The 56,110-nt window shown below is 69.4% G+C and carries 54 protein-coding genes and 1 pseudogene (1 of these 55 cut by a window edge); 35 read left to right on the forward strand and 20 right to left on the reverse strand.

Going from position 1 to position 56,110, the window contains the following annotated elements; genetic code table 11:
* The 5 genes and pseudogenes from FG385_RS35065 to purH all read left to right on the forward strand — a co-directional run.
* Positions 1–100, forward strand: a pseudogene (locus FG385_RS35065) (succinate--CoA ligase subunit alpha); the annotation flags it as partial.
* 238 nt (positions 101–338) lie between these two features.
* A complete protein-coding gene (locus FG385_RS27380) occupies positions 339–1,046 on the forward strand; it encodes a DUF5336 domain-containing protein (protein WP_139099679.1) in 708 nt (235 codons plus the stop codon).
* A gap of 155 nt (positions 1,047–1,201) precedes the next feature.
* Positions 1,202–2,677 carry a cell division protein PerM gene (locus FG385_RS27385; protein WP_139099680.1) on the forward strand — a complete coding sequence of 492 codons (1,476 nt, stop codon included), beginning with the start codon at positions 1,202–1,204 and terminating at the stop codon, positions 2,675–2,677.
* A gap of 51 nt (positions 2,678–2,728) precedes the next feature.
* A complete protein-coding gene (gene purN / locus FG385_RS27390; RefSeq protein WP_139099735.1) occupies positions 2,729–3,346 on the forward strand; it encodes a phosphoribosylglycinamide formyltransferase in 618 nt (205 codons plus the stop codon).
* Entirely contained in the window at positions 3,310–4,896 is a 1,587-nt protein-coding gene (gene purH / locus FG385_RS27395) for a bifunctional phosphoribosylaminoimidazolecarboxamide formyltransferase/IMP cyclohydrolase (protein WP_139099681.1), read from the forward strand. Before purN ends, purH begins: the two co-directional genes overlap by 37 nt.
* A 19-nt stretch (positions 4,897–4,915) precedes the next feature.
* Here purH and FG385_RS27400 read toward each other — a convergent pair whose 3' ends face one another.
* Positions 4,916–5,755: an SAM-dependent methyltransferase gene (locus FG385_RS27400; RefSeq protein WP_139099682.1), complete on the reverse strand. Its 840-nt coding sequence runs from the start codon at positions 5,753–5,755 to the stop codon at positions 4,916–4,918.
* Positions 5,756–6,061: 306 nt separating this feature from the next.
* Here FG385_RS27400 and FG385_RS27405 point away from each other — a divergent pair, with 306 nt between their 5' ends.
* The 3 genes from FG385_RS27405 to FG385_RS27415 all read left to right on the forward strand — a co-directional run bounded on the left by FG385_RS27405 (position 6,062) and on the right by FG385_RS27415 (position 11,814).
* Complete coding sequence (locus FG385_RS27405; protein ID WP_327436860.1) at positions 6,062–6,799, forward strand: hypothetical protein; 738 nt, start codon at positions 6,062–6,064, stop codon at positions 6,797–6,799.
* Positions 6,796–8,367 (forward strand): DNA polymerase Y family protein, encoded by a 1,572-nt coding sequence (locus FG385_RS27410; RefSeq protein ID WP_139099683.1) that lies wholly within the window; start codon positions 6,796–6,798, stop codon positions 8,365–8,367. Before FG385_RS27405 ends, FG385_RS27410 begins: the two co-directional genes overlap by 4 nt.
* 99 nt (positions 8,368–8,466) lie before the next feature.
* Positions 8,467–11,814 (forward strand): error-prone DNA polymerase, encoded by a 3,348-nt coding sequence (locus FG385_RS27415; protein WP_139099684.1) that lies wholly within the window; start codon positions 8,467–8,469, stop codon positions 11,812–11,814.
* Between the two features lie 261 nt (positions 11,815–12,075).
* On the opposite strand, the gene FG385_RS27420 is transcribed toward FG385_RS27415, so the two are convergent.
* A complete protein-coding gene (locus FG385_RS27420) occupies positions 12,076–12,771 on the reverse strand; it encodes a methyltransferase (protein ID WP_235022825.1) in 696 nt (231 codons plus the stop codon).
* Between the two features lie 26 nt (positions 12,772–12,797).
* Between FG385_RS27420 and FG385_RS27425 the strand changes: the two genes are divergently transcribed.
* Positions 12,798–13,388, forward strand: coding sequence for a pentapeptide repeat-containing protein (locus tag FG385_RS27425; RefSeq protein WP_139099685.1), 591 nt, complete (start codon positions 12,798–12,800; stop codon positions 13,386–13,388).
* Between the two features lie 6 nt (positions 13,389–13,394).
* Here FG385_RS27425 and FG385_RS27430 read toward each other — a convergent pair whose 3' ends face one another.
* A complete protein-coding gene (locus tag FG385_RS27430) occupies positions 13,395–15,635 on the reverse strand; it encodes a TNT domain-containing protein (protein ID WP_139099686.1) in 2,241 nt (746 codons plus the stop codon).
* Between the two features lie 138 nt (positions 15,636–15,773).
* On the opposite strand from FG385_RS27430, the gene FG385_RS27435 reads away from it, so the two are divergent.
* Positions 15,774–16,631 carry a bifunctional methylenetetrahydrofolate dehydrogenase/methenyltetrahydrofolate cyclohydrolase gene (locus tag FG385_RS27435; protein ID WP_139099687.1) on the forward strand — a complete coding sequence of 286 codons (858 nt, stop codon included), beginning with the start codon at positions 15,774–15,776 and terminating at the stop codon, positions 16,629–16,631.
* Positions 16,612–16,911, forward strand: a complete 300-nt coding sequence (locus tag FG385_RS27440; RefSeq protein WP_139099688.1) for a DUF3017 domain-containing protein — start codon at positions 16,612–16,614, stop codon at positions 16,909–16,911. Before FG385_RS27435 ends, FG385_RS27440 begins: the two co-directional genes overlap by 20 nt.
* A gap of 4 nt (positions 16,912–16,915) precedes the next feature.
* On the opposite strand, the gene FG385_RS27445 is transcribed toward FG385_RS27440, so the two are convergent.
* The 5 genes from FG385_RS27445 to FG385_RS27465 form a co-directional block, all read right to left on the reverse strand.
* Positions 16,916–18,088 (reverse strand): MFS transporter, encoded by a 1,173-nt coding sequence (locus FG385_RS27445; protein ID WP_139099689.1) that lies wholly within the window; start codon positions 18,086–18,088, stop codon positions 16,916–16,918.
* 236 nt (positions 18,089–18,324) lie between these two features.
* Complete coding sequence (locus FG385_RS27450) at positions 18,325–18,513, reverse strand: DUF1918 domain-containing protein (protein ID WP_139099690.1); 189 nt, start codon at positions 18,511–18,513, stop codon at positions 18,325–18,327.
* Between the two features lie 124 nt (positions 18,514–18,637).
* Positions 18,638–19,204 (reverse strand): HhH-GPD-type base excision DNA repair protein, encoded by a 567-nt coding sequence (locus FG385_RS27455; RefSeq protein ID WP_139099691.1) that lies wholly within the window; start codon positions 19,202–19,204, stop codon positions 18,638–18,640.
* Between the two features lie 45 nt (positions 19,205–19,249).
* A complete protein-coding gene (locus FG385_RS27460; RefSeq protein ID WP_139099692.1) occupies positions 19,250–19,612 on the reverse strand; it encodes a YciI family protein in 363 nt (120 codons plus the stop codon).
* Positions 19,613–19,701: 89 nt separating this feature from the next.
* Positions 19,702–20,541 (reverse strand): TIGR03560 family F420-dependent LLM class oxidoreductase, encoded by an 840-nt coding sequence (locus FG385_RS27465; RefSeq protein WP_139099693.1) that lies wholly within the window; start codon positions 20,539–20,541, stop codon positions 19,702–19,704.
* 170 nt (positions 20,542–20,711) lie between these two features.
* On the opposite strand from FG385_RS27465, the gene FG385_RS27470 reads away from it, so the two are divergent.
* Positions 20,712–21,935: an NADP-dependent isocitrate dehydrogenase gene (locus FG385_RS27470; RefSeq protein WP_139099694.1), complete on the forward strand. Its 1,224-nt coding sequence runs from the start codon at positions 20,712–20,714 to the stop codon at positions 21,933–21,935.
* A 176-nt stretch (positions 21,936–22,111) separates the two neighbouring features.
* On the forward strand, positions 22,112–22,432 hold the full coding sequence (locus tag FG385_RS27475) for an SH3 domain-containing protein (protein ID WP_200834681.1): 321 nt from the start codon (positions 22,112–22,114) through the stop codon (positions 22,430–22,432).
* Here the strand turns inward: FG385_RS27475 and FG385_RS27480 are convergent.
* Entirely contained in the window at positions 22,429–23,142 is a 714-nt protein-coding gene (locus FG385_RS27480; protein ID WP_139099695.1) for an MBL fold metallo-hydrolase, read from the reverse strand. The two genes, FG385_RS27475 and FG385_RS27480, sit on opposite strands and share 4 nt — an antisense overlap.
* Before the next feature lie 25 nt (positions 23,143–23,167).
* On the opposite strand from FG385_RS27480, the gene FG385_RS27485 reads away from it, so the two are divergent.
* The 3 genes from FG385_RS27485 to FG385_RS27495 are packed head-to-tail and all read left to right on the forward strand — an operon-like array spanning position 23,168 to position 24,657.
* Positions 23,168–23,989 carry an exodeoxyribonuclease III gene (locus tag FG385_RS27485; protein ID WP_407645552.1) on the forward strand — a complete coding sequence of 274 codons (822 nt, stop codon included), beginning with the start codon at positions 23,168–23,170 and terminating at the stop codon, positions 23,987–23,989.
* A gap of 31 nt (positions 23,990–24,020) precedes the next feature.
* Positions 24,021–24,329 carry a nucleotidyltransferase family protein gene (locus FG385_RS27490; protein ID WP_139099696.1) on the forward strand — a complete coding sequence of 103 codons (309 nt, stop codon included), beginning with the start codon at positions 24,021–24,023 and terminating at the stop codon, positions 24,327–24,329.
* Between the two features lie 13 nt (positions 24,330–24,342).
* Complete coding sequence (locus FG385_RS27495; protein WP_235022826.1) at positions 24,343–24,657, forward strand: HepT-like ribonuclease domain-containing protein; 315 nt, start codon at positions 24,343–24,345, stop codon at positions 24,655–24,657.
* Between the two features lie 13 nt (positions 24,658–24,670).
* On the opposite strand, the gene FG385_RS27500 is transcribed toward FG385_RS27495, so the two are convergent.
* The 3 genes from FG385_RS27500 to FG385_RS27510 are packed head-to-tail and all read right to left on the reverse strand — an operon-like array spanning position 24,671 to position 26,405.
* The gene (locus FG385_RS27500; RefSeq protein WP_139099698.1) at positions 24,671–25,135 is read right to left on the reverse strand and encodes an NUDIX domain-containing protein; all 465 of its coding nucleotides are present in this window, start codon (positions 25,133–25,135) and stop codon (positions 24,671–24,673) included.
* Positions 25,132–25,815, reverse strand: coding sequence for an SRPBCC family protein (locus FG385_RS27505; protein ID WP_139099699.1), 684 nt, complete (start codon positions 25,813–25,815; stop codon positions 25,132–25,134). Before FG385_RS27505 ends, FG385_RS27500 begins: the two co-directional genes overlap by 4 nt.
* 2 nt (positions 25,816–25,817) lie before the next feature.
* Positions 25,818–26,405, reverse strand: a complete 588-nt coding sequence (locus FG385_RS27510; protein ID WP_139099700.1) for an ArsR/SmtB family transcription factor — start codon at positions 26,403–26,405, stop codon at positions 25,818–25,820.
* A gap of 221 nt (positions 26,406–26,626) precedes the next feature.
* Here FG385_RS27510 and FG385_RS27515 point away from each other — a divergent pair, with 221 nt between their 5' ends.
* On the forward strand, positions 26,627–26,941 hold the full coding sequence (locus tag FG385_RS27515; RefSeq protein WP_407645553.1) for a hypothetical protein: 315 nt from the start codon (positions 26,627–26,629) through the stop codon (positions 26,939–26,941).
* On the opposite strand, the gene FG385_RS27520 is transcribed toward FG385_RS27515, so the two are convergent.
* Positions 26,913–27,944 carry a TDT family transporter gene (locus FG385_RS27520; RefSeq protein ID WP_235022827.1) on the reverse strand — a complete coding sequence of 344 codons (1,032 nt, stop codon included), beginning with the start codon at positions 27,942–27,944 and terminating at the stop codon, positions 26,913–26,915. The two genes, FG385_RS27515 and FG385_RS27520, sit on opposite strands and share 29 nt — an antisense overlap.
* A gap of 70 nt (positions 27,945–28,014) precedes the next feature.
* Between FG385_RS27520 and FG385_RS27525 the strand changes: the two genes are divergently transcribed.
* The 8 genes from FG385_RS27525 to yhjD all read left to right on the forward strand — a co-directional run bounded on the left by FG385_RS27525 (position 28,015) and on the right by yhjD (position 36,656).
* Positions 28,015–28,917, forward strand: a complete 903-nt coding sequence (locus FG385_RS27525) for a LysR family transcriptional regulator (RefSeq protein ID WP_235022828.1) — start codon at positions 28,015–28,017, stop codon at positions 28,915–28,917.
* A 12-nt stretch (positions 28,918–28,929) separates the two neighbouring features.
* Positions 28,930–29,970, forward strand: coding sequence for a tryptophan--tRNA ligase (gene trpS / locus FG385_RS27530; RefSeq protein WP_235022829.1), 1,041 nt, complete (start codon positions 28,930–28,932; stop codon positions 29,968–29,970).
* 164 nt (positions 29,971–30,134) lie between these two features.
* Positions 30,135–31,346, forward strand: a complete 1,212-nt coding sequence (locus tag FG385_RS27535) for an efflux RND transporter periplasmic adaptor subunit (RefSeq protein ID WP_200834682.1) — start codon at positions 30,135–30,137, stop codon at positions 31,344–31,346.
* A 2-nt stretch (positions 31,347–31,348) separates the two neighbouring features.
* Entirely contained in the window at positions 31,349–32,035 is a 687-nt protein-coding gene (locus FG385_RS27540; protein WP_407645555.1) for an ABC transporter ATP-binding protein, read from the forward strand.
* The gene (locus FG385_RS27545) at positions 32,032–33,267 is read left to right on the forward strand and encodes an ABC transporter permease (RefSeq protein ID WP_139099704.1); all 1,236 of its coding nucleotides are present in this window, start codon (positions 32,032–32,034) and stop codon (positions 33,265–33,267) included. The genes FG385_RS27540 and FG385_RS27545 overlap by 4 nt, the downstream gene beginning before the upstream one ends.
* 14 nt (positions 33,268–33,281) lie before the next feature.
* Positions 33,282–34,028 carry a DUF5666 domain-containing protein gene (locus FG385_RS27550; RefSeq protein WP_139099705.1) on the forward strand — a complete coding sequence of 249 codons (747 nt, stop codon included), beginning with the start codon at positions 33,282–33,284 and terminating at the stop codon, positions 34,026–34,028.
* Positions 34,021–35,595 carry an efflux RND transporter periplasmic adaptor subunit gene (locus FG385_RS27555; protein WP_139099706.1) on the forward strand — a complete coding sequence of 525 codons (1,575 nt, stop codon included), beginning with the start codon at positions 34,021–34,023 and terminating at the stop codon, positions 35,593–35,595. Before FG385_RS27550 ends, FG385_RS27555 begins: the two co-directional genes overlap by 8 nt.
* A 56-nt stretch (positions 35,596–35,651) precedes the next feature.
* On the forward strand, positions 35,652–36,656 hold the full coding sequence (gene yhjD, locus FG385_RS27560; protein ID WP_139099707.1) for an inner membrane protein YhjD: 1,005 nt from the start codon (positions 35,652–35,654) through the stop codon (positions 36,654–36,656).
* A 1-nt stretch (position 36,657) separates the two neighbouring features.
* Here the strand turns inward: yhjD and FG385_RS27565 are convergent, their stop codons facing one another.
* The gene (locus FG385_RS27565) at positions 36,658–37,845 is read right to left on the reverse strand and encodes a D-alanyl-D-alanine carboxypeptidase family protein (protein ID WP_139099708.1); all 1,188 of its coding nucleotides are present in this window, start codon (positions 37,843–37,845) and stop codon (positions 36,658–36,660) included.
* A gap of 73 nt (positions 37,846–37,918) precedes the next feature.
* Between FG385_RS27565 and FG385_RS27570 the strand changes: the two genes are divergently transcribed.
* A complete protein-coding gene (locus FG385_RS27570; protein WP_139099709.1) occupies positions 37,919–38,170 on the forward strand; it encodes an SCO4848 family membrane protein in 252 nt (83 codons plus the stop codon).
* A gap of 126 nt (positions 38,171–38,296) precedes the next feature.
* On the opposite strand, the gene FG385_RS27575 is transcribed toward FG385_RS27570, so the two are convergent.
* Genes FG385_RS27575 through sdhC form a run of 4 tightly spaced genes read right to left on the reverse strand, consistent with a single transcriptional unit; the run spans position 38,297 to position 41,756 of the window.
* A complete protein-coding gene (locus tag FG385_RS27575) occupies positions 38,297–39,073 on the reverse strand; it encodes a succinate dehydrogenase iron-sulfur subunit (RefSeq protein ID WP_139099710.1) in 777 nt (258 codons plus the stop codon).
* A 1-nt stretch (position 39,074) separates the two neighbouring features.
* Positions 39,075–40,862 (reverse strand): succinate dehydrogenase flavoprotein subunit, encoded by a 1,788-nt coding sequence (gene sdhA / locus FG385_RS27580; protein ID WP_139099711.1) that lies wholly within the window; start codon positions 40,860–40,862, stop codon positions 39,075–39,077.
* Positions 40,863–40,884: 22 nt separating this feature from the next.
* Complete coding sequence (locus FG385_RS27585; RefSeq protein ID WP_139099712.1) at positions 40,885–41,301, reverse strand: succinate dehydrogenase hydrophobic membrane anchor subunit; 417 nt, start codon at positions 41,299–41,301, stop codon at positions 40,885–40,887.
* Positions 41,298–41,756, reverse strand: a complete 459-nt coding sequence (gene sdhC, locus FG385_RS27590; RefSeq protein ID WP_139099713.1) for a succinate dehydrogenase, cytochrome b556 subunit — start codon at positions 41,754–41,756, stop codon at positions 41,298–41,300. Before sdhC ends, FG385_RS27585 begins: the two co-directional genes overlap by 4 nt.
* Before the next feature lie 386 nt (positions 41,757–42,142).
* On the opposite strand from sdhC, the gene FG385_RS27595 reads away from it, so the two are divergent.
* From FG385_RS27595 to FG385_RS27620, 6 genes are all read left to right on the forward strand, one after another.
* A complete protein-coding gene (locus FG385_RS27595; RefSeq protein ID WP_200834687.1) occupies positions 42,143–43,246 on the forward strand; it encodes a BMP family lipoprotein in 1,104 nt (367 codons plus the stop codon).
* A gap of 69 nt (positions 43,247–43,315) precedes the next feature.
* On the forward strand, positions 43,316–44,845 hold the full coding sequence (locus FG385_RS27600; protein ID WP_139099714.1) for an ABC transporter ATP-binding protein: 1,530 nt from the start codon (positions 43,316–43,318) through the stop codon (positions 44,843–44,845).
* A complete protein-coding gene (locus tag FG385_RS27605) occupies positions 44,842–45,921 on the forward strand; it encodes an ABC transporter permease (protein ID WP_139099715.1) in 1,080 nt (359 codons plus the stop codon). Before FG385_RS27600 ends, FG385_RS27605 begins: the two co-directional genes overlap by 4 nt.
* Positions 45,921–47,198: an ABC transporter permease gene (locus tag FG385_RS27610; RefSeq protein ID WP_200834683.1), complete on the forward strand. Its 1,278-nt coding sequence runs from the start codon at positions 45,921–45,923 to the stop codon at positions 47,196–47,198. Before FG385_RS27605 ends, FG385_RS27610 begins: the two co-directional genes overlap by 1 nt.
* A complete protein-coding gene (locus tag FG385_RS27615; RefSeq protein WP_139099716.1) occupies positions 47,195–47,587 on the forward strand; it encodes a cytidine deaminase in 393 nt (130 codons plus the stop codon). The genes FG385_RS27610 and FG385_RS27615 overlap by 4 nt, the downstream gene beginning before the upstream one ends.
* A 239-nt stretch (positions 47,588–47,826) precedes the next feature.
* Positions 47,827–49,101: a thymidine phosphorylase gene (locus FG385_RS27620; RefSeq protein ID WP_139099717.1), complete on the forward strand. Its 1,275-nt coding sequence runs from the start codon at positions 47,827–47,829 to the stop codon at positions 49,099–49,101.
* 38 nt (positions 49,102–49,139) lie between these two features.
* Here FG385_RS27620 and FG385_RS27625 read toward each other — a convergent pair whose 3' ends face one another.
* On the reverse strand, positions 49,140–50,225 hold the full coding sequence (locus FG385_RS27625) for a coiled-coil domain-containing protein (RefSeq protein WP_139099718.1): 1,086 nt from the start codon (positions 50,223–50,225) through the stop codon (positions 49,140–49,142).
* 210 nt (positions 50,226–50,435) lie between these two features.
* On the opposite strand from FG385_RS27625, the gene FG385_RS27630 reads away from it, so the two are divergent.
* Together FG385_RS27630 and FG385_RS27635 are read left to right on the forward strand one after the other, a co-directional pair.
* Entirely contained in the window at positions 50,436–51,530 is a 1,095-nt protein-coding gene (locus FG385_RS27630; RefSeq protein ID WP_139099744.1) for an adenosine deaminase, read from the forward strand.
* A gap of 81 nt (positions 51,531–51,611) precedes the next feature.
* Positions 51,612–52,811 (forward strand): MFS transporter, encoded by a 1,200-nt coding sequence (locus FG385_RS27635; RefSeq protein WP_235022830.1) that lies wholly within the window; start codon positions 51,612–51,614, stop codon positions 52,809–52,811.
* Here FG385_RS27635 and FG385_RS27640 read toward each other — a convergent pair.
* Positions 52,797–54,050: a primosomal protein gene (locus tag FG385_RS27640; RefSeq protein WP_139099720.1), complete on the reverse strand. Its 1,254-nt coding sequence runs from the start codon at positions 54,048–54,050 to the stop codon at positions 52,797–52,799. The two genes, FG385_RS27635 and FG385_RS27640, sit on opposite strands and share 15 nt — an antisense overlap.
* A 108-nt stretch (positions 54,051–54,158) precedes the next feature.
* On the opposite strand from FG385_RS27640, the gene FG385_RS27645 reads away from it, so the two are divergent.
* Positions 54,159–56,110 carry the 5' portion of a DEAD/DEAH box helicase gene (locus FG385_RS27645; protein ID WP_139099721.1) on the forward strand. The gene runs 553 nt beyond the window's last position, so only the first 1,952 of its 2,505 coding nucleotides appear in the window; its start codon is at positions 54,159–54,161; its stop codon lies off the right edge, out of view.

Genomic DNA, 56,110 nt, shown 5'->3' on the forward strand with positions numbered 1-56,110 from the left:
AGCCAAAAAACAAGCCCTCGAAACCGCAGGCGTCAAAGTCGGCAAAACACCATCCGAAACCGCCGCACTGGCACGGAAGCTGTACGAGCAGCTGCACTGACCCGCGGTCCGCGTGAAACGGCCGGGCACCCGAGAGGGGGCTCGGCCGTTTCACTTTTACCAATCCGACCAAAATAGGCAGACCCCGAGCGGCGCGCGGCCGGGGTCCATGCTTCACAGGAAACCCGACGCAACCGTTTGCCACCGCCATACGTCGGATAGCCGAGGGGTGGCCGCGAACCTCGGCGCGCCCGGCGTACGGTCACCGACTTTCGGGCAACACGACAGGAGAGCACGGAATGACCTTCCCCAGTGGTGGGCCTGGCTACCCCCAGCAGAACCGGGGTGGCGGCGCACAACCCAATCCTCAGGCGCCGGGTACCGGTGGTTTCCCGCAGCAGCAACAGGGTGGGCCGAGCCTGTCCTCGGTCAACCTTCCCATGGTGCTCACCCTGGTCGTGGCGGTGCTCGGCGTCGTCAACTACTTCATCGGCTTCTCCGGTGAAGCCGCGGATTCCGACCAGGCACTGCTGTTCCTGCTGGTCGGTGGGCTGCTCGCAGGGCTGGCGTTGCTGCCGAAGGGCCCGAAGGTGCTGCCGTTCGCGGTGCTGTTCAGCGTGCTCGGCGGGCTCTACGCGATCCTCGCGGTCGTCCGCGTGCCATCAGGGACCGACACGCCTGGAATCGTGACCGTGATCCTGATCCTGGGCATCCTGCAGCTTCTGGTCGCGATCGCCGCGCTGCTGTTCGAGTACAACCTGATCAAGCTGCCCGCACCCACGCCGAGACCCGCCTACCAGCCGTATGGTCAGCCTGGCCCGTACGGCCAGCCGCAACAGGGGCCGGAACAGCAGGGCCCGCAAGGCACCCAGTACGGCGCGCCGGTGACACCGCAGTCGACGGTCTACGCCCCGCAACACGGCCAGTTCTACCAGCCACAGCAGCCCGAGTCCGGCTCCCAGCAGCAGCCCGGCACCCCGCCAGGTGGGTCCGGCCAGCAGGGCTGACTCCGTTCGGCAAAGCCAAAGGGCACCGCCACGGGGCGGTGCCCTTTGCGGCATTCTGGGCAGGTAACCCCACTGGGTGAGCTGTGCGCGGGCCCACGTGCGGCAGGCGGCGTGCCTTACCCCGGCGGAGCTGCGCGAATGCGAAGGTGCGGGGCATGCAGCTGCTCACCCCGAGACCCGCAGGCGAGAAAGAGGTGAACGACCTGCGCGAAACGGGTGAGCTGAGGGCCGCGACCCGGATGAAGATCGTCCTCGCGGCCGCGTTCTGGCCGTTGATCGCCGGCTACGCGCTCGTTGCGGCGCTGTTCGCGTTGGTCACCGCCCTCGCCTCGATCTCACACTTCTCCGTTCCCGGTGTCCTGAGCGCCGCGGGCCCTGGGTTGCTCGCGGCCTACCAGGTGCCGGTGACGATCTCCGGCGCCACCCTCGGTGTGCTGCCGTTGCTCGGCACCGTCGTCGTCGGCGCGCTGGTTGCCGGATCGGCCGCGCATTCCGCCGCGCGGCTCCGCTACCGGGAACCCGGCCAGGCGGTGAACGTGGTCGCGCCCATCGCCGCCACTCATGCGCTCGCCGGGATCGCCATCGCGCTCACCGTCGACTCCGCCCGGGTCAGCGTCGAACCGCTCACGGCATTCCTCGTGCCCGGGTTCGTCGCCGCACTGTGCGCGGTGGCGGGGGTCGCCAACCGGTGCGGCATCATCGCCGCCGCACGCGCGTACCTCGATCCCGTCGCGCTTCGCGGGTTGCGTACCGGCGCCCTCGGCATGGCCGGGCTGTTCGCCGTCGGTGCGCTCGTGTTCACCGCCGGTCTCACCGTCTCCGTGCACACCGCCGGGACGTTGTTCGCCGGCAACGCACCGGGGTTCGGCAGCGGCGCCGGCATGCTGCTGCTGTCCATCGGTTACCTGCCCAACGCCGTGATCGGCACGCTCTCGTTCGTCGCGGGACCGGGGTTCTCGATGGGCTCGGTGTCGCTGACGCCGTTCAGCTATCGCGGTGGGAACGTGCCCGGGCTCCCGCTGCTCGCCGGGCTCCCCGAGCATGCGGCCCGCTGGTGGCCCGTGCTGATGTTGTTGCCGGCGGCCGTCGGCATGCTCGTCGGCTGGTCGTTGCGGAACAGCGACCGCGACCCGCGGGCCCGGCTGCGCACGGTCGGCATCGCCGGCGCGCTGATCGGGTTCGGCTGCGTCCTGCTCGGGACCCTCGCGGGCGGGCGGCTCGGCAACGGCAGCTTCGGCCCCGTGTCGATCCCGGTCGGACTCCTTTCGGTGGCCGCGTTCGGCTGGATCGTCGTCCCGGGCGGCCTGGTGGCCTGGTTCGCGGGCCCGCGCCGCGCGGCGGCACCGGACGCGCCCGAAGAACCAGAACTGGCATCGGAACCGGTCGACGGGGTCGAAGAACTCGACGAAGAGTCTGACGACGAAGAACCCAGAGAAGAAGAATCTTTCGAAGAAGACTCTTGCGAACAAGAGCCTGGCGCCGAAGAGCCTGATAACGAAGATGCTGAGTACGAAGAGGCTGGCGACCAAGAGGCTGGCGACCGAGACACTGGCGACCAAGAGGCTGGCGACGAAAAGGTCGAGGCCGGGGAGCCGCTGCCCAGTTCCGAGGAGCCCGAACAGCCCGGCTAACCTGGGTTGTACTTACCCGCGGGCGAAGGAGAGGCGTTGGAGTCCAGTCGATTGGACCTGCCCACGCCGTTGAGGGTGGTCGTGCTCGCGTCCGGATCGGGCACGCTCATGCAGGCGCTCATCGAGGCGACCCGGCAGCCGGAGTATCCAGCCGAGGTGGTCGCGGTCGGCACGGACCGGCACAGCGCCGAGGCGCTGGCCAAGGCCGCTCAGGCCGGTGTGCCCACCTTCACCGTGCGGCTGCGGGACCATCCCGACCGCGCCGCCTGGGACAAGGCGCTCGTCGATGCCGTCGCCGACTATCGCCCCGATCTGGTGGTGTCCGCTGGCTTCATGAAGCTGCTGGGCTCGAGCTTCCTCTCCCGCTACGAGAACCGGGTGATCAACACACATCCTGCGCTGCTGCCGTCGTTCCCCGGGATGCACGCGCCGGCCGACGCGCTGGCGATGGGCGTCAAGGTGAGCGGGGCCACGGTGCATTTCGTGGACGGCGGGATCGACGCCGGCCCGATCATCGCGCAGGAGGCCGTCGCGGTCGAGACCGATGACGACGAAGCCACGCTGCACGAGCGGATCAAGGTGGTCGAGCGGCGGCTGCTCGTCGAGGTGATCGAACGGCTGGGCCGAGGTGGATGCACGGTGGACGGACGGAAGGTGATTTTGCGGTGAGTGGACGGCGGGCGGTCAAGCGGGCGCTGATCGGCGTTTCGGACAAGGCGGGGCTGCTGGAGCTCGGCACCGGCCTGCACGCCGCGGGGGTGGAGATCGTGTCCACCGGCGGCACGGCGAAGACACTCGCCGACGCCGGGGTCCCGGTCACCCCGGTCGAGCAGGTCACCGGGTTCCCGGAATCCTTCGACGGCAGGGTGAAGACGCTGCACCCGCGCGTGCACGCGGGCCTGCTGGCCGACCGGAACCGGCCGGAGCACGTCGAGCAGCTGCGCGAACTGGACATCGCGCCGTTCGACCTGCTGGTGGTCAACCTGTACCCGTTCCGGGAGACCGTCGCGTCGGGTGCGAGCCCCGAGGACTGCGTGGAGAACATCGACATCGGTGGGCCCGCGATGGTCCGTGCCGCGGCGAAGAACCACGGCAGTGTCGCGGTCGTGGTCGAGCCGAAGCGCTACGACTGGGTGCTGGAACGCGTCCGTGACGGCGGGTTCGACTTCGAAGACCGCAAACGCCTTGCCGCACAAGCCTTCGCGCACACCGCCGCCTACGACATGGCCGTGTCGGCGTGGTTCGCGAACGCCTACGCGCCCGCGGACGATTCCGGGTTCCCCGACGTCACCGGCGCCACCTGGGAGCGTGGCGAGATCCTGCGCTACGGCGAGAACCCGCACCAGAAGGCCGCGGTGTACAAGCACTGGCGGGACGGGCTCGCGCACGCCGAACAGTTGCACGGCAAGGCCATGTCCTACAACAACTACGTCGACACCGATGCCGCGCGCCGGGCCGCCGCGGACTTCGACGCGCCCGCGGTCGCGATCATCAAGCACGCCAACCCGTGCGGGATCGCGGTCGGCGCGGACGTGGCCGAGGCGCACCGGAAGGCACACGCGTGCGACCCGGTTTCGGCCTACGGCGGGGTCATCGCGAGCAACCGGCCCGTCACGCTCGCGGCGGCCGAGCAGATCGCCGAGGTGTTCACCGAGGTCGTGCTCGCCCCGTCCTTCGCCGAAGACGCGCTGGAAGTGTTGCGGCAGAAGAAGAACATCCGGCTGCTGCGGCTGCCGGAACTGCGCAACCCGGATCCGGTCGAGTTCCGCCCGATCTCCGGCGGCATGCTCGTGCAGACCGTGGACCGGATCGACGCCCCCGGCGACAGCCCTGCGAACTGGAGGCTCGCGACCGGTGAAGCAGCGGACGCGGAGACGCTCGCCGACCTCGAATTCGCCTGGCGGGCGCTGCGTTCGGTGAAGTCGAACGCGATCCTGCTCGCGAACGGGCGAGCCACGGTCGGGGTCGGGATGGGGCAGGTCAACCGCGTCGACTCGGCCCGGCTGGCGGTGCAGCGCGCCGGGGAGCGGGCCAAGGGTTCGGTCGCGGCCTCGGACGCCTACTTCCCGTTCCCCGACGGCCTCGAGGTGCTTCTCGAGGCAGGCGTGCGGGCTGTCGTCCAGCCGGGTGGTTCGATCCGGGACGCCGAGGTCATCGCCGCCGCCGAGGAGGCCGGTGTGACCATGTACCTCACCGGAACGCGCCACTTCACGCACTGAGGCCGGGCGGGGGCGGGCCTCAGTGCTTGCGGCCCACCCCCGCGATGGCCAGGGTGCTCGCGGGATCGCCGTCGAACGGCGGCTCGTCTTCGCTGGCGAGTTCCGGACGCCATTCGGTGGTCCAGACCAGTCCTGGTTCGATCAGTTCGAAGTCACCGAAGAACGCCTGCACCTCGTTACGGCCGCGAAGGTGGGCGTTGCTGGTCGTGGCCACGTAGCGCGCGGCGACCTCCTGCAGGGCCGGCGTGGTGTCCTCGTCCGTGCAGTGGCTGAGTACCAGCAACGACCCGGAGGGAAGCTGATCGCGGTACGCGGCCAGCATCCGCTCCGGTCGCTGGTCGGGCACGACGAAATGCAGCAGGGCGGTGACCAGCAGGCAGATCGGCTGCTCGGGATCCAGCCCGCCCATCTGGACGACCCGCTCCCACAGTTCGAGCCCGTCGAAGAAGTCGGCGTCGATGGCGAAATGCCGCTGGGGGTCGGCGGTGTCGGCGAGCAGGATCTGGGCGTGCGCCCGCGCCACGGGGTCGTTGTCGACGTAGACGACGCGCACGTCGTGGTCGTTTTCGTCGGCGATCTCGTGCACGTTGCCCTGGGTGGGCAAACCCGACCCGATGTCGACGAACTGCCGGATCCCGTGTTCCTGCCGGGCGTAGCGCACCGCCCGGCGCACGAATGCCCGGTTCTCGCGGGCGAAGATCCGGGCTTCGGGCATCATGTCGACCATCCGCTGCCCGAATTCGCGATCGATCGCGTAATTGTGCCGTCCGCCGAGGTAGAAGTCGTACACCCGCCCGGTGCTGGGCCGGCTCAGGCTTGAGGCCAACGTCTCGCGCGCGGTGTCGAGATCTTCAGACATGGCCCGTCCTCCAACGAAAAAGCACCGGATGTGTCGCGCATCTTACGGCAACACCCGATCTCGACATGCGCGGCATCAGAGTGCAAACAGGGGTGGTGACGGGGCCCGCTTGACAGCGGGGCGGGAGCGTTGCAGACTGAACGAGTCGAACATCAGTTCGACTCATCGCCTTCCCCGCGGTGACGGTTTTCCCATCTTGCTCGATCGGGTGGGGCAGGTGCCGAGGGGGAGGTGAGTGCGGTGCCGGCGGTTCTGTCTGAGGTGAGCGAACCGGGTTCGGGCCAGGTGGTCGCTCTGCCAGGCCGGGTGAGCGTCGCCGAGCTGGCCTCCTTACCGGGAGTCAGCACGGCCGGCCGGGTGGCGCGCGCCAGGGCGAGGGCCCGGCGGGCGGCGGAGCGTGTCCTCATCCAGGGGGCGGAGCAGGTTCTGCCCGTGCGGGAGGACCTGCGCGATCTGCTGCCGGACGGCGGCCTGCGGCGGGGCAGCACGGTGCTGGTGCGCGGCTCGACCTCGCTGCTGTTCGCGTTGCTGGCGGAGGCAACGGCGGCCGGGTCGTGGGCGGCCGCGGTGGGGCTGCCGCATCTCGGCCTGGTGGCGGCGGGAGAGCTCGGGGTCGAGATCGGTCGGCTGGCGCTGGTGCCCCGGCCCGGGGCGGAGTTCGCCTCGGTGATCGCAGCGCTGCTCGACGGTATGGACCTCGTCGCGGTCGTTCCGGGCGGCACGGCTGCCCCGGTGGCGCGGCGGCTTTCGGCCCGTGCGCGCTACCGGGGAGCCGTGCTGCTGTCGCTGGGGCCGTGGCCGGGTGCGGAACTGGAGCTCGAATACGAGACCGGCCAGTGGACAGGGCTCGACGCGGGGGCGGGGCGGCTGCGCTCTCGGCAGGCGGGGATTCGCGTCACCAGCAGGCAGACCGCGCACCGGCCTCGGTTCGCCGAGCTGATGCTGCCGGAGCCGGAGGACGCCGTCCCGGGGCGGGTGGCCTTCCCCGAAGTTCCCGCCCCGCGAACCGGTCACGAGGCCTGGGCCGAGGAGGGCGTGGGATGAACCCGCCCATCCGGTTGCTCGCCGTATGGTGCCCGGACTGGCCGGTGGTCGCCGCAGGGGCTGCCGCCGGGGTGCCGGCGCATCTGCCCGCCGCGGTGTTCGCCGCCAACCGGGTCATCGCCTGCTCGCCCGCGGCCAGGGTGGCCGGGGTCCGGCGTGACATGCGGCGCCGGGAAGCCCAGTCCCGCTGTCCGGAGCTGGCCGTCTTCGCCGTGGACGGGGGCCGTGACGCGCGGCTGTTCGAGCCCGTCGCGGCCGCCGTGGAGGAGCTGGCCGTCGGTGTCGAAGTGGTGCGGCCCGGTCTCGTGGCGGTGCCGGCCGACGGGGCGGCCGGCTACTTCGGCGGTGAACAGGCGCTGGCCGAGCGGCTCATCGACCAGGTTGCCGCCCGCGCGGGGGTCGAGTGCCAGATCGGCATCGCCGACGGGCTGTTCGGGGCGACGCTCGCCGCGCGCCGGTCGGCGATCGTCGATCTTGGGTCCACAAAGGACTTCCTGGCCCCGATGGGCATCGGGGTGCTCCGGCAGCAGGAGAACGACCGTGGCGAACTCGTGGATCTGTTGCACCGCTTGGGTTTGCGCACCCTCGGTGCGTTCGCCGCGCTCACCGAGCGGGACGTGCTCTCCCGTTTCGGCCACGAGGGGCTGCTCGCGCACAGGCTGGCCAACGGGCTGTCCGAACGGCCGCCACACCGCCGCCGCCCGTCGCCGGAGCTGTCCGCCTTCATCGAGTTCGACCCGCCGCTGGAGCGGGTGGATTCCGCCGTCTTCGTCGCCAAACCGCTCGCCGAGCGTTTCCACGCCGGGCTCGCCGCGCACGGGCTCGCCTGCACCCGGCTCGGCATCTACGCCGCCACCGAGGGCGGCGAGGAGCTGAGCCGGGTCTGGCGCTGCGCGGAACCCCTTGGCCCGCACGGGATCGCCGCCCGGGTCCGCTGGCAGTTCGAGGGCTGGCTGAACTCCGGGACCCGGCCGACGGCGGGTGTCGTCCGGTTGCGGCTCGACCCCGAGGAGACCATCGAGGGGGACTCCCTGCAGCTCGGCCTCTGGCGTGGCGGCGCGGTCGGCGGGTCCAGCGAGCAGGACGAGCAGGCGGGCAGGGTGCTCGACAGGGTGCAGGGCCTGCTGGGTCCGGAAAGCGTGTTCACCGCCGTGCTCGACGGTGGCCGGGGCCCCGCCGAGCGGGCCCGGCTGGTGCCCTGGGGCGACCGTCGTGAGGTGACGAGCCCACCGGAAATGCCCTGGCCAGGCCGGTTGCCGGCGCCGTCCCCGGCGACGGTGTTCGCCGAACCGGTGCCGGCGCGGGTCGTCGACGTGGCGGGCGAGCCGGTCGCGCTCACCCGCCGCCGCGAGCTCGCTGCCCCGCCGTCGGTTGTAGTGCTGCCCGGCACGCGGCCGCGGCAGGTCCTGGACTGGGGCGGTCCGTGGGTGGCCGAGCCGGTCTGGGGTGAGCCAGGCGGTCAGGTCCGGATCCAGGCGCTGCTGGCGGGCGATCCGGCGCTGGCGGTGCTGCTCACCGGCACTTACCAGGAAATTCCCGAATGGACAGTCGAGGGAGTGTACGACTGATGGACGACGAGTTCCTCCGCGATATCCGGCAGTGGCCAGAGGAGGTGGCCGATCCCGAAGAACCGTGGATCCCGCTGCCCAGGATCCCGCTGGACTGACATGGGCTTCAACAACCCCGCCGTTCCGTGGTGGCAGCTGGAACGCACGCTAAGCGGGAAACCCGTCCCGGCCGACGGTGGGGACAGCCCGGCGTGGACCCGTAAGCGGGAAGGCTACGTACGGCCGGCGGACTTCCCGCCGCCCCGCGCGGACGATCACTCCGGCGGCCGCAAGCGGGTGCCCTATGCCGAGCTGCACTGCCATTCCAACTTCAGTTTCCTCGACGGGGCAAGCGATCCCGAGACGCTCGTGGAAGAGGCCTCCCGGCTGGAGCTGGACGCGATCGCGCTCACCGATCACGACGGGATGTACGGTGTGGTCCGCTTCGCCGACGCGGCAAGGGAACTCGGCGTCAGGACGGTGTTCGGCACCGAGCTGAGCTTCGGGCTTTCCGGGCCGCAGAACGGGATCGCCGATCCGGAGGGCGAGCACCTGCTGCTGCTGGCCAAGGAGGACGACGGGTACGCCGCGCTGTGCCGGGCGATCACCGCGGGTCAGTTGCGCGGGCACGATGTCGAGTTGTCCAAGGCGCAGCGGGCGGAGAAGGGCCGCCCGGTCTACGACCGGGAGACCGTGGCCGCCGAGGTGCACGGCAAGGCCGTGGTGCTCACCGGCTGCCGCAAGGGCACGGTGCGCCGGGCGCTGGCGCGGGAGGGGGCGGACGGCGCGGCCAGGGAGATCCGCCGGCTGATGGACCTGTTCGGCCGCGAGCAGGTGTTCGTCGAATTGCTCGACCACGGCCATCCCGGGGACAGCCTGGACAACGACGTCCTCACCGCCCTCTCGGAACGGCTGGGCGTGCTGACGGTGGCCACCAACAACGTGCACTACGCGACTCCGGGCGGCAGCAGGCTCGCCGGGGCGATGGCGGCGATCCGCGCGCGGCGCGGGCTCGACGAGATGGCGGGCTGGCTGCCTGCGGCGGGGAAGGCGTTCCTGCACTCGGGCGAGGAAATGGCGCGACGGTTCGAGCGCTACCCGGGTGCGGTGCAGCGCGCCGCCCTGCTGGGCGTGCGCTGCGCGTTCGATCTGAAGCTGATGGCGCCGGACCTGCCGCCGTTCGACGTCCCCGAGGGCGAGACAGAGGCGAGCCACCTGCGAAAGAAGGTGTGGGAAGGAGCGCGCAAGGAGTACGGCACGCGGGAGGAGCGCCCGGACGCCTACGAGCAGCTCGACCACGAGCTGGAGATCATCGAGAAGCTGAAGTTCCCCGGCTACTTCCTCATCGTCTGGGAAATCGCGGATTTCTGCCACCGCAAGGGGATCCTGTGCCAGGGCCGGGGTTCGGCGGCGAATTCGGCGGTCTGTTTCGCACTCGGCATCACCAAGGTCGACGCGGTGAAGTGGCACCTGCTGTTCGAACGGTTCCTCGCCCCCGACCGCGACGGCTACCCCGATATCGATCTGGACATCGAGTCCGACCGCCGCGAGGAGGTCATCCAGCACGTCTACGAAAAGCACGGCCGGCTGCGTGCGGCCCAGGTGGCGAACGTGATCACCTACCGGGCCAAGTCCGCGATCCGGGACGCCGCCCGCGCGCTCGGCTTCTCGCCGGGGCAGCAGGACGCGTGGAGCAAGCAGATCGACCGCTGGGGCCCGCTCCAGGTCACCAAGGACGACCACGATCACGACATCCCGGCGCCGGTGCTCGAGCTGGCCGCGGCGCTGGAGGACTTCCCCCGGCATCTGGGCATCCACTCCGGCGGCATGGTGATCTGCGACCGGCCGGTGAGCGAGGTATGCCCGATCGAATGGGCCCGGATGGAGAACCGCAGTGTGCTGCAGTGGGAGAAGGACGACTGCGCCTCCGCCGGGCTGGTCAAGTTCGACCTGCTCGGGCTCGGCATGCTCTCCGCGCTGCGGTACATGCTCGAGCTGGTGGCCGAGCACAAGGGCATCGAGGTGAACCTGGGCAAGCTCGACCTGGAGGACCAGAACATCTACGAGATGCTGCGGCAGGCTGACGCGATCGGGGTCTTCCAGGTGGAAAGCCGGGCGCAGCTGGCGACCTTGCCCAGGCTCAAACCGAGGGAGTTCTACGATCTCGCGATCGAGGTCGCGCTCATTCGGCCCGGCCCGATCCAGGGCGGCTCGGTGCATCCCTACATCCGGCGCAAGAACAAGCAGGAGGAATGGGAGTTCGACCATCCTCTGCTGGAGAACGCGCTCGGCAAGACCTACGGCGTGCCGCTGTTCCAGGAACAGATGATGCAGATCGCGCTGGACGTCGCGGATTTCACCGCCGCCGAGGCCGACGCGTTGCGGCACGCGATGGGCGCCAAACGCTCCACCAAGAAGATGGAACGGCTGCGGCAGCGCTTTTACGAAGGTGCCGCGAAGAAGGGCATCGGCGAGGAGCTGGCGGGGCGGATCTTCGAGAAGCTGAAGGCGTTCTCGAACTTCGGTTTCCCGGAAAGCCACGCGCTGAGCTTCGCCTACCTGGTGTTCGCGAGCGCGCATTTCAAGTACTACCACCCGGACGTGTTCTGCGCGGGGCTGCTGCGCGCGCAGCCGATGGGGTTCTACTCACCGCAGTCGCTCGTCGCCGACGCGCGGCGGCACGGGGTGACCGTGCACGGCCCGGACGTCAACGCCAGCCTCGCGTACGCGACCCTCGAACCCGGCGAGGGGAAGTACCACGCGGTGCGGATCGGGCTCGGGGACGTGCGGCTGATCGGCGAGGAGCTGGCCGAAACCCTTGTCGAGGAAAGGAAATCCGGCGGCCCGTACACGAGCATGGCCGACGTGGCGCGGCGCGTGCGGCTGAGGAGGCCGCAGGTCGAGTCGCTGGCCACCGCGGGCGCGTTCGGCTCCTTCCCGGACATCCATCGCGACCGGCGGCGCGCGCTATGGGCGGCGGGCGCGGTCGCCGAGGACCGGCCGGAGAAGCTGCCCGGCACCGGTGTCGGCACGAACGCGCCCATGCTGCCTGGGATGACCGAGATCGACGTCGCGGCCGCCGACGTGTGGGCCACCGGCATGTCCCCGGGCAGCTTCCCCACCCAGTTCATCCGCGAACGGCTCGACGCGCTCGGCGTGGTGCCCGCCGCGAAACTGGCCGACGTCGAGGCGGGCAGGCGGGTGCTGATCGGCGGCGCGGTCACCCACCGGCAGCGGCCGGCGACCGCGGGCGGGATCACGTTCCTCAACATCGAGGACGAGACGGGCATGGTGAACGTCATCTGCACCGCCGGGCTGTGGGCCCGCTACCACCGGATCGCACGCGGCAGCCCGGCGATGCTGATCCGCGGGGTGGTGGAGCGCGCCGACGGGGTGGTCAGCCTGCTCGCGGACCGGTTGCAGCACCTGCCGATGCGGATCTCCGCGAAGTCACGGGACTTCCGGTGAGCCGGGAGACATCCGGAAAGTACTGTGCTTTCGTTACTAATCCGACCACAGTCACGGCTGTCTGCCTTGCGCGGCAACGGTTACGTACTGCTCAGGGTCCGCCTACTTTTGGTCGGATTAGTAAGTACTCGACCCGCCAGCCGTCCCTGAAGTCACGGGACTTCCGGTGAGCCGGGAGACATCCGGAAAGTACTGTGCTTTCGTTACTAATCCGACCACAGTCACGGCTGTCTGCCTTGCGCGGCAACGGTTACGTACTGCTCAGGGTCCGCCTACTTTTGGTCGGATTAGTAAGTACTCGACCTGCCAGCCATCCCTGGTCAGTTCCTGGCGGCCGAGGACCTCGCTGGTGAATCCCGCCTCCGCCGCCAGCTTCTTCAGGTACGGCAGATCCCCGCTGGTGCCGAAGAAGACCAACATTCGCCCGCGCGGGGTGAGGTGTGCGCGGGCGCCCGCGAAGAAGGCCCGAAGCGCCCGGTAGTCCTCGTCCGTGATCGCGGCCTCGAACAGGTCGCGCGGGGCGAACCAGCGGAACGGCGGGTCGAACACGATCAGGTCGAACCGGCCTTCGACGGCGCTGAACACATCGCTGTGCAGCACCGTGACCCGGTCGCCGACGCCGTTGCGTGCCGCGTTGTCGCGGGCCGCCTCCAGCGCGTGCGGGCTGATGTCGACGGCCACCACTTCGTGCGACTTCGAGGCGGCGAGGATCGCGTTGACCCCGCTGCCGGTGCCCATGTCGAGCACCCGGTCGTCCTCGCGGACCTCTTCGAGCACGGCTTCACCGAGCAGCGACGAGGTGCCCGAGATCGGCATGACCCGCGGCGGCACGACGATCTTGTGCCCGAGGTAGGAGAAGGTGCGCACGGTCTCGTCACGGATGCCGTTCGCGGCCTGCTCGTGCCAGCGGTGGATCCGGTCGACGTCGTCGGGGGAGAGCATCGGCTCGTGGGCCATACCGCTCAGTGTGGCAGTCTCGGGCCATGGACGCGGAGATCGGCGAGGATTACCGGGACGCGGTGCTGCCGGGCGCGCGCTGGGAGAAGCGGCAGTTCGTGCGATGCGATTTCACCGAGGCGGATCTGCGCGGGCTGACCACCCAGGGTTGCACCTTCGACGAGTGCGACTTCACGCGCGCCGACCTGGGCGAGTCGGCGCACGAGACGTCCGCCTTCCGCTCCTGCACCTTCGACCGCACCGTGCTCGCGCAAGCGTCCTGGCGCGGCTGCTCGCTGCTCGGCTCGTCCTTTGTGGACTGCCGGTTGCGCTCGATCACCGTGCGGGACACGGACTTCACGCTGGTCAGCCTCGGCCGGACGGATCTGCGCAAGCTCGACCTGTCCGGCCTGAGGTTCCGCGACGCGAACCTCGTCGAGTCGAACCTGACCGAGGTGAACCTGCGCGACGCGGACCTGCGTGGCGCGCGGATGCTAGGCGCTGACCTGTCCGGCGCCGACCTGCGCGGGGCGAAGCTCGACGCGAACGCCTTCGTCCAGGCGAAGTTCCCCGGCGCGCGAGTGGACGTGGACACCGCGCTCGCCTTCGCCGCCGCGCATGGTCTTGTTGTTTCGTGATGCCGATCAGTCGATGGGTGGTTCGCCGGGGTCCAGCTCGATCAGGTCGCCGTCGGCCATCAGGTCCTCGATCGAGGCCGGCAGCAGGTACGCCGCGCCGCCGCCGGGCTGGTTGAACCACGGGATCGCCACCCCGGCCAGCGCCTCGATCGGCCGCTGCACGCGGTAGACGTGGTACGGCCTGCTGACCCATTCCGGCACCAGTGAACGCTCCTCGAACGGCGTGCCGGCCGCGTAGGTCAGGTTGCCGTTCGCGTCGCCGAACCGGTCGAGCTCGCTGCCCGCGGGCAGCGGTCGCATCTCCTTGCCGCGGAACAGGGTCAGCGGCGGCTCACCCGGCATCGGCTGGATCGGCCACTGCGAGCCCCCGCCGCCGGTGCCGTTCTGCTGCGCGGCCGGGCGCGCCGGCTCACGCCGCTGGGGCTGCTGCGGAGGCGGCTCGCGGCGCGGCGGAGGCGGCGGCACCGGCGCGGCCAGCATGGTCGGCGGCGCCTCCAGCATCGTCTCCTCCTGGCGCGGCTCACCGGCCGGCGGCGACGGCGGCTCGACCCGAGCCGGGGGTTCCGGCCGGGACGGCACCTCCACCCGCGAAGGCAGGTCCGCCCGCGAAGGCAGGTCCACCCGGGACGGCAGGTCCGCTCGCGACGGCAGGTCTGGCCGTGGCGGCTGGTCCCCGTGCGTCAGCAACTCCGGTAGTGGCTCGGCATGGGGCGGCTGGTCCGTGTGCGCGAGCGGCTCACCTTCGCGGCGCCGCTCTGTACTCGGACCGCCGTTGACGGGCGCGGTGTCATCCATCTCGACCGGCGGGGCGGCGGGCACCGGCGCCACGGCCCGGCCGCCCGGGTCGAGCAGCAGCTTGCCGAGCATGAACGCCGCCGCGTCCTGGGCGTCGCCGAACACCGCCGGGTTGGTCAGCTCCTTGTCGTACCAGCCGACACGCCAGCCGGACTCGACCGGCTCCATGCTCCAGCCGTGCTCGGCCGGCTCGCCGAGGCGGTACGCCGACTCGGGCACGCCGAGGTCCTTCAGCCTGCCGCGCAGCATGTCCAGCGCCGGCTCCGGCTGCGGTTCGGGCTGCGCCGAGGGCTGAGGCGCGGACTGTGGCGGCGGTGGCGGTGTCGCGGGCGCGGCGGGCGGCACGAGCCGGGTCGCCGTCGGGCCGTCCTCGGGCTCGGGCGCCCGCTCCGGCTCGGGTTCGGGCTCCGGGAGCACCGAAGCCTGGACCATCGTCGGCGGGCCGTCGTCCAGGTTCGGCATCGGCGTGAACGTCGTTGGCTGCTCGACCTGCGGCGGTTCCTGGGGCTCGTCGGCTTCCGCCTGCTCCTCGAAGTGCGGCTCGGGTTCCGGCGCGAGTGGCTCGGGCGGCGCGGGTGGCTTGGTCGGCTGTTCCGCGAGCGGCCGCGCGGGCCGCGTCGGCGGGGGCTGGTTGCCACGAGTCAGATGCGCGTTCGCCGCCTGGAGCGTCTGCTCGGGCACCTCCGGGAGCCGGAACCCGGTCTGCTGGATGTGCGCGACCAGCTCACCCTCCGGGGCGACGCCGTACTCCTGCAGGTAGTAGTTCACTGCGGCCGGCCAGATCCAGGTGCCGTCGGTGTGGAAGGCGACCGGCACCTTCGGCACCGGCGGTGTGGCGAGGCGGTCGAGGTCGAAACCACGCTCGGTCAGCACCACGGGCGCGGCGCCGAGGTACTCGTAGAGGCGGTCCAGTTCCTCCGCGTCCAGTTCGGGCCGGTTGAGCACCGGGCGGCCGTCGGGGCCCTGGCCGTCGAAGATCCGGGCGATCCGGAACCGCGGGCCGGGCTGCTCGGCGCCGAGGCCGGACATCCGGCGCATCAGCCAGTCCGGCACGTTCTCTTCCGAGCGCGGGAACATGCGCAGCTCGTCGGTGTAGGCCTGCGGCGGGGGTTGCAGATCCCAGCGGGGCTCTTCGCGGTCGTACTCGAGGTTGTAACTCGATGGGTGGTCGAGCTGGTAGCGGGCGTTGAACCAGGTGCCCCTGCCCTCGCGGTACATGCCCGCGCGCAGGCGGCCGAACAGGGTCGCGATGTCGTGCGTGGCCATCCACTCGCCGACACTGCCGTCCTCGGACAGCACCTCGCCGGTGAGCTCGTGGTACCGGCCCACGGCCCGGTACTGCGCGGTCACGCGGCGCCAGTCGCGTGGTGCGGCGCGGAGCAAGGCCAGCCCGATCTGCTTGACCAGAGTGTCCTGCTCCGTCGCGTTCAGCTGCGTCGTCGGTTGAGCCACCAACTCATTTTGACGGGTGCCCCGGGTGAATGCACAACACCCGCACCTTTATCACGATTGACCTGTGCGAATACCTCACAGGTGGTACGGAGCGTCCAACCGGCACTACGCAAAGTGGTCTCTGTCAGAATGGGCGGCGTGACGGCGAAGGTTCTCGACGGCAAAGCGACCAAGGACGCCATCTACGCGGAGTTGAAGCCACGGGTGGCCGCGCTCGCCGGGCGGGGGATCAGCCCGGGGCTCGGCACCGTGCTCGTCGGCGACGATCCCGGTTCGCATTCTTATGTGCGGATGAAGCACGCGGACAGCGCGAAGGTGGGCGTCAACTCGATCCGCCGCGATCTGCCCGGCGACATCAGCCAGGACAAGCTCGAAGCGGTCATCGACGAGCTCAACGCCGATCCGGCCTGCCACGGCTACATCGTGCAGTTGCCCCTGCCCAAGCATCTGGACACCGGCCGTGTCCTCGAGCGGATCGCCCCGGAGAAGGACGCCGACGGGCTCGCCCCGGTCAGCCTCGGCCGGCTCGTGCTGAACCAGCCCGGCCCGCTGCCGTGCACCCCCTACGGCATCATCCGGTTGCTGCGCCGCTACGAGATCCCGATCGACGGGGCCAACGTGACCGTCGTCGGCCGTGGCATCACCGTCGGGCGTTCGCTGGGGCTGCTGCTGACCCGCCGCACCGAGAACGCGACCGTGACCTTGTGCCACACCGGCACTCGCGACCTCGCCGCCGAGGTGCGGCGCGCGGATATCGTCGTCGCCGCGGCCGGGGTGCCCGGGATCATCACCGCGGACATGGTCAAATCCGGTGCGGCCGTGCTCGACGTCGGCGTCTCGCATGTCGAGGGCAAGCTGACCGGGGACGTCGCGCCCGGGGTCGACGAGGTCGCCGGATGGCTGTCCCCGAACCCCGGCGGGGTCGGCCCGATGACCAGGGCGATGCTCGTGACCAACGTGGTGGAGGCGGCCGAACGTGTCGTCGCCTCGCGGTAGCGGCCGTTCCGCGGTGACCGAGCACGTGCCGTTCGGCGTCGTGCTCGTGCTGGTCGCGGTCGCCGCGGTGCGCATCCTGCAGTACCACTGGCGGCAGGGCGCCGTCATCATCGGCGGCGCCCTGCTCGTCGCGGCGGTGTTCCGGGCCGTGCTGCCCGACGTGCGCGCGGGCCTGCTGGCGATCCGCGGCCGCCCGGTGGACGTGCTGACCTACGCGGGTCTCGGCACCGTCGTGCTGTTCCTGGCCTTCACCATCACCAACGGCCCGTTCGGCAGTTGACCACTCACGCCTCGGCGAGGGCGGGGACCGCGGCCTGGCGCCGGTCGAGCACGCCGGAGACGGTGGCGATGGACAGGCCCAGCACCGACAGGATCGCACCGACCATGTTCGGCGCGACCAGGCCGAGCCCGCCCGCGATCGCCAGGCCGCCCAGGTAGGCGCCGATCGAGTTGGCGATGTTGAACGCCGACTGCACCGCGGCCGACACCAGCGACGGGGTGCCCCCGGCCTTCTGCATGATCCGCGTCTGCATCATCGGGCCGATCATGAACCCGGCGACGCCGACGGCGAAGATCGTCACGGCCGCGCCGATCTTGCTGTGCGCGGTGATCGTGAAGATCGCGAGGACGGCGGCGAGCGCGAACAGTGCGAAGTACAGGCTCGGCATGAGCGCCCGGTCGGCCAGCCGCCCGCCGAGCAGGTTGCCGATCGTCATGCCGACCCCGGCGAGCGCGAGCAGCAGCGTCACGTTGCGCGGCGCGTAGCCCGCCACGTCGGTGAGCATCGGCGCCACATAGGACAGCGACGCGAACACGCCGCCCATCCCGACCGTCACGATCGCCAGCGCCAGCCACACCTGCGGGCGCCGGAACGCGCCGAGTTCGCCGCGCAGCGAGGCTTCGGCCGGACGGCCCTGGTGCGGCACGAGCTTCGCGATCGCGGCGATGGCGAGCACCCCGATCCCGGCGACGACGCCGAACGTCGCGCGCCAGCCGACCTGCTGGCCGAGCAGCGTGCCCAGCGGCACGCCCACCACGTTGGCCAGCGTCAGCCCGAGGAACATCATGGACACGGCCTTGGCCCGGTTACCGGGCTCGACCAGGCTGGACGCGACCACGGCCCCGGCACCGAAGAACGCGCCGTGCGGCAGGCCGGCGACGAACCGGAAGAGCACGCCGAACTCCTGGTTCGGCGAGAGCGAGAAGAGCAGGTTGCCGAGCGTGAACAAGGTCATCATCGCGAGCAACATGGTCTTGCGCGGCAGCCGGACGGCGGCCGCGGTGAGCAGGGGCGCGCCGACGACGACGCCGAGCGCGTAGCCCGTGATCAGGTAGCCGGCCGACGGGATGGACACCCCGAAATCGGCGGCCGCCTGCGGGAGCACACCCATCATGACGAACTCGGTGGTGCCGATTCCGAAGGCACCGATGGCCAGCGCGAGCAGCGCGACGGGCACGGTTCTCCTTTCCAGGACGGAACTGCATCGATAAAGACCGTGGACATGAATAAGGACAGCCAGTGCGCGTCGCGGCGCGTCGGGCTGTCCCGCATCCAGTGTGAACGGAAGGGCGAGGCGCTGTCATCCCGCGCCGGGGGTGACGATCCTTACGTAACGATGCTGGTCAGGGATGCGATCGGGGGACGGGCGGACGAGCCCCGTCCCGATCGCGGGGCGGGGCTCGACGGCTTCCGTCACTTCTCCGGTGCGCCGACCTCGCAGTCGGAGCCCGGGAACACGAGGCCTTCATGGCCGTCGGCGAAGCGCACGAGGTAGGGCGGCCTGCCTTCCTCGCCGCGCACTTCGACGATTTCGCCGTGTCGTTCGCCGGAACCGACCGTCCGGCCGTGCACGAGTATCTGGTCTCCCACGGTTGCGCGCATCATTGATACCTCCGCCTGGTCCAGCGTAGTGGCGCCCGCGCGTCGCGTCGAGACTTCGCGAAATGGCTGAAGTCGCAACAAAAACCCGATCATGAAAGGTCCATACAGGACGGTGCTAAGGGGCCTAGGTGGCCGCCTTCGCGGCCTTCTTGAACGCCCGCACCTCGGCGAGCGACTCGGCACCGGTCACGTCCGCGATGGAACGCCGCGACCCGTCCTCGCCGTATGCACCGGCGGCCTCCCGCCAGCCCGCGGGCCTGACCCCGCGCTGCTTGCCTAGCAGGGCGAGGAAGATCCGCGCCTTCTGGTCGCCGTAGCCGGGCAGCGCCTTGAGCCGCTTGAGCACTTCCTTGCCGTCGGGTTTGCCCTCGGTCCAGATCGCCTCGGCGTGCCCGTCGTAGTGCCCGACTATGTACCGCGCGAGCGCGTGCACCCGGCGGCCCATCGAACCGCCGTAGCGGTGGATCGCCGGTTTCTGCACGCACAGTTCGACGAACTCGTCCTCATCGGACTCGGCGATCTTCGTGACGTCGAAACCGCCCATCCGGTCGGCGATCTTCTTCGGCCCGATGAAGGCGATCTCCATCGCGACCTGCTGATCGAGCAGCATCCCGGTCAGCAGCGCGAACGGATCTTCACTCAGCAGCTTGTCGGCCCCGGCGTCGCCGGTGAGAGTGAGCTTCTTCGGCATGACGACATCTTCGCACGGGATCGGACGGGCGGCTCCGGCTCGAGCTCAGCCCGGCAGCTCGTCGAACTCGACGACCTGCCGCACCTCGACCTCGACGTTGTCGAACAGGTCGGCGTACTGCTGCGCCAGCTGGACGGCTTCGGCCCTGTCCTCGGCGTTGATCAGCCCGAACCCGCCGATGACCTCCTTGGCCTCGGTGAAGGGCCCGTCGGTCGCGGTCACCCCCGCGGCCTTGGTCTTGCGGACCCGCGCACCCTTCTCGGACGGGTGCACCCCTTCCGCGGTGATCAGGATGCCCCGCTCGCTCCAGTCCTGGATGAACGCGCCCATCTTCTCGATGAACTCCCGGCTCGGGTTCCAGTTGACCGGGTCGCTCTCGGACAGCCGGTGCATCATCAGAAATCGCATCGCTCGCTCCTCATCGTCTGGTTTCGATCAACCGTCACCCGTGCGTCGAGCGAAGGGGGGCCGTTTCGACACCGTGCGCCAGAATTCTTTCAGGCGAGCGGAGCGAGCGCCTCGGCCAGCGGTTCCAGGATGTCCGGCTTCGCCCGGTGCGGCAGGTTCATCACCACCAGATCGACGCCGGCCTCCATGTACCCGGCGGCCTTTTCGGCTGCGGGCCCGATCCCGTCGGCCGGATCGACCACGACGTTCACCGAGCACACGATCTCCGCCGGATCGCGGCCGACCTCCTGGCATCGCACGAGCAGCGTGTCCTTGAGCTCCGTCCAGTCGTCCGGGCTCCGCACGATCGCGTTCCAGTGCTGCGCCCACCGCGCGACCGCGCCCAGCGTCCGGCGCGGGCCCCGGCCGCCGATGACGATCGGCGGGTGCGGGCGCTGCACGCTCTTCGGCTCGCAGCGGGCATCGGTGAGCTTGAAGTGCTTGCCGTCGAAGTTCGTGACCTCCTGCGACAGCAGCCCGACGATCACCTGCACGCCCTCGTCGAACAGGTCGAACCGCTCGCGCAGCGGCGGCAGGTCGATGCCGTAGGCGTCGCACTCCATCTGGTTCCAGCCCGCGCCGAGGCCGAGCTCGAGACGTCCCTCGGAGATGACGTCGATGGTCGCGGCCATGTTCGCCAGCACGGCCGGGTGCCGGTAGATCATGCCGCTGACCTGGCAGCCGATCCGGATCCGGCGGGTGGCCTGTGCGAGCGCGGCGAGCATCGACCAGCCTTCGAAGTTAGGGCCGGCCAGATCGCCGGTCAGCGGGTAGAAGTGGTCCCAGTTCCACGCCGATTCGAACAGGTCCACGTCGTCCGCGACGAGCCAGACGTCCCGCATCTCGGCCCATGTCGTGTGTTCCGGCCTGGTCTTGATCCCGAAGCGCATAAGCGGAAACCTACGCCGAACCCGGCGCCCCGGGCCACGCCAGGCGACTGCGAGACTGGGCGTTCGTCACCACTTGCGGCGCGGCGTTCTCGCTAGCAGTACGCTTGTACCGCATACCACAGCGCCGAAAGACTGATACGCGAGGATCCGCGAGAGGAGCGCCGCCGCTCATGGCCAAGATCAAGGTCGAGGGCACCGTCGTCGAGCTGGACGGCGATGAGATGACCCGCATCATCTGGCAGTTCATCAAGGACAAGCTCATCCACCCTTACCTGGATGTCAACCTGGCCTACTACGACCTTGGCATCGAGGAGCGAGACCGCACCGACGACCAGATCACGATCGACGCGGCGAACGCGATCAAGGAGCACGGGGTCGGCGTCAAATGCGCCACCATCACCCCCGACGAGGCCCGCGTCGAGGAGTTCGGCCTGAAGAAGATGTGGCGGAGCCCGAACGGCACCATCCGCAACATCCTCGGCGGCGTCGTCTTCCGCGAGCCGATCATCATCCAGAACATCCCGCGGCTCGTGCCGGGCTGGACGAAGCCGATCATCATCGGCCGGCACGCGCACGCCGACCAGTACAAGGCCACCGACTTCAAGGTCCCCGGCCCTGGCACCGTGACCATCACCTACACCCCGGACGACGGCTCGCAGCCGATGGAGTTCGAGGTCGCCCGCTACCCGGAGGGTGGCGGCGTCGCGATGGGCATGTACAACTTCCGCAAGTCGATCGAGGACTTCGCGCGCGCTTCGCTGCAGTACGGGCTCGACCGTGGTTTCCCGGTCTACCTCTCGACGAAGAACACGATCCTCAAGGCCTACGACGGCATGTTCAAGGACACCTTCCAGGAGATCTTCGACACCGAGTTCAAGGCCGACTTCGACGCCAAGGGACTGACCTACGAGCATCGCCTGATCGATGACATGGTCGCCGCGTCACTGAAGTGGGAGGGCGGCTACCTCTGGGCCACCAAGAACTACGACGGTGACGTCCAGTCCGACACCGTGGCGCAGGGCTTCGGCTCGCTCGGCCTGATGACCTCCGTGCTGCGCACCCCGGACGGCAAGACCGTCGAGGCCGAGGCGGCGCACGGCACCGTCACCCGGCACTACCGCCAGCACCAGCAGGGCAAGCCGACCTCGACCAACCCGATCGCGTCGATCTTCGCCTGGACCCGCGGCCTCGAGCACCGCGGCAAGCTGGACGGCAACTCGGAGCTGATCGGCTTCGCCAACAAGCTGGAGCAGGTCGTCATCGAGACCGTCGAGAGCGGCAAGATGACCAAGGACCTCGCGCTCCTCGTGGGCAAGGACCAGCCGTTCCAGACCACCGAGGAGTTCCTCGCGACGCTGGACGAGAACCTGGCCAGGAAGATCAACCAGGGCTGAGTCTTTCCGCAGGTTGGGGCGCGCACCGGGTTCGGAGCGCGCCCCTTACTCATTGTGACGGTCTGGTCACTTGCATTGCGGCCTCCGGGTGGTTTCGCCCGTCCGGCCTGTCGCCGGTCCACTTTGTGTGGCTACCCTTACTTAGAGCGTTTTCGCAGACCGGCGAGGAGAGAGCCGTGATCCTGGGCATTCCGAAACGGATGCTGATCATCATCGCCGTGCTGGCCGCCATCGGGATCATCTACGTGATGGGCGCGAGCAAGCGCGCTTCCGAGGGCGCGACCGGCGGTTCGAGCGGCTGCAAGGTCACCGTGACCGCGGACGTGCTCAACGTGCGGGCCGCGCCCGACGTGCACTCCGAGATCGTCGGCAAGTTCAAGCAGAACGCGGAGACCGGAGCGGAACCGGTGGTGCAGAACGGTTTCCGCAAGCTCGCCGACAGCAAGTGGGCGGCCACGGACTTCCTCAAGCCGGTCGACGGCGCCACCTGCGGTTAGCACCGGATCCGTAGCCCTTCCGACGCCGCGAGCACCTCGCCGGCGAAGGTTTCCCGCGCCTGCGCGACGGAGACCGAGCGGTCGCTCCCGGGCCAGAAATGTGTGAGCAGCAGGCGTTTCGCGTTCGCCCCGGCGGCCGCGGTGCCCGCCTCGCGGGCGGTCATGAGGTATCGCGGCCCGGCGGGTGGCGGGCTCTGGAGGGTCGCGTCCGCGATGAACAGGTCGGCGTCACGGGCCAGGTCGGTCAGTTCGGGCGCGGGACCGGTGTCGCCGGTGTACGCCACGGTGACGCCGGGCGCGGTCAGCCTCACCCCGAAGTTCGGCACGTGATGGGGGAGCCGCCGGGTCTCGAGGCGGAACGGTCCGACGGCGGTGGCGCCGGCGAGGTCGTGGACGTCGAACACGTCAGTCGGATGTGGGTGTGGTTCGAGGGCCTCCAGCACACGCGGCACGCCGGGCGGGCAGTACAGCGGGAGCCTGCCTTCGCCCGTGTAGTGGTGCCGACGGCCGACGGCGTTGACGTCGACGCAGTGATCGGGGTGCTCGTGGGTGACGAGCACGGCGTCGACGGTGCGCGCCAGCCGGGCCGCGGTGCCGAAGCCGAGGTCCATGACGAGGCGGAAACCGTTGTGCTCCAGCAGGAATCCGCTGCACGCCCGGTTCGGCTCCGGCCAGGCGCCGCAACTGCCCAGTACCGTCAGGTCGGTCACCGGGGCAGTGTGTCAGGAATTGTGGGTGGGCGCCGGTAGCCTGCTTTGCGTGCTGACCATCTCCACTGTCAACGTCAACGGCATGCGTGCCGCCGCCAAGAAGGGCTTCGTCGAATGGCTCGCCGCGAGCGAGGCCGACGTGATCGCCTGCCAGGAGGTCCGCGCCGAGGCCGGCCAGCTGCCCGAGGAGGTCGTGGCGCCGCCGGGCTGGCATGCGCGCCATGCGGCGTCCTCGGTCAAGGGGCGTAACGGGGTCTCGGTGTACAGCAGGGTCGAGCCGGTGCAGGTGCGCACCGGTTTCGGGGAGCCCGAGTTCGAGGAGAGCGGGCGGTATCTGGAGGTGCACCTGCCGGGGCTGATCGTGGCGAGCGTGTACCTGCCGAGCGGGGATGCCGGCACCCCGAGGCAGGAGGAGAAGGAGCGCTTCATGGCCGCGTTCCTGCCTTACCTGGTCGAGTTGCGCGCGAAGGCCGGGGCCGCGGGCTCGGAGGTCGTCGTGATGGGGGACTGGAACATCGCGCATCGCGAGATCGACCTGAAGAACTGGAAGTCGAACCAGAAGAACTCCGGCTTCCTGCCCGAGGAGCGGGCCTGGCTCAGTCGTGTGTACGACGAGGCCGGCTACGTGGACGTGCAGCGCAAGCTCGCCCCGGAGGGTCCGGGCCCGTACACCTGGTGGTCCTACCGCGGCAAGGCCTTCGACAACGACGCGGGCTGGCGGATCGATCTGCAGGTCGCGACACCCGGCCTCGCCGAACGAGCGGTCTCGGCGCGGGTGGAGCGCGCGGCCTCGTATGCGGAGCGCTGGTCGGATCACGCGCCGTTGACCGTGACGTACCGGTCCTGATCAGGCACAATCAGGTCAGGAGGTGGCTGCCGTGCACAAGTCGATCGAAGCGAAACGGGCTGAGATCGAGGAACTGTGCCGCGCGCTTTCGGTGCGGCGCCTGGACCTGTTCGGCTCAGCGCTCGGAGACTCGTTTGACGCCCAGACCAGTGACGTCGACGTGCTCGTCGAATTCGAAGCCGGGCCGGGTTTCGACTACTTCGGCACATACTTCGACCTGAAGGAAGGGCTCGAGCGGATCCTCCGTCGCCCAGTCGACCTCGTGAGCGCTACCAGCATTCGCAATCCCTATTTCAAACGGCAGGTCCTGGACACTCGGGAACTTCTCTATGCCGCGTGACGCTCGAGCGTACTTGTGGGACGCGCTTCCGGCTGCGGAACTGCTACGCGAGTTCGGAAAGGGCGAGGATCTCGCCAGTTACCGGGCGAATGCCATGTTACGTTCGGCTGTTGAGCGGCAGTTCGAGATTATTGGCGAGGCTCTGAATCAGCTATCCAAGACTGATGGGACGCTCGCCGCGCAGGTGCCTGATCTCGGCCGTATCGTCGCCTTCCGAAACATCCTCATCCATGGATATGCGACGGTCGACGACGCGCTGGTCTGGCAGGTGCTCGCGGACCGGCTTCCTGGGCTGGCCGACGGTTTGCGGCGACTCTTGGAGACGTAGCAGATGCCGGCTTTCAGCCCACCAGCGCGGAAAGCCGGTCCAGGAACGGCTGTTGCCCCTTCAGCAGCTTGACCCTCGCTTCCGCGAGCGGGAACCACGCGAAGCGGTCCATCTCCGGGAATTCCCGCATCTGCCCGGATCCCTTGGGCCACTCCATCTCGAACGTGCCCGGCACAACCTGTGCGGGGTCGACGTCGCCGTCGAGGGCCCAGGCCGTCACGACCTTGCCGCCCGACTGGCGGACCGAGCCCAGTTCGGCGAGCACACCGTCCGGCACCGGCAAGCCGAGTTCCTCGGTGAACTCCCGGCGGGCGGCGGCCTCCGGCTCCTCGTCGGGCTCGTGTTCGCCTTTCGGCAGCGACCAGCCGCCCGCGTCCTTCCTCGCCCAGAACGGGCCGCCCATATGTCCCAACAGGACTTCGAGCTCGCCGTTCACCGTGCGGTACAACAGGATTCCCGCGCTCTGCCGGGCAGTCACGCGGTGAACACCCCGTCCAGGTAAGACTGCCAAGCCCGCTCCGCACCGGCGTTGCCGCCGAACAGGTGCGCCGACACGTCAACGGTGCCGCCGAAATTGTTCCGGCCGAAGACCCGGTACATCGCGTCGGGTGTGCGCAGGCCGAGGAAATACGGGTTCAGATAGTCGACCACCGCGTCGGCGGGCGCGAGCCCGGGCAGTTCGAGCCGCACGGTTTCGTCCACCGCCGCAACGCCGAGCGATTTCTTCACCGATTCCAGCGCGGTCGGGAACGAGGAGGCAGACGGACCGTTGACCTCCGCGTACACGGCCGACTTGCCGCCGAAGTACCGCAGGTACTGCCCGAGCGTGTGGTGGTAGAAATCGGTGTGCCTGCTCGCGCCGTCGTACTGGCTGTCCCAGTCGTCGGTGAAGATTCCACTGTGGACGTATCGGAGCGCGGCCGTGCCGCCGTCACGAGCGGAGATGATGAAGTCGAGCGCGTTGAACCAGCCGTCTTCGCCGTCCTGCCGGACGGTGAACCGGTGCGGCGGCTCCCAGTTCCGCACCATCGGACTGTCCGGCTCGGGCGCGGGGGTCGGGAACATCCAGTTCGCCGTGCCGGTGGTGACCGCGGCGAAGACCTCCTCCGGCGTAGCCGGCAGCACGACCTCCCGCTCGATCTCGAATTCCTTGCCCATGATCACTGCTCCTTCTTGAGGCTGGGGTGGAGGGCGACGACGAGCCGGTGCTTGCGCCCGCCCGCCGACTTCTCGTCGTGGTACTTCCCCACGAGGTTCTTCACGGTGTCGCCCAGTTCCTCGGCGAACGCGGCCCGTTCGGCCGCGGTGGCGAACCGGATCTCCGCGTCGATGCCATAGGTCGCCAGACGCTGCCTTGCGGCTGTGGCGCCGGTGATGAGCTCCCCGATCTCCCGCACGAGGCGGGCGGCCAGTGCGAGCAGCCACCGCGCCGAAAGCTGGTCCGGCGCGCGATCGGGGTCGGGGGCGACGTCGGCCATCGCGGTCGGGGAGATGACGTACGAGGCCGCGGTCGCCCGCATGACCCGCTCGGTGACATTCCCCTTCTTGCGCTCTTCGACCAGTTCGATCAGCCCGTGCCGCTCGAGCGCCCGCAGGTGGTAGTTGACCTTCTGCCGGGCGAGCCCGACCCGCGCGGCGAGCGTGGTGGCCGAGCCGGGTTCGGCGAGCGCCGCCAGCAGCTTCCGGCGGACCGGATCGAGCGAGACCTCGGCGGCGGCCGGATCTTCGATCACTGCGACTTCGAGCATGGCTCCACCGTCACACCGACAACTAAATTTGTCAAGACAGAACTAGTAGTCGGTGCCGGGGTGGCCCCGGTGTCGCCGGTACTCGGATGGGCGCTAGTCTCTGCCCCCGAGTTGATCGAAACACACGGGCTTGACACGCTCGGTAGTTTTCACACTGGCAACAACCGCCCATTAGGGTGACGGCGTTTCCACTACGGCATCTCGTCGCGGGAGGCACCACGGTGCGCATCCGAAGCACTCAGGTCAGGCGTTTCAGCACGTACGCGCTGCGCGCCGCTACGGTCCTGCTGGCCTTCCTGGCCAGCGGTGCCGGCGTGGCGAACGCCGCTGGCGACCAGATCGCGCCTGCCACCGAGACGATGTCCTTCGGCCTGCTCGGCCCGGTGGGCCTCGCCGCGGTCGTCCTCGGGGTCGTCGGTATGACCCTCGGCGTCATCCGCCAGCGCCGCAAGGCCGCTCAGGCGCACGCCGAGCCCGAGGTCTCCGCCGAGGAGTCGACCCGCCCGCTCACGCCATACCGGCGACCGACACTCTGATCTCGGCGAGCGTCCGCACCGCGACCGTCAGCCACAACCCCGCGAGCAGCACGTAGAGCACGACCGCGGCCGCCGCGAACAGGTCGGCGTGCGTGACCGACGCCAGCGCGCTCGTGCCGGTCACACAGGTGCCCAGCGGGAACGTGAAACTCCACCAGGTCAGGGAGAACTTCCCACCGGCCCGGATCACCACCGCGGCGGCGAGCACGAGCCAGAGCATCGCGAACCCCCAGGTCGGCACGCCGTAGATCACCCCGGCCAGCCGCCCGGCCGTGTCCGGCGCCTGGGCGCCCAGCAGGTTCGCCGCGGTGATCGACTGCCCGAGCGGGCCGAGCACGATCCACACCGTGGGCGCCAGGCCGGGCCCGCCCCGCACGAGCCGGTGCCAGATCAACGGCAGCAGCGCCAGCGTCGCGAACAGGCTTATGCCGAACAGCGCGTAACACCCGAGCAGCATCGTCAGCCGCGCCTGGCCGGCCGGCAGGGACGGGATCAGCGCGGCGCCGGTCGCGGCGGAGACCATCGGCGGCACGACCGGCATCAGCCACCCGCCGAACGGCTCGCTGTCCTCGACCTGGCTCATGGCCATCCGGAACGGCAGGGCGACGGCCGTCACCAGGCCCAGCGCCGTGCCCGCCGTCCACAGCGTCCATGCCACGGCGAAGGCCGGGCCCGGCCCGATCCAGTCGCGGCCCAGCGCGAGCGCGCCCGCCCCGACGGTGAGCAGGGCCATCGGCGGCGCGCCCCAGAAGTGCGCCAGCACGGGGTGGCGCAGGTGGGCGAGCTGGCCGGACGGGTTGCGCCACCACTCGCGGACCATCACCACGCACAGCACCATGAGCCACACCGCCGCGCCCGCCCAGACGACCGTCGCGGCGGAACGCAGTCCGGGTGGATGCACGGGCAGCGCCGGCACGGCGTTCGCCACGATGCCGGTGCCCATCACGGAGGCGAACCAGTTCGGGGTGGTGCCCGCACGGGGCAGCGAAGGAGTCGTGAACACCCTTACACGTTCGGGCCATCTCGAGGGGACCGGTAGCGGGACAACGCCGATGAGCTCATAGCCTGGGGTTATGCCGCTGCCGTTACGCGTTGCCGAGCTGACCGGTTTCGACCTGCTCCTGTCAGTGGCGAAGCTCGGCGGGATCGGGGCGGCCGCGCGCGCCCACGGCATTTCCCAGCCCGCCGCGAGTGCCCGGATCCAGCAGCTGGAAGCCCGGGTCGGGGTCGCGCTCGTGGAACGTTCGCCGCGCGGTTCGCGGCTGAGCGAAGCGGGCGCGCTGGTCGCCGACTGGGCCCGGCCCGTGGTCGAAGCCGCGGCGGATCTCGAGGCGGGTATCGCCGCGCTGCGGGGCAAGCGCGACACGCATCTGCACGTCGCGGCCAGCCTCACGGTCGCGGAGTACCTGCTGCCGAAGTGGCTGGCCGCGCTGCGGACGGTGAGCCCGGCGACGGCGGTCGCCCTGACCTCCGGCAACTCGAGCGAGGTCGCGCACCAGGTGCTCAGCGGCGAAGCGGATCTCGGGTTCGTCGAGGGGCCGGAGCTGCCGAGTGGCCTGCACGCCGAGACCCTGACGATGGACGAACTCGAACTCGTGGTCTCGCCCGCGCATCCGTGGGCGCGGCGGCGGCGCCGGATCCGGCCCGAGCAGCTGGCCTCGACCCCGTTGGTCAGTCGTGAACGGGGCTCAGGGACCAGGCGGGCGCTGGAGCTGGCGCTCGCCCCGCACCGGCTTGCGGACCCGATGCTCGAGCTCTCCTCGACCACCGCGATCAAGGCCGCGGTGATGGAGGGCATCGCGCCCGCGGTGCTCGGCGCGCGCACGGTCGCGACGGAGCTGGCTTCGGGCACGCTGGTCGCCGTCGAGGTCGTGGGCGCGGACCTGCGCAGGGCGCTGCGGGTCGTCTGGCCCGCCAGCCAGACGTTGCGCGGCCCCGCGGCGGACCTCGCCGCCATCGCCGCTCGCGGCGCCTGAAACAATCGGGACGTGTCCAGCGCTGACGAAACCGCTCAGGAAACCCCGGCCCGGCTGCGCGTGCTGTCCGGCATCCAGCCGACCGCGGACTCGTTCCATCTCGGCAACTACCTCGGCGCGCTGCGCCAGTGGGTGCTGCTGCAGGAAACGCACGAGACCTACTACATGGTCGTCGACCTGCATGCGATCACGGTCGAGCAGGACCCGAAGGTGCTGCGGCAGCGCACCCGCGTCTCGGCGGCCCAGTTGCTCGCGCTCGGGGTCGATCCCGACCGCAGCGCGCTGTTCGTGCAGAGTCACGTGCCCGAGCACGCCCAGCTGTCGTGGGTGCTCGAATGCCAGACCGGGTTCGGTGAGGCCAGCCGGATGACGCAGTTCAAGGACAAGGCCGCCAGGCAGGGCACCGAGCACGCGAGTGTCGGCCTGTTCACCTACCCGATCCTGCAGGCCGCGGACATCCTGGTCTACCAGGCGAACGAGGTGCCGGTCGGGGAGGATCAGCGCCAGCACCTCGAGCTCTCGCGCAATCTCGCGCAGCGGTTCAACCGCCGCTACGGCAAGACGTTCACCGTGCCGGAGCCGCATATCGTCAAGGACACGGCCAAGATCTACGACCTGCAGGACCCGGCGGCGAAGATGAGCAAGTCGGCGTCCTCGCCCAACGGACTGATCGAACTGCTCGAGGACCCGAAGCGGTCGGCGAAGAAGATCCGGTCCGCGGTCACCGACACCGGCCGCGAGATCGCGTTCGATCCGGAGGGGAAGGCGGGGGTGTCGAACCTGCTGACGATCCATTCGGCGCTGTCGGGGCAGAGCATTCCCGAGCTCGAAGCCGCGTATGAGGGCAAGGGTTACGGGGACCTCAAGAAAGATGTCGCCGAAGTGCTCGTCGAGTTCGTCACTCCTTTTCAGGATCGGGTGCGGTCCTATTTGGACGACATCGCCGAGCTCGACAAGGTGCTGGCGCGCGGGGCGGAACGGGCGCGGGCGGTCGCGGCGGAGACCCTTTCCCTCGTCTATGACCGGATCGGTTTCCTGCCGGTCGTACGGTAAAGTCGTTTTTACCGTTTTCCCGGGAAACCCTCATCTGATTCACAGCAAAAACTCGCCTTTTCTCAGTCGCCTTTCAGCATCAGCGGCGAAGCTTTCGCCGCTGGTTCTCGAGGCGCAGAGAGAAGGTCGCCGTGCTGGGCAGGCTTCGCAGGAAGAGACGGTGGGTGTACGCCACCGTCGCCGTGGTCGTCTTGGCGGCCGCGGGGGTCACGGTCTGGGTGGTCACGCGGCCCGCGGCCGCCCAGTCGTACCGGCTGGTCGCGGCGAGCACCACCACGCTCAAGCAGACCGTGTCGTCCTCCGGCACGATCGAACCCGCGCAGCGCAGTGATCTGAACTTCGGCGTCTCCGGCCAGGTGACCGCGGTGAACGTAACCGTCGGCCAGCAGGTCACCGCGGGTCAGCAGTTGGCGACCGTGCAGTCGGCTTCGCTTTCGGCGAGTGTCGCGCAGGCGAACTCGGCCGTCGCCTCGGATCAGTCGAAGCTCTCCGCCGACCAGTCGAACGGTGCGTCCTCCGCGCAGGTCTCCGCGGACCAGGCATCGCTCACCGCCGCGCAGAACCAGCTCGCCAACGCCCAGGCGGCGTTGGCGGAGGCGACGATGACCTCGCCGATCGCGGGCACCGTCGCGGCGGTGAACCTGACGGTGGGACAACAGGTTTCGGCCGGCGGCTCGGGCAGCCAGAGCAGCTCGTCCGCCGCCTCCAGCACGGACTCGAGCGGGCAGTCCGGCAGGCAGGGCAGCAGTGCGCCCTCGTCCTCCTCTTCGTCGTCTTCTTCGTCGAGTTCGAGCACCGCGCAGATCGTCATCATTTCCGCGGGTTCCTACGTGGTCAACGCGAGCGTGGACGACACCGAGATCGGCCAGATCAAGACCGGCGACCAGGCGGTCATCACCCCCGACGGTTCGACGACCCCGGTCTACGGCACGGTCACGACGGTCGCGGTGATGGCCGACGGTTCGTCGTCGGTGCCCAGCTATCCGATCACGATCGGGGTGACCGGCAGCCCGGCCGGGCTGTTCGCGGGGGCGAACGCGACCGTCGCGATCGTGGTGAAGCAGTTGAACGACGTGCTCGCGGTTCCCGCGGCCGCCGTGCACTACGACGGCGGGCAGGCCGCGGTCTACGAACTCGTCGGCGGCAAGCAGACCAGCAAGACTGTCCAGCTAGGACAGTCCTCTGGCGGCATGGTCCAGGTCGTGAATGGACTGTCCGAAGGGGAGCAGGTGCTGGTCGCCACACCCGCGGGCGGCACCGGCGGCGCGGCGCGTTCCGGCGGGACCGGTGGGCGCCCTGGCGGGTTCGGCGGCGGCGGTGTGCGCATCGGCGGCGGCGGTTTCGGCGGCGGCAAGGCGGGCGGGTTCGGCGGATGAACATGCCCGTCATCGATATCCGGAACGTGCGCAAGGTCTACTCGACCGGGGTGGTGGAAGTCGAGGCGCTGCGCGGGGTTTCGCTCCGCGTGTCCGAAGGCGAGTATGTCGCCGTCATGGGCCCGTCCGGCTCGGGAAAATCAACGCTGATGCATATCCTCGGCTGCCTGGACACGCTCAGCTCGGGAAGCTATGTGCTGGCGGGCGAGGACGTGAGCGGACTGTCCGAACTGGACCTCGCGGCGATCCGTAACCGCCGGATCGGCTTCGTGTTCCAGCAGTTCAACCTGTTGGCCGGGCTTTCGGCCTGGCGCAACGTCGAACTTCCGCTGTGCTACGCCGGAGTGAAGCGCGCCGAGCGCAAGGCGCGGGCGATCGAGTTGCTGCACCGGGTCGGCCTTGGCGACCGTGTCGAGCATCGGCCGAACGAACTGTCCGGCGGCCAGCAGTCACGGGTCGCGCTGGCCCGCGCGCTGGTGAACCGGCCGTCGATGGTGCTCGCCGACGAGCCCACCGGCGCGCTCGACTCGGCGGCCACGGCCGACGTGCTGTCGGTGTTCCGCGAACTCAACGACGCCGGCCACACCATCGTGCTGATCACGCACGAGGAGGAGGTCGCCGAACACACCGACCGGGTCGTGCGGCTGCGCGACGGGCTCGTCGAGTCCGACACGGGGGTGTTCGTGTGAGCTGGCTGGAGACGTTGCGGACGAGCCTCGAAGCGATCCGGGCGCACCGGTTGCGGTCGGGGCTGACGATGCTGGGCATCCTGATCGGGATCGCCGCGGTGATCCTGACCGTCGGGCTCGGCGAAGGCGCGCAGGCCCAGATCGCGTCCGCGATCAACTCGCTCGGCACGAACCTGCTCGTGGTATCGCCGGGCAGCAGCACGAGCAGCACCACCGGCGTTCGCGGCGGCCTCGGTTCGGCGACCACGCTGACCGACCAGGACGCGAACGCCCTCGCCGCGCCCGGTGTGGCGCCGGATATCGCCGCCGTCGCCCCCACGACGAGCCGGAGCACCTCGCTCGCCGCCGGTTCGTCGACGTGGACGACGTCGGTCGTCGGCACGACTCCGGCCTGGCTCGGCGTCCGGGCTCGCACCGTGGACCAGGGCCGCTTCCTCACGAGCGCGGACGAAACGAGTGAAGCCGCGGTCACCGTGCTCGGTCCGAGTACGGCCGAGGAACTGTTCGGCACCACCGATGCGGTGGGGCGCACGGTGACGATCGGCACCATTCCCTTCCAGGTCGTCGGGGTGCTGGCCTCCGCGGGCACCTCGGCCGCGCAGGATCAGGACGATCAGGCCGTCGTGCCGATCAGCACCGCGGCGGACCGGCTCATCGGCGGCAGCACGCGGACGTCGGTACAGCAGATCTACCTGGAAGCGTCCACTTCGGACACCCTGTCGGCGGCGTACCAGGAGGCGAACCAGGAACTGCTGGCCATGCACCACATCACGAACCCGACCGCGGCCGACTTCACCATCGCGAGCCAGCAGTCCCTGCTGACGACGGCGAGTTCGGTGAGCCAGACGCTCACCCTGCTGCTCGGCGGCGTCGCGGCCATTTCCTTGCTGGTGGGCGGGATCGGGGTGATGAACATCATGCTCGTCTCGGTGACCGAGCGGATCCGCGAGATCGGGCTGCGCAAGGCGGTCGGCGCGAGCCCGGTGGTGATCCGGCGCCAGTTCATGGTCGAGGCCTCGGCACTCGGGCTCGCCGGCGGTCTGCTCGGCGTGTTGCTGGGCATCGCCGGCGCGCTCGTGCTGCCCCATCTGGTGTCCATCCCGATCGTCATCTCCCCGGCGGCCACGGTGATCGCGATCCTCACCGCGATCGCGATCGGCCTCGTCTTCGGCGTCTACCCGGCCGGCCGGGCCGCCCGGCTCGCCCCGATCGACGCCCTGCGCAGCGAATAACGAAGGGAAGGACCATGATCCGACGTACGGTGCTCGCGGCGGCGGGTGGCGTTCTCGCGCTGACGCTCGCCGCGTGCGGCTCGTCCGGCAACACCGTGGCTCCCGCGGCCCCCGCTCCGGCTTCGGGGGCGAAAAGCGCGCCTCGCGGGCCCGCCGCCTCCGGCACGATCGCCGCGGTCGCCGCGTCCAGCATCGAGGTGCAGAACCCGAGCAACGGCCAGGTGACGGTGAAGTTCTCCGGCAGCACCACGTTCACCGACCGGATTCCCGCCGCGCTGTCCGACGTCACGGCCGGTTCGTGCGTGGTGGTCACCGGGACCGGAACGCCGGTGGCCGCGAAGACCGTCGAGATCAGCACGGCTGCGAACGGCACCTGCGCTCCCGGTGGCGTGGGCATGCGGCCCGGGAACGGTGGCACCAGGCCGTCGCGCCTGTCCGGTGCGGCGAGGCCTTCGGGCGCCGCGCGCGGCGCGTTCGGCAAGGTGACCGCGGTCAGCGGCACGGGATTCACCGTCGAGCAGGACAACCGGCAGACCGGCGCGACCACGACCGTCCAGGTGACCGTCGATTCGGCCACCACGTACACGAAGAGCAGCGCGGCGAACTCCAGTGCGCTCAAGGTGGGCGAATGCGCGATCGCGACCGGCCAGGCCGACGACACCGGCGCGGTGGCGGCTAAAACGATCTCGGTGAGCCAGGCGGGGCCGAACGGTTGCCAGACCTTCGGTGGCCGCGTTCGGACCGGAGGCGGGAATGGCTAAGCGCACCAGACAGGTCATCACCGTCGGCGGAGCGGTCGTCGTGGTCATCGCCGGCGCGGTCATCTGGGCGACGTCGGCGTCTTCCTCGCCGGGATACCGCACCGCGACGGCCGGGCCCGCCTCCGTCACCGCGACCTTGGACACGACGGGCACCATCGAACCCGTCCAGAACGCCACGGTTTCGTTCCCGTCCGGCGGTCAGGTCGCCTCGGTGCCGGTCGCGGTCGGGCAGCAAGTGAGCGCGGGGCAGACGCTCGCGCAACTGGACACGACCTCGCTGCAGAACCAGGTCGCTTCCGCGCAGTCCACATTGGCGTCGGCGCAGGCGAAGCTCGCGGCGGATCAGTCCGGCCAGGCGTCGTCGTCTTCGGGCGGGCGCGCCACGCCGGCGCTGTACGTGACGGCTTCGTCGGCGCCCTCGGATCTCGAAGCGGAGCAGAACGCCGTGATCTCCGCGCAGCACCAGGTCGATCTGGACCTGACCGCGGCGTCGGCGGCGGTCGCGGCGCAGAAGAAGGCATGCCAGGCGATCGTCGACCCGGCCCCGCAGCAGGATTCGCAGCAGCAGGATCAGAAGCAGCAGAGCCCGAGCCAGAGCGACGTCGACGCGTGCACGACCGCGATCCAGCAGGCGCAGGACGCGCAGCACACGACCGCCACCGACGAGCAGAAGCTCGCCGACGCCGAGAATGCGCTTTCCGAGACGCTGGCGAAGAACGCCGCCGCGCAGCGGACCGAGCCGGCCCCGCCTTCTTCTTCTGGCAAGACACCTTCGAGCCAGATACCTTCGAGCAAGAGTCCTTCGAGCCAAAACCTTCCTAGCAAGAGTTCGACGGGCAAGAGTTCGGCGGGCGGTGGAACGAGCAGCGGGCCGGCGTCGGCCGAACAACTGGCCGCGGATCAGGCGGCGATCGACTCGGCGAACGCGCAGGTCGCCGTCGCGCAGCAGAGCCTGGCCGCGGCGACGCTGGTCAGCCCGATCGCGGGCACCGTGGGGCAGATCGACTTCACCCAGGGACAGGCGGCGTCCACGGCACAGCACATCGTGGTGTTCGGGCCGGGTTCGAACCAGGTGACCACCGCCGTGAGCGACACGCAGGCCGGGCAGATCAAGCCGGGCCAGCAGGTGAGCGTGACCCCGGACGGCAGCGGCAAGCCGATCAACGGGCAGGTCACCTCGATCGGCCTGCTCGCGAGCACCACCTCGTCCGGCTCGCCGAGCTATCCCGTGACGATCTCGCTGCCGTCGGGCGGGGACCTCTTCCCGGGTGCGACGGCCGCCGTCTCCATCGTCACGAGCACCGCGAACGCGGCTGTGACCGTGCCGACCTCCGCGGTGCACCGGGTGGGTGCAAACGCTTTCGTGACAACCCTTTCCGGCGGGAAGACGCTGGAGAAGCGGGTCACGGCCGGGGTCGTCGGCGCGTCCGTCACCCAGATCGAGGCGGGGCTGAACGCGGGCGAACAGGTCGTGCTGGCGGACCTGAGTGCCCCGCTGCCGACGAGCGGCACGACGGGGCCGCGAGGCTTCGGCGGCGGAAGGGCGGTGCCGCGGCGCGCGGGATGATCCACAGTGGACGTTTTCGGCATGCGAGCTGAGCTGGGCGTGGTTACTGTCAGTCCGTGGCGGACGAGAAACAAAGACTTATCCCGCGGCTGCGCCGGAAGTACCCCTGGCTCGATCACGTGTTCCTGGCCAACGAGGCGTTCGGCGAGCGCTACGGCAACCATTACGCCGCCGCGATCACCTACTTCAGCGTGCTGTCCCTGTTCCCGCTGCTGATGGTCGGGTTCTCGGTGGCCGGGTTCGTGCTCGCCGGCAACGAGACCGCGCTCAACCACCTGCGCGACAGCATCGTGTCGTCCGCGCCGCAAGGGCTCGGCGGGCTGTTCTCCACCCTCGTCACGGCGGCGCTCGCCGCGCGTGGCGGTACCGGGATCCTCGGTCTTGCCCTCGCGTTCTACTCCGGGATCGGCTGGATGACGAACCTGCGGGACGCGCTGACCGCCCAATGGGGGCAGGAGAAGAAGAAGCTCCCGCTCGTGTCCACCACGCTCAAGGACCTCGCCTCTCTCGTCGGCCTCGGGCTCGCGCTCGCGGTGTCGTTCGGGCTCACCGCCGTCGGCGGCGGCGTCGGGAAGACGCTGCTGCACCTGGTGGGGCTCGACGGTCAGCAGTGGGCACTGGTGCTGCTCACGATCGCGACGGTCGTGCTGTCGCTGCTGGCGAACATGCTGGTGTTCCTCTGGGTGCTCTCGCGTTTGCCCCGCGAGAAGGTCGGCGTCCGCAGCGCCGTGAAGGGTGCGGCGATCGCCGCGGTCGGATTCGAGATCCTCAAGCAGGTCGCGAGCGTGTACCTGGCCAGCGTGACGAGTTCGCCCAGCGGCGCCGTCTTCGGGCCGATCATCGGTCTGCTGGTGTTCGCGAACCTCGTCTCGCGCTTCCTGCTGTTCGTCACCGCGTGGACGGCCACGGCGCGGGAGAACCTCGTCACGGTCGTCCGTGAGCCCCCGCCGGCCGTCATCCGCCCGGCGGTGACCGTCCGCCGCGGGGCGGGGCCGGGTGCCGTCGCGGGGGCGTTCGGCGCGGGCGCGATGCTGGCCTGGCTGGGCCGGAAGCGGCGCTGACCTACCTCGTGCGGCGCCAGGGCTTCAGGAGCGCGAAGCCGGCCACGATGAGCAAGGCCACGACGAGTGTCACGATCCATCCGGTCGTGCCGAACACGTCTCGCTGCATGCTCGCACTGGACGCGGTCGCCTTGCTCGGCGCCGCCGCGGACTCCGCCTGGCTCGGCTGCCGTACGACCGGTTGCACGAGCTGACCAACCGAAGCCGTTTTCGGCTGGGCGAAGCCGTAGTCGAGCAGCTCCGCCGCTTGGTGGACGACCAGCGTCGGCCGCTGTTCCGCGCGCATCATGACGACCGCGAGCCGCCTGCCGTCACGGGCGGCGCCGCCCACGTAGGTGTGCCGGGCATCGTCGGTGAAGCCGGTCTTGCCGCCGAGGAAACCGGGATACGCGCCCAGCAGCTTGTTGTCGTTGACGATGCCGAACGCCGGTTTGCCCGGCTCGTCCGGCATCTGGTAGCCCTTCGTCCCGACGGCGGCGGCGAACTCGGGCTTCTTCATCGCAGCGTGGAAAACCAGGCTCAGGTCGTACGCCGAGGTGGACATGCCCGGCCCGTCGAGGCCGGACGGGGTGGCCGCCCGCGTGTCCTTCGCGCCGAGCGACGCGGCCATCGCGTTCATCTTGGCGACGGCGACCGGCACCCCGCCGAGCGCCGTCGCGAACGCGTGCGCCACGTCGTTGCCCGAATGCATCAACAGCCCGTGCAGCAACTGGTCGACGGTGTACGTGCCGCCCGCGACGAGGCCGACACAGGTGCATTCCTGGTGCGCGTCCTCGTCGGTGGGGTGGATCACGTCGTCCGGCTTGAGCTCGTCGAGCACCACCAGTGCCAGCAGCGTCTTGATGAGCGACGCCGGCCGCTCGCGCGCGTGCGGGTCCTTCGCGGCGATCACCGCGCCGGTGTCGAGATCCTGGACCACCCACGACGCCGCGGTCGTCTCGGGCGGTGCGGCCGCGCCCGCCGGGTACACCGTGCCGCACTCGCCCATTCGCGGGCCGCCGACCGGTTGCGTCGGAACCGGGAGCGGGGGCGGTGCGGGCTGGCCGGGCGCCGGCCGCTCGGAGGTGTCCACGGGCGGGGGCGGGGCCTGCCGGTCCGGGCAGGACGGTGCCGCCGACGCCGGGCCGGCAGCGCACAGCAGGCCGGACAAAAAGAGCAGCACGACACCAAGCAACCGGGCAACACGCACCGGACGAGAGTAGTTCACCACCGGGCAGGGATCGGGTGAAGAGCGGGCAACCGATCGGGGGATACTTCAGGCCATGTCTCGACGTGTTGCGCTGTTCCTGCTGCTGTTCGGCGTGTGGTCCTGGATCATCTGGATCACCTTCGTGAAGAACCTGTGGGCGAGCGATCAGTCCTGGGCCCCGGACGGTTCGGCGACCGGGTTCTTCGTGGTGCACCTGATCCTGGCCATCGTGTCCTTCGCATTGGGCACGATCATCGGCGTGATCGGCTGGCGTGGCCTGCGCGCCCGCCGCCCCGCCGAACGGGAGCCGACGCCGGCCCCTTGACGCACCGTGCCGCCGCGGCTGGGGCAACCGTTGCCTCCGGCCGAGCACCGACAGGACTTCGGCGTCGTTCCTGGCGGCAGCTGCTGGGGTCCGGCCGAAAAGCCGGACCCCTTCCCGTCGGAGACCTCAGACGCGCTTGAACAGCAGCGCGCGCTTGACCTCCTGGATCGCCTTCGTCACCTGGATGCCGCGCGGGCAGGCGTCGGTGCAGTTGAAGGTCGTGCGGCAGCGCCACACGCCTTCGGCGTCGTTGAGGATGTCCAGCCGCTCTTCGGAACCCTCGTCGCGCGAGTCGAAGATGAACCGGTGGGCGTTGACGATCGCGGCCGGGCCGAAGTATGAGCCGTCGTTCCAGTAGACCGGGCACGACGACGTGCAGCAGGCGCACAGGATGCATTTCGTGGTGTCGTCGAAGCGGTCCCGGTCGGCCTGCGACTGGATCCGCTCGCGCGTCGGCTCGTTGCCGTACGCGATGAGGTACGGCTTCACCTCGCGGTAGGCCTCGAAGAAGGGCTCCATGTCGACATAGAGGTCCTTCATCGTGGGCAGGCCCTTGATCGGCGCGATCGTGACGACCGTCTGCTTCCCCTCCTTCTCCAGGAGGTCCTTCACCAGCACCTTGCAGGCCAGCCGGTTGATCCCGTTGATCTGCATCGCGTCCGAACCGCAGATGCCGTGCGCGCACGAACGCCGGAACGACAGCGTGCCGTCCACGTAGTTCTTGATGCTCATCAGCACGTTCAGCACGCGGTCGGTCGGCAGCGCCGGGACGTCGTAGGACTCCCAGTGCGCCTCCTCGTCGACCTCCGGGTTGAACCGGAGGATCTTCATCGTGATGGTGACCGAGCCCTCCGGGGCGGGCACCTGGGACGTGTCGTGGGCGGGTTCCGCAACCGCTGTCATGTCAGTACTTCCGCTCCATCGGCTCGTACCGGGTGAAGGTCACCGGCTTGTAGTCCAGCCGGATGTCGGCGAGGAACCCGCTCAGGCCCAGCGGGGCGTCCGGGTCTTCCTTCTCCGGCAGCATCTTGTACGACATCGAGTGCCGCATGTAGTTGACGTCGTCGCGGTTCGGGTAGTCCTCGCGGGCGTGCCCGCCCCGGGACTCCTTGCGCGCGAGCGCCGCGTTGATCAGCGCCTCGGCGAGATCCAGCAGGAAGCCCAGCTCGATCGCTTCGAGCAGGTCGGTGTTGTACCGCTTCCCCTTGTCCTGCACCGAAATCCGGCCGTACCGCTCCTTGAGCCGCTGCACGTCGGTCAGCGCCGTCTTCAGCGTGTCCTCGGTGCGGTAGACCGCCGCGTTGGTGTCCATGGTCTGCTGCAACTCGGTGCGGATGTCCGCGACCCGCTCGCCGCCGTGCGCGGTGCGCAGGTGGCTGACCATGCCCTCGACCAGCTTCACCGGGTTCTCCGGCAGATCGACGTGCTCGCGGCAGTGCGCGTACTGGGCGGCGGCGATCCCCGCACGGCGGCCGAACACGTTGATGTCGAGCAGCGAGTTGGTGCCAAGGCGGTTCGCACCGTGCACCGACACGCAGGCGCATTCTCCCGCCGCGTACAGGCCGGGGATGATCTTTTCGTTGTCCTGCAAGGCTTCCCCGTGCACGTTGGTGGGGATGCCGCCCATCGCGTAGTGCGCCGTCGGGTACACCGGCACCGGTTCCGTCACCGGATCCACGCCCAGGTACGTGCGGGCGAACTCGGTGATGTCCGGCAGCTTCGTCTCGAGCACCTCGGCGCCCAGGTGCGTGCAGTCCAGCAGCACGTAGTCCTTGTGCGGGCCCGCGCCCCGGCCTTCGAGCACCTCCAGCACCATCGACCGGGCCACGATGTCGCGCGGCGCGAGGTCCTTGATGGTGGGGGCGTAGCGCTCCATGAACCGCTCGCCGTCGGCGTTGCGCAGGATCGCGCCCTCGCCGCGGGCGCCCTCGGTGAGCAGGATGCCAAGGCCCGCCAGACCGGTCGGGTGGAACTGGTAGAACTCGATGTCCTCCAGCGGCAGGCCCTTGCGGTAGTAGATGCCCATCCCGTCGCCGGTGAGCGTGTGCGCGTTCGAGGTGGTCTTGAAGACCTTGCCGAACCCACCGGTCGCGAACACGATCGACTTCGCCTGGAAGACGTGGATCTCCCCGGTGGCCAGTTCGTAGGCGATCGCGCCGGAGGCGACCGGACCGTCCTCGGTCTCGGTCAGCGCGATGTCGAGCACGTAGAACTCGTTGAAGAACTCGATGCCCTGCTTGACGCAGTTCTGGTACAGCGTCTGCAGGATCATGTGCCCGGTGCGGTCGGCGGCGTAGCAGGCCCGGCGCACCGCGGCCTTGCCGTGGTCGCGGGTGTGCCCGCCGAAGCGCCGCTGGTCGATCTTGCCCTCGGGCGTCCGGTTGAACGGCAGGCCCATCTTCTCCAGGTCGAGCACCGCGTCGATGGCTTCCTTCGCCATGATCTCGGCGGCGTCCTGGTCGGTGAGATAGTCACCGCCCTTGATGGTGTCGAAGGTGTGCCATTCCCAGTTGTCTTCTTCGACGTTGGCGAGCGCCGCGCACATCCCGCCCTGCGCGGCACCGGTGTGCGAACGCGTCGGGTACAGCTTCGTGAGCACCGCCGTACGGGCCCGCTGCCCCGATTCGATGGCGGCGCGCATTCCGGCGCCGCCCGCGCCGACGATCACCACGTCGTACTTGTGGAACTGCATATCCGCTTCCCTGGTGGTGGAGTCAGCTGTGGATGTTCGGGTCGAACGTGAAGATGACCAGCGTGCCGACGAACAGGATGACGGCCATCGCCACGTAGAGCAGGATCTTCAGCCAGAAGCGCGTGGTGTCCTTGCGCGCGTAGTCGTCGATGATCGTGCGAAGACCGTTGCCGCCGTGGATCTCGGCCAGCCACAGCATCGCCAGATCCCAGAACTGCCAGAACGGCGAGGACCAGCGGCCGGCGACGAAGGCGAAGTTGATCCGGTGCACGCCGCCGTCGAGGATGTTCATGATCAGCAGGTGCCCGAGCACGAGGATGATCAGCGCGAGGCCGGAGATCCGCATGAACAGCCAGCTGTAGAGCTCGAAGTTGCTCCGCCGGGCCGCGGGGCGCCGCGGTGCGCGCGGCTTGTCGAGCGCCAGTGGTTCGGTGCTCATGACGGGCTACCTCCGAACAGGATCGAGGCCGTGCGCCAGAGCATCGCGATGGTTCCGGGCACCATCACGGCCACCCAGATCACCACGATCGTCCACAGCATCGGCTTCTGGTATTTCGGTCCCTTGGCCCAGAAGTCGATCAGCATGACCCGGATGCCGTTCAGCGCGTGGAAGAGCACGGCGCCGACCAGCCCGACCTCCATGAGGTTCACGATCGGGGTCTTGTAGGTCTCGATCACCGAGTCGTACGTCTGGGGCGAGACCCGGACCAGCGCGGTGTCGAGGACGTGGACGAACAGGAAGAAGAAGGTGAGTACCCCGGTGATCCGGTGCAGGACCCAGGACCACATGCCCGGGTCGCCCCGGTAGAAGGTCCCCTTCCGGCGTGGGGCACCCGCCCGGTCGCTCGCCTGCGCCGCCGTAGCGTCAGCGGCGGGCGTCGCCGTGGTGGACATCGGTGAACGGCCTCCAACGTCGTGGTTGGACTGTGCCCGTGGCATTGAAACGTCAACGAGCTCGGATATGCGGATGCTAAACCCGCGCGCGCGTGGCCACTCAACCTCGGGTTGTTCTGTGTGATCGACCAGACACCGAGCGTGTGGCGCGAATCACTACATCAGGTGGCGTTTACGTGCTGTAGCCCGTCGAGCGCGCAGCCCTCGCCCAAGCAAACATTTAGATTACGGGCCGTGGCTTTCGTATGGCGTTCCGGCTACCGCCCGGTACGGTGCGCCAGTCGAGCCCGGTGATGCGCCGGGCCGTCTCGAGGACCGTCGTACCACGGCGGGGAGGGAGAAGAGACGTGCGTAGAACGCGTGCCGCGATACTGACGGCCACCGCCATGGCCGGGGTGCTCGCGCTGGCCGGCTGTGCGAAGGACTCTGGAAGTGGAAGCAGCAGCAACAACGCTTCGGGGGACACCGGATCCTGCGTGACCTCGAAACCACCGGCCGCACCGGCCGCGACGACGTCCTCGAGCGCCGCCGGCACGAAGGTCGATGCGAGCAGCCTGCGGGTCGGTCTTGCCTACGACATCGGCGGCCGCGGCGACGCCTCGTTCAACGACGCGGCCGCCGCCGGGGTGGATAAGGCCAAGCAGGACATGGGGGTGAAGGACGTGCAGGAGAGCACGGCTTCGCCGAGTGAGGACGAGGCCGCCAAGGAGCAGCGGCTGACCCAGCTGGCCACCAACGGCTACAACCCGGTCATCGCCGTCGGGTTCGCCTACGCCGAGGCGGTCGGCGCCGTCGCGCCGAAGTACCCCAACGTGAAGTTCGCGATCATCGACGACGACTCGGTGAAGGCGCCCAACGTCACCCCGCTGGTGTTCGCCGAGGAGCAGGGCTCGTTCCTCGCGGGCGTCGCCGCGGTGTACAAGAGCAAGAACTGCCACATCGGCTTCATCGGTGGCGTCAACACCCCGCTGATCCAGAAGTTCGAGGCCGGCTACCTCGCGGGCGCGAAGGCGGCGTCGAACAAGGTCAAGATCGAGGACCAGTACCTGACCCCGGCCGGTGACAACACCGGGTTCCAGGACCCGACCAAGGGCAACGCCAAGGCCGCGGCCGAGATCGCCGCGGGCGCGGACGTCGTCTACCACGCCGCCGGCGCCTCCGGTAAGGGCGTGTTCCAGGCGGCGAAGGCGGGCAACGCGCTGGCCATCGGGGTCGACTCCGACCAGTACAACCAGAAGACGGTGGCCGAGTACCGGGACGTGATCATGACGTCCATGCTCAAGCGGGTCGACGTCGCGGTCTACGACTACATCCAGGCCGTGGCCACGAACAACCTCGGCTCGCTGCCGAAGCGGTTCGACCTGAAGGTCGACGGGGTCGGTTACGCCACTTCCGGTGGCAAGATCGACGACATCGTGCCGGTGCTGGAGGGCTACAAGCAGGCGATCATCTCCGGCCAGATCACGGTGCCGACCACTCCGGCCAAGTAACCACGGTTCGCGTGCGGGGCTCGGGAGGGCAATCCTCTCCCGGGCCCCTTGCGCCTTTCTGGGAGAGCCATGACAGAGCCACAAGCGGTGGTGGAGCTGCGGGGGATCACGAAGCGGTTTCCCGGCGTGGTCGCCAACTCCGACGTGAACCTCACGGTCCGCGCGGGTGAGGTGCACGCGGTCTGCGGCGAGAACGGCGCGGGCAAATCCACCCTGATGAAGATCCTTTACGGGATGCAGCAGCCGGACGAGGGCACGATCGCGATCAACGGCGAACAGCTCCGCCTGCGTAACCCGCAGGACGCGATCAGGGCGGGGATCGGCATGGTGCACCAGCACTTCATGCTCGCCGACAACCTGACCGTACTGGAGAACGTGGTGCTGGGCGCGGAAAAACCGCTCGGCATCGGCCGGCAGGCCCGGGCGCGGGTGGCGGAACTGGCCGAGGTGACCCACCTCAACGCGCCAGTGGACGCTCTGGTGGAGACGCTCGGCGTGGCTGACCGGCAGCGGGTCGAGATCGTCAAGGTGCTGTACCGGTTCGCGCGGATCATCATCCTGGACGAGCCGACCGCGGTGCTGGTGCCGCAGGAGGTCGAGTCGCTGTTCGAGACCGTGCGCGGGATGACGGCCGAGGGTTACACGTTCATCTTCATCTCGCACAAGCTCGACGAGGTGCGCGCGATCGCGGACACGGTGACCGTGCTGCGCCGCGGGACCACGGTCGGCACCGCGGACCCGAAGACGATCAGTACGCGCGAGCTGGCCGAGATGATGGTCGGCTCGCAGCTGCCGAGCCCGGAGACCCGTGAGTCCACGGTGACCGAACGGGAGGTGCTGCGTGTCGAAGGCTTGCGCCTGACCGCCGAAGGGGGCGACCGCGCGATCCTTTCCGGCATCTCGTTCTCCGTGCACGCGGGCGAGGTGCTCGGCATCGCGGGCGTGGAGGGCAACGGGCAGACCGAACTGGTCGAGACCATTATGGGGATGCGCAAGGCTTCGGGCGGTACGATCGAGCTGGTCGAGAGTGACGGCAAAGTCCATGACCTGACGAAGTTCGGCACGCTGGCCCGGCGCGAAGCGGGGATCGGGTACATCCCCGAGGACCGCACGCGGCACGGGCTGCTGCTGACACAACCGTTGTGGGCCAACAGGATCCTCGGTTACCAGACCAGGCGGCCGGTCTCGAAAGGACAGTTGCTGGACATCGCCGGGGCACGGCGGGACACCGAGCGCATCGTCGAGGAGTACGACGTGCGCACGCCAGGGATCGAGGTTCCCGCCGCCGCGCTGTCCGGCGGGAACCAGCAGAAGCTCGTGGTGGGCCGGGAACTGTCCGGCAACCCGGTGCTGGTGATCGCCTCGCACCCGACCCGTGGCGTCGACGTCGGCGCGCAGGCGTTGATCTGGGAACAGATCCGGGTGGCCCGCCACGGGGGGCTCGCGGTGCTGCTGATCTCCGCGGACCTCGATGAGTTGATCGGGCTCTCCGACACGATCCGCGTGATGCTGCGCGGCCGTCTGGTCAGCGAAGCCGATCCGGCGACCGTGACGCCACAAGAACTGGGGAGCGCGATGACCGGAGCGGAGGCGGCATGACGTCCTGGCGTACCAAGGTTCTCCCGCCCCTGCTGGCGATCGTCTTCTCGCTGCTGATCTGCTCGATCGCGCTGCTGATCTCCGGTTCCGACCCGCTGCGGGCGTACGGGACCATGCTCCGCCAGCTCGGGCAGGGCACCACGGCGGTCGACACGGTGAACCTCGCGACCGTGTACTACCTCTCGGCGCTGGCGGTCGCGATCGGATTCCAGATGAACCTGTTCAACATCGGGGTCGAGGGCCAGTACCGGTTCGCGGGCGTGTGGGCGGCGATCATCGGCGGCGCGCTGCACCTGCCGCCCGTCCTGCACGCGCTGGTGATCATCGTCGCGGCGATCGTGGCCGGCGTGGCGTACGCGGCGATCCCGGCGATCCTCAAGGTCACCCGCGGGGTCAGCGAGGTGATTTCGACGATCATGCTGAACGCGATCGTCGGCGGCATCGTGGCGTTCCTGATCAACCCGGACCAGTTCGGCGTGCTGACCGGGAACAACCTGCGTACGCGGGTCATCGACCCCTCGGGCCGGATCCCGGGCATCCCGGTCGGTGGCGCGAGCCTGTTCGGGTTCGTGATCATCGTCGCGGTGATCGGCGCCGGCTACTGGTTCCTGCTCAACCGCACCAGGTTCGGCTTCGAACTGCGCGCGAGCGGCGAGTCGACCACGGCCGCGGCCGCGGGCGGGGTCAACGCGAAGAAGATGACACTCATCGCGATGCTGCTCTCCGGTGGCGTGGCGGGAATGGTCACACTGCCGGAACTGCTCGGCCGCGACTACAGCTACGCGATCACCTCGACGCAGGGCTACGGGTTCACCGGGATCGCGGTCGCGCTGCTCGGGCGCAACCATCCGGGCGGGATCGCGCTCGGCGCCCTGCTGTGGGCGTTCCTCGACAAGTCCGCCGTCTCACTGGAACAGGTCAACGTGCCGAAGGAGATCGCGACGATCATGCAGGGTGCGATCGTGCTGTCGGTCGTGGTGGCCTATGAGGTCGTCAAGCGCGCCGACCTGGCCGCCGCGCAGCGAAGGGTGGGCCGTGCGCTACCGGCCTCGGTCGCGGAAGGGGGTGCGATCTGATGGCGCTCGACATGACGAGCCCGTCCGCGGGCGACGCGATGACGATGCCGGCCCCGCCCGCTCGGCGGCGGCTGCCCGGCTGGGCGAAGGGCATCCTGTGGGCGATCGGCGTGATCGCCGTGCTGTCCACGGCCTCGTACCTGACCGGGGTCAACACGCTCACCTCGACGAACACCGCGCAGACCGCGCTGCGGCTCGCGCTGCCGATCCTGCTGGCCGCGCTCGGCGGGTTGTGGTCGGAACGCGCCGGCGTGATCAACATCGGGCTCGAGGGAATGATGATCCTCGGCACCTGGGGCGCCGCGTGGGGCTCGTACTACGGCGGGCCGTGGCTGGGCCTGGTCGCGGCGATGGTGATGGGTGCGCTCGGCGGCCTGCTGCACGCGATCGCGACGGTGACCTTCAACGTCAACCACATCGTGTCCGGCGTGGCGATCAACCTGCTGGGGCTCGGCATCGCGAAGTACCTCGCGACGCTGATTTTCGAACCACTGTCCGGGAACCCGCGGCAGTCGCCGACAGTGCCGACGTTCGACACCTACTCGGCGACCTTCCTGTCGCACTGGCTCAGCGGTCTGGAGAAGCAGCAGCGCGTGGGCATCTCGGACGCGGCGGGCCTGATCAACGGGCTCGTCACGGGCGTCGCGCCGTTGACGATCATCGCGATCCTGCTGATCCCGGTGAGCTACCTGGTGCTGTGGCGGACGCGGTTCGGGCTGCGGCTGCGCTCGTGCGGGGAGAATCCGGTGGCCGCGGAGTCCTTGGGCGTCAACGTGTACGCCTACAAGTACACCGGCGTGCTGCTCTCGGGCGCGTTCGCCGGGATGGGCGGCGCCGCGCTGGTCCTGCTGCAGGGCGGCGGCGGTTACCTGGAGGGCCAGACGAATGGCCGCGGGTACATCGGTCTGGCGGCGATGATCTTCGGCAACTGGCGGCCGGGCGGTCTGCTCGGCGGCGCGGCGCTGTTCGGGTACGCGGACGGCCTGCAACTCGCCGGTGGCGGCAAGGCGGTGCTGGCGCTGCTGTACGGCGCGGTGCTGCTGCTCGGGGTCATCGTGGTGGTGCAGCTGATCCGGCGGCTGTGGCTCGCGGCGGCGCTCGGCGTGGTCGGGGCGGGCGTCCTGTACTGGATCTACTGGGCCAACGACACGCTGCCCAGCGACCTGATCCCGTACACCGCGCATGTGGTGACGCTGATCGTGCTCGCGGTCGCCTCGCAACGACTACGCCCACCGAAGGCCGACGGGGCCCGATATCGGCGCGGGGAGGGAGATTGACGGTGCCGGATTGGGACGCGTTGCGGGCCGAGGCCGCGCGGGTGGCTCAGAGTGCGTATGCGCCGTACTCGAAGCTGCTCGTGGGTGTTGCCGGGCTCGTCGACGACGGGCGGGTCGTGGTGGGCTGCAACGTGGAAAACGCTTCCTACGGGCTCGGGCTGTGCGCCGAGTGCACGATGGTGGGACAGCTGCGGTTGTCCGGCGGCGGCCGCCTGGTGGCGGTCGCCTGCCGGTCCGGCGACGGCGATCTGCTGATGCCGTGCGGCCGCTGCCGCCAGCTGCTGTACGAGCACGGCGGCCCTACGTGTCTCGTGGACACGCCGTCCGGCATCCTGCCGATGTCGATGGTCCTCCCCGACGCCTTCGGCCCAGCCGACCTCCCCACCTAGTCCGCGGGATCCCCCACCCGCCCGAGATCTACGTTCAGGACGCCGAGTTCGACGTTCGGGACGCCGAGTTCGACGTTCAGGACGCCGAGTTCGACGTTCGGGACGGCGTGTTCGGCTTGCGCCGCCGTGGTTGCGTGCGCGGAGGCCGAACTCGCGTGCGGCGAGAGCCGGACTCGCGGTGGTGGGGGCCGGGCTTGCGGGTCCGCCCGGTAGGACTCGCGGGTCGTTAGAGTCGGGCCGTGACCTTTGCGGCAGTGGATGTCATCCGGGCGAAGCGGGACGGCGGGCGGCTCAGCGACGAGCAGATCGCCTGGGTGCTCGACGCGTACACGCGTGGAGTCGTGGCCGAGGAGCAGATGGCCGCGCTGGCGATGGCGATCTTCCTGCGCGGGATGGACGTGCACGAGACCGCGATCTGGACCGGCGCGATGATCGACTCCGGAGAACGCCTCGCGCTCGCGGTCGACCGCCCGACCGTGGACAAGCATTCGACCGGCGGCGTCGGCGACAAGATCACCCTGCCGCTCGCGCCGCTCGTCGCCGCGTGTGGCGCGGCCGTGCCGCAACTGTCCGGCCGCGGGCTCGGGCACACCGGCGGGACGCTCGACAAGCTCGAGTCCATTCCCGGCTGGCGCGCGGCGTTGTCGACCGAGGAGATCACGCGCCAGCTCAACGAAGTCGGCGCCGTCGTGTGCGCCGCGACCGAGGGGCTCGCGCCCGCGGACCGCAAGCTCTACGCGCTCCGGGACGTGACGAGCACCGTCGAATCGATCCCGCTGATCGCCAGCTCGATCATGAGCAAGAAGATCGCCGAGGGCTCGGCCGGGCTCGTGCTGGACGTCAAGACCGGCACCGGGGCGTTCATGAAAACCGCCGACCAGGCGCGGGAACTGGCCCGGACCATGGTCGGCATCGGTAGCGCGCACGGTGTCGCGACCACGGCACTGCTGACCGAGATGAGCACGCCGCTCGGCCGCGCGGTCGGGAACGCCGTCGAGGTGGCCGAGGCCGTGGAGGTACTTCGGGGCGGGGGACCGGCCGACGTCGTGGCACTGACGCTCGCGCTGGCACGGGAGATGCTCACGCTCGCCGGTCTGTCCGACGTGGACCCCGCGCGTGTGCTCGCCTCGGGCGGGGCGTACGAAACCTGGTGCCGGATGATCAGCGCGCAGGGCGGCGATCCGGACGCTGCCTTGCCGAAGCCGCGCCACGTCCACTTGGTGGCAGCACCGCGGGACGGGGTTCTTTCACGGTTGGACGCCTACGCCGTCGGGGTCGCGGCGTGGCGGCTCGGCGCGGGCCGCGCCCGCAAGGAGGACCCGGTGCAGCATGCGGCGGGCATCCTGCTGCACGCCAAACCGGGAGACACGGTGTCCGCCGGCGAACCGTTGCTGGAACTGCACACCGACACCCCCGATGCCGTGCCCGCGGCCTTGGCAGCGCTCGGCGACGCGTTCGAGATCGACGGTCCGGCTCCGGCCCACCCGTTGATCCTGGACAGCATCCGGACATGAGGAAGGCCCCTCACCTCGCGGGAGGGGCCTTCGAACGCTCAGGACTCGGGCGTCTCGTCCGATTCGGACTTCGTCTTCACCTCGGCGCCCTTGGGAGCCCGGCCGTTGCGCGCGCGGCGCGGCTGGCGGGGGGCCGGAGGCGGCGGGGCGATCTGCGGGACGGCGGGGCCGCCGCCGAGCATCAGCTCCGCGAAGGTCGCCATCGCCTCGTCCAGTTGGCCGCCGATGCGGCGCTCGGACTCCTCGTTGTGCTGGCGCACCAGGTTCGACACGTGGTCGGCGTCGGGCCGGCTGGACAGCGTGCCCTCGACGCGCGAGAAGCCGGTCTTCACCGAACCGCCGAGGTCACCGAACTGGGCGTTGACCCCGTCCTCGACCTTGTCGATGCGGTGGGACAGGTCTTCGAGGCGGTTGGTGACGGTCTCCAGGCGGTTCGACAGCCCGTCGAGGCGCTGGGAGGAGTCGAGCATCTCGCCGGTTTCCTCGAGCGTGGTCCGCAGCGCCTGGCTGGTGGACTCGATGCGCTCGCGGGTCGCGTTGTCCAGGTTCTCCACGCGGGCGCGCAGGTCGGCGTCACCGGACTCGATGCGCTCGCGCAGCGTCGACTCGGCACGCTCGATGCGCTCGTTGACCGGGCCGTGCACCGACTGCGGGATCGAGTCGAGCTTCGTGTCCTGCTTGTCCAGATGCCCGCCCAGCTCGTCGAGCCGGCGGTGGATGTTCTGGAGCTTGTCCTCGAGCCCGTCCATCCGGCCGGCGACACCCTCGAACCGCGCCGCGACCCCGTCGAGCCGCCCGTCCAGCTGCGCGAAGGGCTTTGCCAGCTTGTCGACGATGCTCTCCACCGCGCGGGCGAGGTCCGCGATCGCGTTGTCCTGCGCCTCGAGCCTCGACATGGCTTCGTCGAGCCGCTCGGCCAGCACGCCGACCTCGGTGCGGTCGGGCAGCTCGGACAGTCGCTTGCGCACGGCGCCGAGCGAGTCGACGGGCGCGAGCCGGGCGTAGATGTCGTCGAGCGCGTCGAAGATCTGCTGTTGCTCGCTCTCCCGGACTTCGGCCGCGCGCACCAGCATGTTGCGCATCCGGTCGAAGGACGGCGCTCCAATGTGATTGTCAGTGGTCACTTCGATGTCCTTCGTCGGCGGGGAAAGAAGGGACGTTGGGCCCGAAGCTTAACCACCAGAAAATTGCTCTGGGTATCGCCCCCGTAAAGCCGACTGGAGACAGGTCTACTCACATGGCCCATTACACCGGGGTACCCGAGAGCTGAGGGTTAGGTCGAGGTGGAGAGTTGCGCGGCCATCGGGGTGAACGGGACTGGGTACCGTGAGCACATGGCTGCTGAAAATCCCGCCCTGACCTTGGCCTCGATTCAGAGAGTACCCAAGGTGTTACTCCATGATCACCTGGACGGAGGCCTGCGTCCGGGCACCGTGATCGAGCTTGCCGAGGCGGCCGGCTACGACGCCCTGCCGAGCACCGACGTGGAGGAGCTCGCCCGGTGGTTCCGGCAGGCCGCGGACTCGGGCTCGCTCGAGTCCTACCTGGAGACCTTCGCGCATACCTGTGGCGTGATGCAGACCGAAGAAGCGCTGGTCAGAGTGGCTGCGGAGTGCGCCGAGGACCTCGCGGCGGACGGCGTCGTCTACGCCGAGGTGCGGTACGCGCCGGAGCTGTTCGTCGAGCACGGACTGTCGCTGGACGCCGTCGTGGAGGCCGTTCAGGCCGGGTTTGCTGAGGGTGAACGTCGAGCCGTTGAACAGGGAAAAACCATTCGAATGGGTACTCTTTTGTGTGCGATGCGTCAGCACGCACGTGCCCAGGAGATCGCGGAAGTAGCAGTGCGTTACCGGGACTCGGGAGTCGTCGGGTTCGACATCGCGGGACCGGAAGCCGGATTTCCGCCGACCCGAAATCTCGACGCATTCGAATATCTGCGGACCAATAATGCGCATTTCACCATTCATGCCGGTGAGGCGTTCGGGCTCGCGTCTATTTGGGAGGCGATTCAGCATTGCGGCGCGGAGCGACTCGGGCACGGGGTCCGCATCGTGGACGATCTGAAGTCGAATCCGGACGGCTCGGTCGAACTCGGCCGGCTGGCCGCGTATGTCCGTGATCGGCGTATCCCGCTGGAGATCTGCCCGTCCTCCAATGTGCAGACCGGCGCCGCCGCCTCGATCGCCGACCACCCCATCGGGTTACTGACCCGGCTGCGCTTCCGGGTGACCGTCAACACCGACAACCGGCTGATGAGCGGGTGCACGGTGTCGAGCGAGTTCGCCGCTCTGGCGGACGCGTTCGGGTACGGCTGGGCAGATCTCCAGTGGTTCACGATCAACGCGATGAAGTCCGCGTTCATCGATTTCGATCAGCGGCTTGACCTCATCAACAACGTGATCAAGCCCGGTTACGCGGGGTTGCGGTGAGGCAGGACCCTTGCGGTCCTTAGCATGAGTAAGTAAAGTCCAGGATATAAGACGTATCTCTCATATTCTGGGATGGTCGCGATGAGTGAGACCGCGGTACTGGGCACGGAGAGCAAGCGGCGGTGGGGCATCCTCGCGCTCGGCCTCGCGGCCCAGACCGCGAGCTGCTCATTCCTCTACGGCATCCCGTTCCTCGTCCCGGCGATGCGCGCGTCGGACGGCCTGTCGCTCGCGCAGGCCGGCACGGTCGTCGCGGCGCCGAGCATCGGCCTGCTGCTCACGCTCATCGCGTGGGGAGCGCTGGCCGACCGGTACGGCGAGCGGCTGGTGATGGCGAGCGGGCTCGGGCTGTCGGGGCTGCTCCTGCTGGGCACCGGCCTCGGCAGCCCGTCGATCGCGGTCATGTTCGTCCTGTTCCTGGTCGCCGGGGCGAGCACGGCTTCGGTCAACGCGGCGAGCGGTCGCGCGGTGATGGGCTGGTTCGCGCCCGCGGAACGCGGCGTCGCGATGGGGATCCGGCAGACCGCGCAACCACTGGGCGTTGGCGTCGCGGCGCTCGCCTTGCCGCCGCTGGCGCAGCACTGGGGTTTCCACGCGGCGATGCTGTTCCCGGCGTGCTTCGCGCTCGTGGTCGCCGTGCTGGTCGCGTGGCTCGCGCTCGACCCACCGCGGCCGCCGAAGAAGGCGAACGCGCCGAAGGCCCGCTCGCCCTATCGCGAACCGACGCTGTGGCGGTTGCACGGGGCGAGCGCCCTGCTCGTCGTGCCGCAGTTCGCGGTCTCCGCGTTCGCGCCCGTGTACCTCGTGACCGCGCACCAGTGGAGCCCGCTCGCGGCCGGCTGGTTCCTCGCGGCCGTGCAGGCGCTGGGCGCGTTCGGGCGGCTCGTGTCGGGCTGGTGGTCCGACCGCATCGGCAGCCGGCTGCGGCCGATGCGGCAGCTGGCGATCGCGAGCGCCTCGGTGATGCTGCTGGTCGCGCTCGGGGACGAGAGTTGGCTGTGGCTGGTGCTGCTGGCGCTCGTGCTCGCGGCCGTGATCACGGTGGCGGACAACGGGCTGGGGTTCACCGCGTCCGCCGAGTTGGCCGGGCTCGACTGGGCAGGGCGGGCGATGGGCGCGCAGAACACCGCGCAGAACGTCGCCGCGTCGCTGACACCGCCCCTGCTGGGCCTGGTCATCGGCGATTCGCGCTACGCGCTGGCGTTCTGCGTCGCCGCGGTCTTCCCGCTGCTGGCCATCGGGCTCACTCCGGTGCGCGCCGAACGGTCAGTGCACGCGTAGCCGGTTCTCGAAGGTCTCGACCAGCTTGCGCCACTCGCTCTGCTCGGTGTCGAACGGCGCGCTCGGCGCGAGCCGGTTCGGGTCCGGGCGGAGTACGAACGAGATCAGCCAGCCCAGACTCTCCGAAGAGGACAGTGCCGCGCCCACCGACTCGTCATCGGCCCAGTCGCCCGCGTCGGTGAGCAACTCCACCGCCAGCTCGAGCTGCGTCGGATCGACCGACTCGGTGCCCTCGGCCAGATCTTCGGCCAGCCCGGCGAGCACGTAGGTGTTGTCGGTGTCGACGTCGATCTCCAGCTCGCCCGCGGTCGCCTTCGTCAGCACCTCGTCCCAAGTGGACACCTGGGCGAGGTCGTTCTCCGCCAGGTCCTTGCCGTCGGCGAGGGCGCGCCCCAGCGCCTTCGGCGAGGCGTAGACGTCGATGCGACCTTCGCTGCCGAGGAAGATCGGCTCGTCGTCCAGGTAGCACCGCAGCGTGTAGTACTCCTTGTCGGACGTGATGATCTTGATCGGGTCGATGCCGACCTCGGCCCAGAAACCGGTCGGCTCCTCGTCCTCTTCTTCGCTCGCGGTGTCGAGGTCTTCGTCGAGGTCCTCGTCCTGCGCGTCGACCCCGGCCTCGGCCTCGGCGGACTCTTCGAGGAACGCGGCGAGTTCCTCGGCGGTCTGTTCCAAGGTCGCGGCGTCGACGTCGGGCACCTTCACGAGGGTGTCGATCGCGTCGAGCACCGTGTCCCACTTCTCCGACACCGCCTCGGACAGATCTGTCCACAGGCGCTCGCCCTCGCGGCCGGTGAACGGCAGGCGGCCCTGGTCCAGCAGCGAGAAACCCTCGGTGGCGTCGAGCACCTCGTGCACGTCGTCCAGTTCGCACACGTCCGCGAGCGAGCGCACGATGCCGATGATCTCCGCGAGCTCGCTGATCGTCCACGAGTCCGGTTCCTCGGCGACCAGTTCGGGGACGCCGACGAGGTCATACGAATGATCGTCGTCGGGGACCAGTTCGGGCACGTTCAGCGCGGGCACGACGTGCCAGGCCGGGTGGTCGATCAGGTCGTGCTGCCCGGCGGTCCGGACGAACGCCGCGAGATGCGCGGCGTCGGGGAACGCGAACAGATCCTCCCCGTCGCCGAGGAACGCTTCCCATTCTTCACCGTCCTCCCGCCAGCGCGGGGCCCAGAGGGTGACCAGGTCCCCCTGGGGCAGCCCGAGTTCGATCGGGACGATGTCCTGTGCCATGCCAAGCCTCCGGATTACCACCTGTGTGCAGCGAAGCCTACGGGTTTGCGGGTGAAGCCGCGATGGGCCCCACGGCCTGCGCGCCGAAGATGGCACGATGGACCCATAATGACACTCACAGACCTCCTACCAGCGGATCCCGAACCGGACGCGCTGTTCGACGCGTTCTCGTCCTGGACGGCCGAACGCGGCATCCAGTTGTACCCGGCGCAGGAGGAGGCGCTGATCGAGGTCGTCTCTGGGGCCAACGTCATCCTGTCCACCCCCACCGGTTCCGGAAAGAGCCTGGTCGCGGTGGGTGCCCATTTTACCGCGCTGGCCCACAGGAGGCGCTCCTATTACACGGCGCCGATCAAGGCGCTCGTCTCGGAGAAGTTCTTCTCCCTGATCGACATCTTCGGCGCGGACAACGTCGGGATGATGACGGGGGACTCCAGCGTGAACCCGGACGCGCCCATCATCTGCTGCACGGCGGAAATCCTGGCGAACATCGCGTTGCGGTTCGGTGCCGAGGCGCCCGTGGGCCAGGTCGTCGCGGACGAGTTCCATTTCTATTCGGAACCGGATCGCGGCTGGGCCTGGCAGGTGCCGCTGGTCGAGCTGCCGCAGGCACAGTTCGTGCTCATGTCGGCCACCCTCGGCGACGTGTCCTACTTCGAGAAGGACCTCACGCGCCGCACCAGCCGGGCGACGGCGGTGGTCACGTCGGCGCAACGGCCGGTGCCGCTGACCTACCGGTACGCGCTGACGCCGTTGCACGAGACGATGTCGGAGTTGCTGAACGGCGGGCAGGCACCGGTCTACGTCGTGCACTTCTCGCAGGCCGCGGCCATCGAGCGGGCACAGGCCCTGATGAGCATCAACGTGACCACGCGCGCCGAAAAGGACGCGATCGCCGACCTGATCGGGGACTTCCGGTTTTCCGCCGGCTTCGGCAAGACGCTCTCGCGCCTTGTCCGGCACGGGATCGGCGTGCACCACGCGGGAATGCTGCCGAAGTACCGGCGGCTCGTCGAGCAACTGGCGCAGGCGGGGCTGCTCAAGGTGATCTGCGGGACCGACACGCTGGGCGTCGGCATCAACGTGCCGATCCGGACGGTGGTCTTCTCGGCGCTCACGAAGTACGACGGGGTGCGTCAGCGGCATCTGAAGGCGCGCGAGTTCCACCAGATCGCCGGGCGGGCGGGGCGTGCCGGGTTCGACACCGACGGCTACGTCGTCGTGCAGGCGCCCGACCACGTCGTGGAAAACGCGAAGCTGCTGGAAAAGGCGGGCGACGATCCGAAGAAGAAGCGGAAGATCGTCCGGAAGAGGGCGCCCGAGGGGTTCGTCAACTGGACGGAGAGCACGTTCGAGCGGCTGATCGCCTCGCCGCCGGAGCCGCTGACTTCGAGCTTCCGGGTCAGCCACTCGATGCTGCTGAACGTGATCTCGCGGCCGGGCAACGCTTACGAGCACATGCGCCACCTCCTGGAGGACAACCACGAGGATCGCCCGGCCCAGCGCAAGCACATCCTGCGCGCGATCGCCATCTACCGGGCGCTGCTCGCGGCGGGCGTCGTGGAACGCCTGGACGAGCCCGACGCCGAAGGCCGGATCGTCCGGCTCACCGTGGATCTGCAGTTCGACTTCGCCCTGAACCAGCCGCTTTCACCGTTCGCGCTCGCCGCGATCGATCTGCTCGACGCCGAATCTCCCGCGTACCCGCTCGACGTGGTGTCCATTATCGAGTCCACAGTGGATGATCCGAGGCCGGTGCTCTCGCAGCAGCAGTTCAAGGCGCGCGGCGAGGCGGTCGCGGCGATGAAGGCCGAAGGGATGGAGTACGACGAGCGGATGGAGCTGCTCGAAGAGGTCACGTACCCGAAGCCGTTGGAGGAACTGCTGAACGCGGCGTACGCGACGTACCGGCGAGGGCATCCTTGGGTCGCGGACTACGAGCTGTCGCCGAAGTCCGTCGTGCGGGACATGTACGAGCGGGCGATGAATTTCGTCGAGTACGTGAACTTCTACTCGCTCGCGCGGTCGGAAGGACTGGTGCTCCGCTACCTCGCGGACGG

This window comes from Amycolatopsis alkalitolerans (genome assembly GCF_006152065.1).
Lineage (GTDB): Bacteria > Actinomycetota > Actinomycetes > Mycobacteriales > Pseudonocardiaceae > Amycolatopsis_E > Amycolatopsis_E alkalitolerans.

Excerpts from the sequence above, each read along its gene's own strand:
- FG385_RS27465 (WP_139099693.1), bottom strand. The coding sequence starts at position 20,541 with ATGCGCTTCGGGATCAAGACCAGGCCGGAACACACGACATGGGCCGAG.
- FG385_RS27605 (WP_139099715.1), top strand. The coding sequence starts at position 44,842 with ATGACGTCCTGGCGTACCAAGGTTCTCCCGCCCCTGCTGGCGATCGTC.
- FG385_RS27505 (WP_139099699.1), bottom strand. The coding sequence starts at position 25,815 with ATGGGCAAGGAATTCGAGATCGAGCGGGAGGTCGTGCTGCCGGCTACG.
- FG385_RS27415 (WP_139099684.1), top strand. The coding sequence starts at position 8,467 with ATGGGCTTCAACAACCCCGCCGTTCCGTGGTGGCAGCTGGAACGCACG.
- FG385_RS27450 (WP_139099690.1), bottom strand. The coding sequence starts at position 18,513 with ATGCGCGCAACCGTGGGAGACCAGATACTCGTGCACGGCCGGACGGTC.
- FG385_RS27595 (WP_200834687.1), top strand. The coding sequence starts at position 42,143 with ATGGCCGGGGTGCTCGCGCTGGCCGGCTGTGCGAAGGACTCTGGAAGT.
- FG385_RS27385 (WP_139099680.1), top strand. The coding sequence starts at position 1,202 with ATGCAGCTGCTCACCCCGAGACCCGCAGGCGAGAAAGAGGTGAACGAC.
- FG385_RS27410 (WP_139099683.1), top strand. The coding sequence starts at position 6,796 with ATGAACCCGCCCATCCGGTTGCTCGCCGTATGGTGCCCGGACTGGCCG.
- FG385_RS27635 (WP_235022830.1), top strand. The coding sequence starts at position 51,612 with ATGAGTGAGACCGCGGTACTGGGCACGGAGAGCAAGCGGCGGTGGGGC.
- FG385_RS27425 (WP_139099685.1), top strand. The coding sequence starts at position 12,798 with ATGGACGCGGAGATCGGCGAGGATTACCGGGACGCGGTGCTGCCGGGC.
- FG385_RS27610 (WP_200834683.1), top strand. The coding sequence starts at position 45,921 with ATGGCGCTCGACATGACGAGCCCGTCCGCGGGCGACGCGATGACGATG.
- FG385_RS27630 (WP_139099744.1), top strand. The coding sequence starts at position 50,436 with ATGGCTGCTGAAAATCCCGCCCTGACCTTGGCCTCGATTCAGAGAGTA.
- FG385_RS27525 (WP_235022828.1), top strand. The coding sequence starts at position 28,015 with ATGCCGCTGCCGTTACGCGTTGCCGAGCTGACCGGTTTCGACCTGCTC.
- FG385_RS27585 (WP_139099712.1), bottom strand. The coding sequence starts at position 41,301 with ATGAGCACCGAACCACTGGCGCTCGACAAGCCGCGCGCACCGCGGCGC.
- FG385_RS27510 (WP_139099700.1), bottom strand. The coding sequence starts at position 26,405 with ATGCTCGAAGTCGCAGTGATCGAAGATCCGGCCGCCGCCGAGGTCTCG.
- FG385_RS27460 (WP_139099692.1), bottom strand. The coding sequence starts at position 19,612 with ATGCGATTTCTGATGATGCACCGGCTGTCCGAGAGCGACCCGGTCAAC.
- FG385_RS27555 (WP_139099706.1), top strand. The coding sequence starts at position 34,021 with ATGGCTAAGCGCACCAGACAGGTCATCACCGTCGGCGGAGCGGTCGTC.
- FG385_RS27600 (WP_139099714.1), top strand. The coding sequence starts at position 43,316 with ATGACAGAGCCACAAGCGGTGGTGGAGCTGCGGGGGATCACGAAGCGG.
- sdhC (WP_139099713.1), bottom strand. The coding sequence starts at position 41,756 with ATGTCCACCACGGCGACGCCCGCCGCTGACGCTACGGCGGCGCAGGCG.
- purH (WP_139099681.1), top strand. The coding sequence starts at position 3,310 with ATGCACGGTGGACGGACGGAAGGTGATTTTGCGGTGAGTGGACGGCGG.
- FG385_RS27640 (WP_139099720.1), bottom strand. The coding sequence starts at position 54,050 with ATGGCACAGGACATCGTCCCGATCGAACTCGGGCTGCCCCAGGGGGAC.
- FG385_RS27470 (WP_139099694.1), top strand. The coding sequence starts at position 20,712 with ATGGCCAAGATCAAGGTCGAGGGCACCGTCGTCGAGCTGGACGGCGAT.
- FG385_RS27550 (WP_139099705.1), top strand. The coding sequence starts at position 33,282 with ATGATCCGACGTACGGTGCTCGCGGCGGCGGGTGGCGTTCTCGCGCTG.
- FG385_RS27455 (WP_139099691.1), bottom strand. The coding sequence starts at position 19,204 with ATGCCGAAGAAGCTCACTCTCACCGGCGACGCCGGGGCCGACAAGCTG.
- sdhA (WP_139099711.1), bottom strand. The coding sequence starts at position 40,862 with ATGCAGTTCCACAAGTACGACGTGGTGATCGTCGGCGCGGGCGGCGCC.
- FG385_RS27570 (WP_139099709.1), top strand. The coding sequence starts at position 37,919 with ATGTCTCGACGTGTTGCGCTGTTCCTGCTGCTGTTCGGCGTGTGGTCC.
- FG385_RS27400 (WP_139099682.1), bottom strand. The coding sequence starts at position 5,755 with ATGTCTGAAGATCTCGACACCGCGCGCGAGACGTTGGCCTCAAGCCTG.
- FG385_RS27420 (WP_235022825.1), bottom strand. The coding sequence starts at position 12,771 with ATGGCCCACGAGCCGATGCTCTCCCCCGACGACGTCGACCGGATCCAC.
- FG385_RS27540 (WP_407645555.1), top strand. The coding sequence starts at position 31,349 with ATGCCCGTCATCGATATCCGGAACGTGCGCAAGGTCTACTCGACCGGG.
- FG385_RS27575 (WP_139099710.1), bottom strand. The coding sequence starts at position 39,073 with ATGACAGCGGTTGCGGAACCCGCCCACGACACGTCCCAGGTGCCCGCC.
- FG385_RS27380 (WP_139099679.1), top strand. The coding sequence starts at position 339 with ATGACCTTCCCCAGTGGTGGGCCTGGCTACCCCCAGCAGAACCGGGGT.